Raw genomic sequence first — 55,928 nt, forward strand, 5'->3', positions numbered from 1 at the left:
GCCGATGACGATGCTGCTGTTGTCGGCGCTGCTGCTGCCGCCGATGCTGTCGTCGGTGTCGGTGTCGGTGTCGGTGTCGGTGTCGGTGTCGGTGTCGGTGTCGGTGTCGGTGTCGGTGTCGGTGGGGGGGGGGGGGGGGGGGGGGGGGGCGGGTTCGAAGGGGGCGCGGTACTCCGACTCCTCCTGGCTCTCCGCCTCGGACTCCGTCCGGCGCTGGGCGCGGCGGACGCCGAGCACGCGCACGGTGACCAGCAGGAGGGCGGCCAGCGCGGCGACGGCGAGGTAGAGCCAGGCGGCCCAGGTCTCCGCGATCGGGTCACGGTAGAGGTTGGGCGCGTACGGGAGGCCGGCGGTGAAGTTGTCCCATGTGATGTCCGACACCGTGACGTGTTCAGCGGGCGGGGTGCGGAGGGCGGCGCCGGTCATGATCGAGGAGCCGAGCACCTGCCCGGCGGCCATGGCGGCCCCGGCGTACAGCGCGGACACGGGGATCAGCGTCAGGGCGCGCGGGCGTGTCGCGCCGGCCCCCAGCGCGACCAGGAGCGCGACCAGCAGGGACGAGACCAGCGAGAGGGGGTGCCCGTTGCCGAACGACGTGACGCCGGCGGGCAGGCGGTTCTGGAACAGCACGGCCGCCCCCAGCGCGGCGGCGGCGACGAGCGCCGCCACCAGGCCCAGCACTAGTCCGGGAAGTAGACCCGACCGGTTATGTGACATCTCAGCCCCCAGAGAATGCACGAATTTACTCTAATGAGTCGGGCACTTTACTCGAAGGTCGCAAAAAGTGTGTGTAGCACCCGCATGCGCAGGGCGGGGGTCGCAGTGGTCTAAACCAATTTAGGTCCGATAGGCTTCGTGGCTGAGGTTTCAGCCCGCCATCTGTTCGAGGAGATCGCGTGAGCATCCGCGTAGGCGTCAACGGCTTCGGCCGCATCGGCCGCAACTTCTGGCGCGCTGTCGCCGCCAGCGGCAAGGACATCGAGATCGTCGCGGTCAACGACCTGACCGACAATGCGACGCTCGCCCACCTTCTGAAGTACGACAGCATCCTGGGCCGCCTGCCCTACGAGGTGAAGGCCACCAGCGACGAGATCACCGTCGACGGCAAGGCGATCAAGGTCTTCGAGGAGCGCGACCCGGCCAAGCTGCCCTGGGGCGACCTCGGCGTGGACGTCGTCCTCGAGTCCACCGGCCTGTTCACCGACGCCAACAAGGCCAGGGCGCACGCCGACAACGGCGCGAAGAAGGTCATCATCTCCGCTCCGGCGAAGAACGAGGACGTCACCATCGTCATGGGCGTCAACGACTCCTCCTACGACCCGGCCAAGCACACGATCGTCTCCAACGCGTCCTGCACCACCAACTGCCTGGCGCCGATGGCCAAGGTCATCCACGACACCTTCACCATCGAGAAGGGTCTGATGACCACCATCCACGCCTACACGCAGGACCAGAACCTGCAGGACGGCCCGCACAAGGACCTGCGCCGCGCCCGCGCCGCCGCCCTCAACGTGGTGCCCACCTCCACCGGCGCCGCCAAGGCCATCGGCCTGGTGCTGCCGGAGCTCAAGGGCAAGCTCGACGGCTTCGCGATGCGCGTGCCGATCCCCACCGGCTCGGCCACCGACCTCACCGTCGAGGTCGGCCGCGACGTCACGGTCGACGAGGTCAACGCCGCGGTCAAGGCCGCCGCCGACGGCCCGCTCAAGGGCATCCTCACCTACACCGAGGACCAGATCGTCTCCTCCGACATCGTCACCGACCCGGCCTCCTGCATCTTCGACGCCGGCCTCACCAAGGTCATCGGCAACCAGGTCAAGGTCGTCGGCTGGTACGACAACGAGTGGGGCTACTCCAACCGCCTCGTCGACCTGATCGAGCTGGTCGGCCGCGGTCTCTGACCCGGCTGACCCCGCCGGCCCCGGCCGGCCACGACCATGTGCCGGGGCGCGCGCCGCGCGCGCCCCGCGGGAACAGGAGCATGAGAGCATGCGCACGCTCGACGATCTCGACGTGAAGGGGCGGCGCGTGCTGGTGCGCGCCGACCTCAACGTCCCCCTCGACGGGGAGACGATCACCGACGACGGCCGCATCCGCGCGTCGGTGCCGACGATCAAGGCGCTGGCCGGCCGCGGCGCCAGGGTCGTGGTCTGCGCCCATCTGGGCAGGCCCAAGGGCCAGGTCAACCCGAAGTACTCCCTGCGTCCCGTCGCCGCCCGCCTGGGCGAGCTGCTGGGCCAGGACGTCGCCTTCGCCACCGACGTGGTGGGCGACAGCGCCCGCGCGACGGTCGAGGCGCTCCAGGACGGCCAGGTGGCGCTGCTGGAGAACCTGCGCTTCGAGCCGGGCGAGGACTCCAAGGACGACGCCGCGCGCGGCGCGTTCGCCGAGAAGCTGGCCGGCCTCGCCGAGCTCTACGTGGGCGACGGCTTCGGCGCGGTGCACCGCAAGCACGCCAGCGTCTACGACGTGCCGCGGATCCTGCCGCACGCGGCGGGCGGGCTGATCACGGCCGAGGTCGAGGTGCTGCGCAAGCTCACCGAGCAGCCCGAGCGCCCGTACGTCGTGGTGCTGGGCGGGGCCAAGGTCTCCGACAAGCTCGGCGTCATCGCCAACCTGCTCACCAAGGTCGACCGGCTGCTCATCGGCGGCGGCATGGCCTACACCTTCCTCAAGGCCCAGGGCCACGAGGTCGGGAAGTCGCTGCTCCAGGAGGACCAGCTCGACCAGGTGCGCGGCTTCCTCGCCGAGGCCGCCGAGCGCGGCGTGGAGCTCGTGCTGCCGGTCGACGTGCTGGCCGCCACCGAGTTCGCCGCCGACGCCGAGCACGAGGCGGTCGAGGCGACCGCGATCCCGGCCGACCGCGAGGGGCTCGACATCGGGCCGAAGACCCGCGAGCTGTTCGCCGCCAAGCTGGCCGACGCCAAGACCGTCTTCTGGAACGGCCCGATGGGCGTGTTCGAGTTCGACGCGTTCTCCGGCGGCACCAGGGCCGTGGCCGAGGCGCTCATCGCCTCCGGCGCCTTCACCGTGGTGGGCGGCGGCGACTCCGCGGCCGCCGTGCGCAGGCTCGGCCTCCCCGAGGACGGCTTCTCGCACATCTCCACAGGTGGCGGCGCCAGTCTCGAATATCTTGAGGGGAAGACCCTTCCCGGACTCGCCGCTCTGGAGGAGTAGGTGTCGCAGCGCAAGCCGCTCATGGCGGGCAACTGGAAGATGAACCTCAACCACCTTGAGGCCATCGCGCTGGTCCAGAAGCTGGCCTTCGCTCTCAACGACAAGGACTTCGACCGCACCGAGGTCGCCGTCCTGCCGCCGTTCACCGACCTGCGCAGCGTCCAGACCCTGGTCGACGGCGACAAGCTCAGGATCGTCTACGGCGCCCAGGACCTCTCCGCGCACGACGGCGGCGCCTACACCGGCGAGGTGTCCGGCCCCATGCTGGCCAAGCTGGGCTGCACCTACGTCGTCATCGGCCACTCAGAGCGGCGCCAGTACCACGGCGAGGACGACGACGTCGTCAACGCCAAGGTGCAGGCGGCCTACCGGCACTCGCTCACGCCCATCCTGTGCGTGGGGGAGGGCCTGGCGGTGCGCCAAGAGGGCGGTCACATCGCGCACAGTCTCGGCCAACTCGACGGCGCTCTGCGCAAGATCTCGGCCGAGCAGGCAAAATCGATAGTGGTGGCCTACGAACCGGTGTGGGCGATCGGCACCGGCGAGGTGGCCACCCCCGACGACGCCCAGGAGGTGTGCGGAGCATTGCGAATCAGACTCGCTGAGCTCTACGACGCCGAAGTGGCCTCGGCGGTCCGTATCCTTTACGGAGGATCGGTCAAGTCAGGAAATGTCGCAGGAATCATGGCGCAACCGGATGTCGATGGCGCGCTCGTGGGCGGTGCCAGCATCGACGCCGGGGAGTTCGCCAAGATCTGCCGATTCTCCGACATGCCTGGCTGACTGAGCCGTTCGGGGGGTGCGACTTGACAGTACGTCGTACCCTCAGAAGGCAAGTTTGAATCGTCACGCGTAACAGAGCATTGAAGGAACAGGCATACCGTGGAACTCGGAATCTCCATCGCCCTCATCCTGGCGAGCCTTCTCATGATCCTGCTCGTCCTGCTTCACAAGGGCAAGGGTGGTGGCCTGTCTGACATGTTCGGCGGCGGTTTCTCGTCGAACTTCGGCGGTTCCTCCGTGGTGGAGCGCAACCTCGACCGGCTGACCGTGATCACGGGCACCATCTGGTTCGTCTGCATCATCGCTCTCGGGCTGCTTGTGAAGCCCTGAGCAACAAGTTCAACGCGTGACAGTGATTCTCCCCCCGTGTTCGCGCGCGGGGCGATCGAGCGAGGAGTTCATCCGTGGGTAGTGGCAACGCGATCCGTGGCAGCCGAGTCGGCGCCGGCCCTATGGGGGAGGCCGAGCGCGGCGAGGCAGCTCCGAGAGTGCGGGTCTCGTTCTGGTGCGCCAACATGCACGAGACGCGCCCCAGTTTCGCCAGTGACGCGGCCGTCCCCGAGCTGTGGGACTGCCCCCGTTGCGGCCTCCCTGCCGGACAGGACGAGTCGAACCCCCCTGCCCCGCCGAGGAACGAGCCGTACAAGACGCACCTCGCTTACGTGAAGGAGCGCAGGAGCGACAAGGACGGCAAGGCGATCCTGGAGGAAGCACTGGAGCGCCTGCGCGCCAACAAGTCCCCCTGGTAAGACCGGCGTCACGACGAACCCCCGCCCGTGAGGGCGGGGGTTCGCGCGTGTCCGGGGCCCCTACTGGTGGACCGGCTCGCCGTCGACGAACGTCATCCGCACGCGGGTGGTCCAGATCTCCTCGGGCGGCAGCGCGAACGGGTCGCGGTCCAGCACCACCAGGTCCGCCGGGCGGCCGGGCTCGACCAGGCCGGCGGGGGAGCGGTTGATCCAGGCCGAGCCCGAGGTGTAGGCGGCCATCGCCGTGGCCAGGTCGAGCCGCTGGCCCGGCAGGAACGGCGTGCGCGCCGTCGGATAGCCCGCGTGCACCGAGCCGCCGGGCTCGGTGCGGTTGACCGCCACGTGCATGCCCTGGATCGGGTCGGCGTCCGACACCGGCCAGTCGCTGCCCGCGCACAGGCGGGTGCCGTGCTCCAGCAGGTCCTTGAAGGGGTACTGCCACGACGAGCGTGGCTCGCCCAGGTACGGCAGCGTCAGCTCGTCCATCTGGGCGTGATGGGTGGCCCACAGCGGCTGGAGGTTGGCCGTGACGCCGAGCGCCGCGAAGCGCGGCACGTCCGACGGCTCGATGATCTGCAGGTGCGCGATGTGGTGACGGTTGGCCGGGTCGGTGCCCTCGAAGCTGTCCAGCGCCTCGCGGACCGCGCGCTCGCCGATCGCGTGGAAGTGCACCTGGAAACCGAGCCGGTCCAGCTCGGCGACGTACTCGCGGAGCTTGGCGGGGTCCACGTACGACAGGCCGGTGCCGCCGCACAGGCAGTACGGCTCCAGCGTCGCGGCCGTGAAGTTCTCCGTGATGCCGTCCTGCATGATCTTGACCGAGCCGGCCCGGAACCGGTCCAGGCCCTCCGCCTCGGCCCGGCGCGCCACCAGCTCGTCGATCTGCTCCGCGCCGCGGGTCCTGTCCCACCACAGGGCACCCGCCACGCGGGCCCTGAGCCGTCCCTGGCGGGCCGCGGACAGGTAGGTGGGCAACTGGTCGTCGGAGCCCGCGTACGAGCCCACGATGGCGTCCTGCCAGCCCGTGACGCCCAGCGAGAACAGGTGCCGCTGGGCGTCGTCCAGCGCCGCGTCCAGGTCGCGCGGGGTGGGCCGCGGGGTGAGCAGGCCGACGAGGTCCATCGCGCCCTCGTGCAGGACGCCCGACGGGGTCCCGTCGGGGTCGCGCTCGATGCGGCCGTCGGCCGGGTCGGGGGTGTCCCTGGTGATGCCGGCGCGCTCCAGGGCCCGGCCGTTGACCCAGGCGGCGTGGTGGTCGCGCTGGATCAGGTAGACCGGCCGGTCCAGGTGGTCGAGCTGGGAACGGTGGGGGAGGCCGCCGGGGAAGGCGGACATGTCCCAGCCGCCGCCGTCGATCCACTCCTTGTCCGGGTGGCGGCGGGCGTAGGCGTCGATCGCGGCGAGGTAGGCGTCCAGGCCGTAGACCTCCGACAGGTCGCACTTCGCGCGCTCCAGGCCCGCCTGGACCGGGTGGATGTGGGCGTCGGTGAATCCCGGCGTCAGCAGGCCGCCGGCCAGGTCGACCGTCTCGTGCGACGGCGCGCGGCGGGCCAGCTCCCCCTCCGCGCCCACGGCGGCGATCCGGCCGCCGGACACCAGCACGGCCGTCTCCCGTACGCCGTCCGGCGTGAAGACGCGGCCGCCGCGGAAGAGGATGTCCATCTAGTCTCCTTCGTGATCTTTACGGTTCAGTGCCCTGTGATGAGGTCGGCGAAGCGGGCCAGGACCGAGGTGCGGGGCATCGTGCGCTCGCGCTCGTCGGCCACCCGGTACAGCCGGTACATCGCGTGCACGCCGATCCAGCGCAGCGGCTCGGGCTCCCACGCGCGGACCCTGCGGCCCACCCATGGCAGGGACGTGAGCTCGGTCTCCTCGCCGAGCACGAGGTCGCGCAGCGTCCGGCCGGCCAGGTTCGTGGTGGTGACGCCGTGGCCGGTGTAGCCGCCCGCCCAGCCGAGGCCGGTGGAGGGGTCCACGTGGACGGTCGAGCACCAGTCGCGCGGCACGCCGAGCACGCCCGACCAGGCGTGGGCGACCGAGGAGGAGCGGGCGGCGGGGAAGAACTCGGTCAGCAGGCTCCACAGCGCCTCGACCGTCCACTCGTGGGTGTGGCCGCGGGCGTCGATGCGGGAGCCGTACAGGTAGGGGCGGCCCCGGCCGCCGAAGGCGATGCGGTCGTCGGCGGTGCGCTGGGCGTACATGTAGTAGTGCGCCATGTCGCCGAGCAGCTCCGCGCCGCGCCAGCCGACCTCGTCCCAGAACGACTGCGGCAGGGGCTCGGTGACGATCATGGAGCTGTTCATCGGCAGCCACTGGCGGCGCAGGCCGCGCAGGCGGGAGGTGAAGCCCTCCGTGGCGCGGATGACGTGGCCGGCGGTCACGGTGCCGTACGGGGTGACCGCGCGGTGCGGGACGATCTCGGTGACCGGCGTGCGCTCGTAGATGGGCACGCCGAGGTCCCTGACCACCCTGGCCAGGCCCTGGGCGAGCTTGGCGGGCTGGATGCGGGCGCAGTGCGGGCTCCACGAGCCCTCGACGGCGCCGGCGACCCGCAGGTGGTCGTCGGGGTTCACCAGGCGCAGGTCGTCCTCGCCGATGCCCCAGGGGCGGGCCGACTCGACGCTCTCGCGCAGCCGGGAGGCCTGGGCGGGCGTGCGGGCCACGTTCAGCACGCCGCCCTTGACCAGGTCGCAGTCGATGCCCTCCTTCTCGCAGACGGCGATGACCTCGTCGATGGAGGTGTACATCTCGCGCTGCAGGCGGCGGGCGCCCTCGCCGTAGCGTTCGTGGGAGCCGGCCAGGTCGCCGGTCAGCCAGCCGCCGTTGCGGCCGGAGGCGCCGAAGCCGGCGAACTCCTGCTCCAGCACGACCACGCGGAGGGACGGGCGGGCGCGTTTGAGATAGTACGCGGTCCACAGGCCCGTGTAGCCGGCGCCGACGATCGCCACGTCGGCATCGAGATCGCCGTCGAGACGGGGGCCGGGGGCGGGGACGCCCATGGACCGGTACCAGAAGGACACGTCGCCGTTCACGAACTCGGACGACAAGGGAACACGCACGCTCATGCCCCCTTATCCTGCTATATCCGGACACTGTGCCGCATCTCGCAACGAAATTCGTGATGGATCCTCAACGAGCCTGAGGTGCCCGAGAAGGCACTCCAGGTAGCCGGGGTCTGATGGGGTGGCTGGGTCAGGCGGGGCCGGGTCGGCTGAGGCTGGGTCGGGCGGGGCCGGGTCGGGCGGGGCCGGGTCGGACGGGGCCGGGTCGGACGGGGCCGAGTCGGGTGAGGCGGGGTCGCCGCCTCCGACGCGGGCCGCCCCACCGAGAGGGTCCCACCGAAGGGTCCCACCGAAGGGTCCCACCGAAGGGTCCCACCGAGAGGGTCCCACCGCGAGTTGGTCGGCGCGAGGGGTTTGGCGGAAGCCCCGCGCTGGGGGCCTTATCGGGATAAATGGGCTCATTTCGCGATGAAACACGTCGTTAGCGGACGTGTAACACCGTCAAGGCATGCTCAACGCATGGGATTCTTGCGCATCCGCACCACGGTGGACGAGCGGCCCGGGCGGCTGGCCTCCCTCGCCTCGGCCCTGGCCGAGAGGGGCGGCAACATTCTCGGACTCAGCGTCCAGTCGGACACCGGCGGCACCGTTGACGAGTTCGTCGCCGACATCCCCGCCGGCCCCGAGGCCGTGCGCGAGGCTCTTGAGGCAGCCGGCGGCCGTGAGGTGCAGGTGGTCCCGGCCACGGCCCACGAGCTGACCGACGAGCCCACCCGCGTGCTCCTGCTGGCCTCCCGGCTGCGTACGATGCCGTGGCGGCTCCCCGAGCTGCTCGCGGAGCTGCTGCGCGCCGACGACGCCCGCTGGATCTATGGTGAAGCCGTGAGTGATCTTCCAGACCCGACCAGGCTCGTCGTGCCCGTCGCCGCCAAGCGCGCGGTCCGGCTGCGCCGCGCCGAGCTCCCGTTCACGCTGACCGAGGCCGCCAGGGCCGCCGCCCTCGCCCGGCTCGCCCAGCCCGCCGCCGACCAGATGGGCGCCGAACGCGGGGTCAAGCTGTCCGACGGCGTCGAGGTCACGGTGCGCCCGCTCACCTCCATCTACCGCGAGGCCGTACGCGACCTGCACGACAGGTGCTCGCCGGAGTCGCGCAGGTTCCGCTACTTCACCGCCATGCCCACGCTGCCGCCCCAGATGTTCGACCGGCTGTGCGACAAGAACCGAGGGCACTCGCTGGTCGCGGGGCACGACGGGCAGGTCGTGGCGATGGCCAACCTGATGTTCACGCCGGACCCCGGCATCGCCGAGATGGCCTTCCTCGTCGAGGACCGCTGGCAGGGGCGCGGTCTGGGCGTGGCCATGGCGCGGATGCTGGTGCGCGCGGCCCGCGACCTGGGGTACGCCGAGGTCAGGGCGACCATGCTGTCCGACAACACGCGGATGCGCCGGCTGCTGGTGTCGCTGGGCGCCACGCTCGGCTACACCGAGGACCCCGGCGTGGTGGAGGCGCGGCTGCCGGTCGGCGCGATGGCGGCGGTCTGACAGCGGGTCAGCCGACGCCCTCCTCGCCCTCGACCCCGCCCTCGCCCGCGCGCTCGTCCGGGGTGCCGGCGCGCGGGTGGATGCCGAGGTGGCGTTCGATGCGCTCCAGGCTCTCCTGGATCTGGGCGAGCCGTTCGTTCAGCGAGCCGGTGCCGGCGAAGAACATCTCCGAAGCGCGCTCCCTGGAGCCCCGCCCGACGCGGTCGAGCAGGCGCTGGCGCAGCCCGGCCAGGTCCGCGCCGGCGTCCACGAGTGCCTGGGCGGCCAGGCCCTCGCCCTCCCTGATCAGCCCGAGCAGGATGTGCTCGGTCCCGATGTAGTTGTGGCGCAGCTGCAGCGCCTCGCGCAGCGACAGCTCCAGCACCTTCTTGGCGCCTGGGGTGAACGGGATGTGCCCGCTCGGCGGCCTGCCGTCGTGCTCCGTCTCGCGCTCGACGAACGCGCGTACGCGGTCCTGCTCCACCCCGCTGCTCTCCAGGACCAGCGCGGCCAGTCCCTCGCCCTCGGCGATGAGGCCCAGCAGGATGTGTTCCGTGCCGATGTAGCCGTGGTTCATCGTCCGCGCCTCCTCCTGAGCGAGGACGACGACCCTGCGCGCTCGGTCGGTGAAGCGTTCGAACACCGGGGGCCTCCGTTCGGCTGGGGGGCTGCCTCCACTATGCGCTAGAAAACCCGCCGTGTGGGGTATTTGTCCTGTGTGGATCTTGACGAGGTGGCGGACCGCCTGTACGCGCTCCCGCCGCCGGAGTTCACCGCCGCGCGTACGGCCGAAGCCCGCGCGGCCAAGGACGCGGGCGAGGCCCGGCTCGCCCGCGAGATAGCGAAGCTGCGCAAGCCCACGGTGTCGGCGGCGGCCGTCAACCGGGTCGCCCGCGAGCACCCCGGCGAGGTGGCCGAGCTCCTGGAGGTGGGGGAGCGGCTGCGCGCCGCCTGGCAGGAGCAGGACCCCGACGCGCTCGCCGAGCTGATCCGGCGCCGCGGCGAGGTCACCGGCCGCCTCGGCCGGCTGGTGAGGCAGGAAAGCGAGCTGTCGGCCTCCGGCGCCGCCGAGGTGGAGCAGACCCTGGACGCCGCCGTCGTGGACGCGGACGCCGCCGAGCAGGTACGCCGAGGCCGGCTCGCCAGGCCCCTCGCCTACAGCGGCTTCGCCCCCGCGCCCACGCCCCGTGAACGGCCGGCCAAGAAGACGCGGCCGGAGCCCGGTCCGGGTGCGCCGGCGGGCGGGAAGAAGAAGCCCGCGCCCGAGCCGGGTCGGCGGGCGGGCGGGAAGAGGAGAGCCGCGCCCGAGGACGAGGCCGCCGCGGCTCGCGCCCGTGAGGAGGAAGAGGCCGCCGCGGCCCGTGCCCGCGAGGAGGAAGAGGCCAGGAAGGCCAGGGAGCGGGCCGAGGCGGAGGCCGCGCACCGGGAGTGGCAGGAGGCCCTGGAGAGCGCCCAGCGGGACTTCGACGACCGCGCGGCCAAGGTCGAACGGCTGGAGCGCAAGCTCGCCAAGGCCCGCCGCAGGCTGGACGACAGCGAGCACCGGCTGGAGGTCGCGCGACGGGAGGAGCGCCACGCCCGTCGCCGGCTGGATCAGTGAGCCCGCGGCTCAAGGTCGGCGGGCGCGGACCGGGAAGCCGTCGCGCGTGCGTGCGTGGCGGCTGCGTCGATGAGCTCGCGGCTCAGGGACGGCGGGCGTGGGCGATGTGGGCGCGGACCGGGAAGCCGTCACGCGCGTACGGCGCCGCCAGCCGCTCGTAGTGCGCCCGGACCCGGCCGGCCACCTCCGGCGGCTGCCGCCCGATCGCTCCGAACCTGGCCCCGCCCGCCCCCACGACGTCCGTCCACCAGGCGTCGAGGTCCACCCGGTGCCGCCAGCGCACGCTCTCCACCTCCGCGCCCGCGAACCCCGTCTCCGCCAGCAGCGCCGCGAACCATTCTGGGCCGGCGTCGGCGGCGAAGGGCCGGGGAGGCGCCTCGGACGAAAGGCCTGCCGCCTCCATGGCGTCGGCGAGGACGGCGGTGGCGGTCATCTCCCCGGCCGCCCACCAGCTCAGGGCGAGCGTCCCGCCGGGACGCAGCACGCGGCGCAGCTCGCGCAGCGCCGCGCCGGTGTCGGGCACGTGGTTGATGACGAAATTCCCCGCGACGGCGTCGAACTCCCCGTCGCCGAACGGCAGCTCGGGCAGCGTGGCCCGCCGGACGGCCGCGCCGGGGAAGCGTCGCGCGGTCAGCTCCACCATGGCCGGGTCGGCGTCGACGGCGGTCACCACGGCCCCCAGGGCGAGCGCCGCCTCCGTGACCACCCCGCTGCCGCAGCCCACGTCGAGCAGCCGCCGCGCGCTCCGGGAGCGGGCGAGAAGGGGCGCGACGGCGTGCCGGCTCAGCCGGGCGAACCCGCGGTCGTAGGCGTCGGCGTTCACCACGCCCTCACCCTAGCCCAGCAGAAAACTCACATATCTACGTCAGATTCGCCTGATTTCCCTACCCTGACGCGAATCGCCGCGCTTAAGGTCATCGCCATGACCACGACAGAGACCACTCCCGGCCCCGCGCTCGACGCGTTCATCGCCGCGCTCCCCAAGGTCGAGCTGCACGTCCACCTGGTCGGCTCCGCCTCGGTGCCCACTGTCCTGGAGCTGGCCCGCCGCCACACCGGCGCCACCGAGGTCCCGCGCGAGGAGGAGGAGCTGCGCCGCTTCTACACCTTCCGCGACTTCCCGCACTTCGCCCGCGTCTACGGGGCGGTCAACCAGCTCGTCCGCGAGCCGGAGGACATCGCCACGCTCGTGCTCGGGCTGGCCCGCGACCTCGCCCCCCAGGGCGGCCGGTACGCGGAGCTGCAGGTCACCCCGTACGCCCACCACGTCGTCGGCCTCCCGATGCGCGCGGTCACCGAGGCGCTGGACCTCGCCGCCCGCCGCGCCGCCGCCGAGCACGGCGTGGAGATCGCCTACATCTTCGACATCCCCGGCGAGTACGGCGAGGAGGCCGCCAGGGTCACCCTCGACCACGCCCTCCAGGAACCTCCCGCCGCCTTGGTAGGTTTCGGCATCGGCGGCATCGAGCAGGAACGTCCCAAGTACCGCGACGCCTACCGGAACGCGTTCACCGCCGCCCGCGCCGCCGGGCTGCACAGCGTCCCGCACGGCGGCGAGATGAGCGGGCCCGAGACGATCTGGGAGGTCATCGAGGGCTACGGCGCCGAGCGGATCGGCCACGGCATCAACTGCCTCGCCGACCCCCGCCTGGTGGCGCACCTGCGCGAGACCCGGCTGCCGCTGGACGTCTGCCCCACCTCCAACCTCCGCACCGGGCAGATCGCCCGCATCGAGGACCATCCGCTGCCCCGGATGCTGGAGGAAGGGCTGTACGTGACGCTGAACAGCGACGACCCGCCGATGTTCGCGACCACGCTGGCCGAGGAGTATCAGGTCGCCGCCCGGGTGTTCGGCCTCGGCCGCGCCGAGCTGGCGGAGCTGGCGGCGAACGGGGTGCGGGCGTCGTACCTGGCGGAGGAGCGCAAGCGGGCGCTCCTCGCCGAGATCGACGCGCTGACCGGCCCTACGGAGGGCCCAATGGATGGCCCGATGGATGGCCCAATGGATGGTAGGGCCGGCTGAGCGCGCGTCAGGGGGAGGCCAGGCGGCCCAGCCCCGGCGGGATCTTCCCGGCCGCCGCCCGGTCGAGCAGGAACAGCGTCCGCTGCCGCCCGCGCGCCCCGGCCGCCGGGACCTGGACGGGCCCGGACTCCGACAGGGCCAGGTGGACCGCCCCGGCCTTCTCCTCGCCGGCCGCGACCACCCACACCTCGCGGGCCGCCTGGATGGCCGGCAGCGTCAGCGAGATCCGGGTGGGCGGGGGCTTGGGCGAGCCGTGCACGGCCACCACGGGGCGGGTGTCGTACAGGGCGGGCAGGCCGGGGAACAGCGACGCCACGTGCGCGTCGGGCCCCATGCCGAGCAGCATCACGTCGAACCCGGGCACCGGCCCGTGGTCCTCCGGCCGGGCGGCGGCGCGCAGCTCGGCGGCGTAGGACTCGGCGGACTCCTCCGCCGTCATGCCCGAGTCGGGGCCGCGCATCACGTGCACCCGCGCGGGGTCCACGTCCACGTGGTCGAGCAGGGCCTCGCGGGCGCCGGTCTCGTTGCGCTCCTTGTCGCCCGACGGCAGGAAGCGCTCGTCGCCCCACCAGATGTCCAGCCGCCGCCAGTCGACCGCGTCGCGGGCCGGCGTGGCGGCGATCGCGGCCAGCGTGGCGATGCCCACCGTCCCGCCGGTGAGCACCAGCGAGGCCGAGCCCTTGGCCGACTGCGCGTCGACCAGGCGGGTGATGATCCGCGCCGCCACCGCTTTGGCCAGGACGTCGGCGTTGCGGTGGACGACGATGGCGGGGGCGCTCACAGACGCCTGTCTCGTGGTCACGGTCTCTCGTGTCATCCCTTGTACGTCCGCGCGAACCGCTTGACCGCGGCCTCGTAGATCTCGTCGCTGTCCAGCCTGCGCAGCTCCTCGGACATCAGCTCCGAGGTGGTGCGCCGGGCCAGGGCGACGTTCCTGTCGGGCTGGCCGGGACGGGAGAGCGTGGCCAGGCGGGCGTCGGCGCGCACCACGGCCAGCTCGCCGTCGCCGGTCTGCAGCCGCACCGCGGTCAGCCCCGGCCCGTCGGAGTCGGTCACCTTGATCGTCGCGCCCAGCCGCTCCGACAGCCACGCGGCCAGCAGCGGCGCGCTCGGGTGCCCGGCCGCGGCCTCCACCACGCCCTTGCGCACCTTGGCCACCGGCTGGTCGAACGCCGCCGCCAGCAGGCTCCGCCACGGCGTCAGCCGGGCCCACGACAGGTCGGTGTCGCCGGGGGCGTACCCCCTGGCCCGGGTCACCAGCGACTGCACGCCGCCGCCGTCGAAGCCCTTGGCGTCGGTGATGCGGCGCTGCGCCAGCGCGCCGATCGGGTCCTTGGAGGGCGACTCGGGCGCCCTGCCCGGCCACCACACCACCACCGGCGTGTCCGGCAGCAGCAGCGGGCTGACCACCGAGTCGGCGTGGTGGGTCAGCTCACCGTACAGGCGCAGCACGACCACCTCGCCCGGGGTGTTCTCGCCGATGCGCAGCTCGGCGTCGAGCCTGATCGGCTCGTCCGGCTCGCGGGTGATGAGCACGATGATGCGCGAGGGGTGCTCGCGGGCCGCCTCGGTGGCGGCGCGCAGCGCGTCGTACTGGTGCCGCTCCTCGCAGACCACCACCAGCGTCAGCACCATGCCGATGGCGGGGGCGCCCATCTGGTGGCGCAGATGCGTGAACTGCGCGGAGATCTTGCCCGCCGTCGTGTCCGACAGCATGAACGTCGTCATCTAGAGTCTCCTCCACACCCGGCCGTCACGGGCCATCATCGCGTCGGCCGACTGAGGGCCCCACGAGCCCGACTCGTAGGGCTCGGGCTGGCCCTGCGTGGCCCAGAACTCCTCGATCGGGTCGAGGATCGTCCAGGACAGCTCCACCTCCCGCTGGTGCGGGAACAGCGGCGGGTCGCCGATCATCACGTCGAGCAGCAGCCGTTCGTACGCCTCCGGCGACGACTCCAGGAACGACTCGCCGTAGGCGAAGTCCATGGACACGTCGCGCACCTCCATGGCCGTCCCCGGCACCTTGGAGCCGAAGCGGACCGTGATGCCCTCGTCCGGCTGGACCCGTACGACGAGGGCGTTCTGGCCGAGGATCTCGGTGTCGGTCTTGCTGAACGGCAGGTGCGGCGCGCGCTGGAACACCACGGCGACCTCGGTCACCCGGCGGCCCAGCCGCTTGCCGGTGCGCAGGTAGAACGGCACCCCCGCCCAGCGCCTGTTGGCGATCTCCAGCTTGATCGCGGCGTAGGTCTCGGTGGTCGACTCGGCGGAGATGCCCTCCTCCTGCAGGTAGCCGACGACCTTCTGGCCGCCCTGCCAGCCCGCGGAGTACTGGCCGCGCGCGGTGTAGGCCTTGAGGTCGGCGGGCAGCCGCACCGCCCGCAGCACCTTCTCCTTCTCCCTGCGCAGGGCGGAGGCGTCGAACGAGGTCGGGTCCTCCATCGCCACCAGCGCGAGGAGCTGGAGCAGGTGGTTCTGGATCACGTCGCGGGCCGCGCCGATGCCGTCGTAGTAGCCGGCGCGCCCGCCGATGCCGATGTCCTCGGCCATCGTGATCTGCACGTGGTCGACGAAGCCGCGGTTCCAGATCGGCTCGTAGAGGTTGTTGGCGAACCTCAGCGCCATGATGTTCTGGACGGTCTCCTTGCCCAGGTAGTGGTCGATCCTGAAGATCGAGCTCTCCGGGAAGGCCGAGGTGGTGATCTCGTTCAGCTCGTGCGCCGACTGCAGGTCGTGCCCGAACGGCTTCTCGATGACCACCCGCCGCCACGACCCCTCGGGCGCGTCGGAGAGACCGGTCCGCTTGAGCTGCTCGACCACGACGGGAAAGAACTTGGGCGGAACCGACAGGTAGAAGGCGTAGTTGCCGCCGGTGCCGCGGGTCTGGTCGATCTCGTTCAGCGCCATCGCGAGGGCGTCGAAGGCGCCGTCGTCGGAGAACTCACCCGGGACGAAGTGGATGCCTTCGAGCAGCTGCTTCCAGACCTCCTCCCGGAACGGCGTCCGGGCGTGCGCCTTGACGGCGTCGTGCGTCAGCTGGGCGAAATCCTGGTCCTTCCAATCGCGCCGGGCGAAGCCGACCAGCGAGAAACCGGGCGGCAGCAGCCCCCGGTTGCCCAGGTCGTAGATCGCCGGCAACAGCTTGCGCTTGGCCAGGTCGCCCGTCACGCCGAACAACACCATCACGCAGGGCCCCGCCACCCGCGGCAGCCGCTTGTCGCGGGGGTCGCGCAGCGGGTTGGCGGCGGCGGCCTCGATCGTGGTGGCGGTGCCCGCGACGGCCGCCGCCACGGTCACGGACTCCTCCATGGGTGCTGCAGGCTCTGTCATCTCAAACCTCCTGTGCGGCTGCGAGCAGGTGCGCGACACCCGCCGCGCGGTCGGTCAAATGCAGGCGTACGGCGGGCCGCCCCCGCGTCTCCAGCGCCTCCAGGTCGCCGAGTGCCTGGGCGAGCTGAAGGCGGCCCAGCGTGGTGCGGGACCGGCCGGGAACCGCGACGTCGTCGGCCACTGCCCCGGTGATCTGCAGGAACACCCCGTTCCTGGGCCCGCCCTTGTGATACTGCCCCGCGCCGTGCAGGTAGCGCGGCCCCCACCCGAACGTCACCGGACGGTCGGTACGCAGCGCCAGCAGCGCCCGCAGCGTGGCCGGGTCGGCCATCATCCAGGCGTCGGTCATCTGCTCGAAGTCGGCGCCTTCCAGCACCGGAGCGTCGAAGGCCGCCAGGCGGTCGAGGTAGGCCGTCACCGCCAGGTAGCCGTCTGGGGGGACGGCGTGCAGCAGCTCGGCGAACAGGCCCCGCAGGTCCTTGGCGCCGGTCGCGCCGTACACCTCGACCGGGCCGTCCGTCAGCGCGAGCGCACCGGTGGGCAGGTCGGGCAGGGTGAGCAGGGCGGCGGCCTGGCGTTCCTGCTCGGCCGTCTCGGGCCGGTCGTCGGGGTCCACGCCCAGCAGCAGCGCGGCCACGGCGGTGGCGTACTCCCAGACCAGGAACTGCGCGCCGAGCCGCCCGTCCACGCGGACGTCGCCGAGGTCGGTGTCGAGGCCGACGACCAGCTCGTCCGCGGCGGGCAGCGGGTCGGCGCCGACGACCGGCAGGATGCCGCGGCCCTGCTTGCCGGTCGCCGCGGTGACGAGCGCCTCGACCCAGTCGGGCAGTCCGGCGATGGGGGAGAGCCGGTCCTCCAGCAGCAGCTTGTCGCGCCCGGCGAGCGCCGCGCCGCCGAGCGCCGCGCCGAGGTCGAGGCCGGGGTTGCCGACGTCGCGCGACAGCAGGGGGGCCACCTCCTCGGCGTCGTCGAGCAGCCGGGCCACGTCGGCGCCCGCCAGCGCGGCCGGCAGCAGCGTGGCGGCCGACAGCGCGCCGCCCTCGCCGGCCGGCACGACGGCGTAGCCGCGCTCGCGGGCGTGCTCGGCCAGCGGCGTGCCGGGGTTCGCCACCGCCACCACGCGCCCGGCGGGCGCGAGGCCCGCCCGTTCGAACAGCTCCTCGTACAGGCGCAGGCAGGCGTCGCCCTCGGCGGTATCAGCGGCGGCGACCACCACCGTGGACTCCGGGCGGTCGGCCAGCGCCCGGCGCACCTGGCCGGGGTCGGCGGTGTCGAGCACGGTGAGCGGCACGTCGGCCGTGTCGCAGATCGCCTCGGCGGCCGGCGCGGCGCAGCCCGCGGCGATCAGCACGACATGCGGCCCCTCCCCGCCGGGCTCGACGGCGGCGCGCAGCCGCGCCGACACCGCGTCCAGCTCGGCGAGCAGCTCGCGGGGGACGCGGAAGGGCCGCCCGCCCTCCGTCTCCCCCTCGGCGTCCTCGTCCCACAGCGTGGGGTCGCCGGCGGCGAGCCGGGCCGGCACGCCGTCGGCGACGAGGCGCCCCGCGACGGAGGAGGCGGCCTCGGCCACCCCCTCCTCGCGGTAGTGCACCTCCATCACGGAACCAGGTTCTTGCTGACGCTCTCCAGAAGCTCGTTCCAGGACGCCTCGAACTTCTGCACGCCCTCCTCCTCCAGCAGGCGCACCACGTCGTCGTAGTCGACGCCGGCGTCCTTGAGCGCGGCCATGGTGTTCCAGGCCTGCTCGTAGAAGGGGCGGACGGTGTCACCGGTGATGTCGGCGTGGTCGGCGCTCGCGTCGAGCGTCTTCTCCGGCATCGTGTTGACGGTGCCGGGGGCGACCAGCTGGTCCACGTAGAGCGTGTCGCTGTAGTCGGGGTTCTTGACGCCGGTCGAGGCCCACAGCGGGCGCTGCGGGCGGGCGCCGGCCGAGCGCAGGCGCTGCCAGCGCTCGGAGTTCATGACCTCTTCGTACGCCGCGTACGCCAGCCGCGCGTTGGCCACGCCCGCCTTGCCCTTCAGCTCCGGCTTGCCGAGCTGGTCGAGGCGCTTGTCGATCTCGCTGTCGACGCGGCTGACGAAGAACGAAGCCACCGACTCGATGGAGGCCAGGTCGAGACCCTTGGCCTGCGCGGCCTCCAGGCCGGCCAGCCAGGCGTCCATGACCTTGCGGTAGCGCTCCAGCGAGAAGATCAGCGTGACGTTGACGCTGATGCCCTCGGAGATCGCCTGGGTGATCGCCGGCAGGCCCGCCATGGTCGCCGGGATCTTGATCATGAGGTTGGGCCGGTCGACCATCCACCACAGGGCGCGGGCCTCGGCCACCGTCTTGTCGCTCTCGTGCGCCAGGCGCGGGTCGACCTCCAGCGACACCCGGCCGTCCACGCCGCCGGTGGCGTCGAAGACCGGGCGCAGGACGTCGGCCGCCCAGCGGATGTCGTAGGTCGTGATCGCGCGCACCGCCTCCTCGACGGTGACGCCGCGCACGGCCAGGTCGTGCAGCTGCGCGTCGTAGGCGTCGCCCTTGCTGAGCGCGCCCGCGAAGATCGTCGGGTTGGACGTGACCCCGACGACGTTCTTCTCGCGGATCAGCTGCTCCAGATTGCCGCTGCGCAGGCGCTCACGGCTGATGTCGTCGAGCCAGATGGCAACGCCCTGGCCGGACAGCTTGTTGAGGATCTCGCTCATCGTCTTGTCTCAGTTTCCCGTCGTCTCGCCCTTGTCCTGACCCAGCTTCGCCAGGCTCGCCCTGGCCGCCGCCGCGACGCGCTCCGCCGTCAGCCCGAACTGCTCGTACAGAGTCTTGTACGGGGCCGACGCGCCGAAGTGTTCGAGGCTGACCACCTCGCCGCACTCGCCGACGTACTCGTGCCAGCCGAGGGCGATGCCGGCCTCGACCGCGACCCGAGCCTTGATCGACGACGGCAGGACGGTCTGCCTGTAGGCGGAATCCTGCCCGTTGAACCACTCGACACACGGCATGGACACCACTCGCGTGGGAATGCCCTGCTCCTCCAGCAGCTCGCGGCCGCGTACGGCCAGCTCGACCTCGCTGCCGGTGGCGATGAGGATCACCCGGGGCTGGCCGTCGGAGGCCTCGCGCAGGACGTAGCCGCCGCGGGCCACGCCGTCGGCGCTGGTGCCGTCGAAGACCGGCAGGTTCTGGCGGGTGAGCGCGAGGGCGGCGGGCCGGTCCTTGTGCTCCAGCACGGCCTTCCAGGCGTAGGCCGTCTCGTTGGCGTCGGCCGGGCGCACCACGTCGAGGCCGGGGATCGCGCGCAGCGACCACAGGTGCTCGATCGGCTGGTGGGTGGGGCCGTCCTCGCCGAGGCCGATGGAGTCGTGCGTCCAGATGTAGATGACCGGCAGCTTCATCAGCGCGGCCAGGCGCACCGACGGGCGCATGTAGTCGGAGAAGACCAGGAACGTGCCGCCGTAGGGGCGGGTGCCGCCGTGCAGCGCGATGCCGTTGAGAATGGCGCCCATCGCGTGCTCGCGGATGCCGAAGTGCAGCGTGCGGCCGTAGCGGTTCCCGGGGAACTCCTTGGTCTGGTATTCCTCCGGGATGAAGGACGGCTCGCCCTTCATCGTGGTGTTGTTGGACTCGGCGAGGTCGGCCGAGCCGCCCCACAGCTCCGGCAGCACCGGCGCGAGCGCGCTGAGCACCTCGCCGCTGGCCTTGCGGGTGGCCATCGAGCCGCCCTGCTCGAACGACGGCAGCGCCGCGGCCCAGCCGGCCGGCAGCTCGCGGTGCGAGATCCGGTCGAGCTCGGCGGCGCGCTCGGCGTTGGCCAGCCGCCATTCGGCGTAACGCTTGTCCCACTCGGACCGGGTGGCGCGGCCGCGCTGGACCACCTCGCGGGCGTGCGCGAGCACCGCGTCCGGCACGTCGAAGGTCTTGGCCGGGTCCATGCCCAGCACCTGCTTGGTGGCGGCCACCTCGGCCTCGCCCAGCGCCGAGCCGTGGATCTTGCCGGTGTTGCGCTTGTTGGGCGCGGGCCAGCCGATGATCGTGCGCAGCCGGATGAACGACGGCCGGCCGGTCTCCGCCTTCGCCGCCTCCAGCGCGTCGTAGAGCGCCTGGACGTCCTCGTGGTAGTCGTCGCCCGAGGTCCAGTCGACGCTCTCGGTGTGCCAGCCGTAGGCCTCGTAGCGCTTGACGACGTCCTCGGACTTCGCGATCAGCGTGTCGTCCTCGATGGAGATGTGGTTGTCGTCCCACACCACGATGAGGTTGCCCAGCTTCTGGTGGCCGGCGATGGCGCTGGCCTCGTGGCTGATGCCCTCCTCGATGTCGCCGTCGCTGACGAAGCACCAGATGTGGTGGTCGAACGGCGAGGCGCCGGCCTCGGCGTCGGGGTCGAACAGGCCGCGCTCGCGCCGGGCCGCCATCGCCATGCCGACCGCGTTGCCGAGGCCCTGGCCCAGCGGGCCCGTCGTGGTCTCGACGCCGGCCGTGTGGCCGTGCTCGGGGTGGCCGGGGGTGAGGCTGTCCCACTGGCGCAGCCGGCGCAGGTCGTCCAGCGTGAGGCCGTAGCCGGAAAGGTAGAGCTGGATGTAGAGCGTCAGGCTGCTGTGGCCGCACGAAAGGACGAACCGGTCGCGACCCAGCCAGTTGGGGTCGGTCGGGTCGTGACGCATCACACGCTGGAACATCAGGTAGGCGGCGGGGGCCAGGCTCATGGCGGTGCCGGGATGACCCGAGCCCGCCTTCTCCACGGCGTCCATCGCCAGGGCTCGAACGACGTCGACCGCCTGGTCGTCCAGGTCGGTCCATTCAAGGGCTGGCACGAGTTCGCTGCTCAAGTGCTCGATCTCCGGATTCTCGATGTTTTGGCTGTGCCGGTTGGCTATCCCGCCCACAGGGACCCTAACCGAGTGGAGCAGGCGATCAATTCCAATCGACGCGTGCGTGTCCATGCATGGCGCAAAGCCCCCCATTGGCCGGACCGGCCGTCCCTGCGACTACAGTTTGTTTGTTCGCAGAGGCGTCACCGGCGCCCACCATGGATCCGCTCTAATCAGAGGTTACGCGTTGACCCCGCACAGGCTGGAAGCGCCTTGACGGTGCTCACCAACAGGCAGGCGACGGCCCGATCTCCGCAGGTGGAGGCGCCGCGCTCGATCGGCATGATCGTAAAGGCCTACATCGCGCTCACCAAACCGCGGATCATCGAGCTGCTGCTGATCACGACGCTGCCGGTGATGTTCCTCGCGGCCGGCGGCCTGCCGCCCCTGTGGACGTCGGTCGCCGTCATGGTGTTCGGCACCCTGTCGGCGGGCAGCGCCAACGCGCTCAACTGCTACGTCGACCGTGACATCGACCAGAAGATGCGCCGCACCCGCCGGCGCCCGCTCGCCCGGCACCAGGTGTCGCCGCGCGGCGCGCTGATCTTCGGGATCGTGCTCGGGATCGTGTCCACCGCCGGCCTGTGGGTCACCACCAACTGGCTGGCGGCGGTGCTCTCGCTCGCCGCGATCCTGTTCTACGTCCTGGTCTACTCGATGATCCTCAAGCGGCGCACGGCCCAGAACATCGTCTGGGGCGGCATCGCGGGCTGCATGCCGGTGATGATCGGCTGGGCGGGCATCACCGAGCGGCTCGACTGGGCCCCGCTGGTGCTCTTCGGCGTCGTGTTCTTCTGGACGCCGCCGCACACCTGGACCCTCGCCATGCGCTACAAGGAGGACTACGCGGCGGCCAAGGTGCCGATGCTGCCGGTGGTCGCCACCGAGCGGCGGGTCGTCCTGGAGTCCATCGCCTACACGTGGGCGACCGTGCTGTGCTCGCTGGCGCTCTGGCCGGTCGCGGGCACCACGCTGTTCTACCCGGCCGTGGCCGCCGTGCTGGGCGTCATGTGCCTGTGGGAGGTGCACCGCCTGCTGGCCAGGCTCAACGCCGGCAAGACGGGTGTCGACCTGCGGCCCATGCGTTTCTTCCACTGGTCCAACGCCTATCTGGCGCTGCTGTTCCTCGCCGTCGCCATCGACCCGCTGCTGGCCTGAGCCGGGCGTCGGGATCCGCGTGTCCGTACGGTGAGGAGTGGGTGTCCGGGGCGGCTCACCGGCACCGGCCCCGACACGCTGATCCGTTAAGGTCACCCTATGGCGAGCCGTGATCCACGCTGGGTGTTGAAGGACCGCCCGTCGACGACGTTGATCATCGGGCTGGTCCTGACCGGCATCTGCGCGCTGATCTCGTTCTCCTTCGACGTGCTCAACGGCGAGCCCGTGCAGTTCTTCATCGCGCTCGCGCTCGCCCTCGCGCCGGTCCCGCTGCTGCTCGCCGCCGTGCTCGCGCTCGACCGCATGGAGCCCGAGCCGCGCAGCAACCTCATCTTCGCCTTCGCCTGGGGCGCGGGCGTCGCGGTGCTGGTCGCCGGCGTGATCAACTCGCTCAACCTCCACTACTTCATGGACACCGTCAAGCTGTCGCAGGACAGCGCGCGCAACATCGCGGCCACCTTCGGCGCTCCCGTGGTCGAGGAGACGATGAAGGGCCTGGTGCTGCTGGGCCTGCTCAGGTTCCGCCGGGCCGAGCTCGACGGGCCCACCGACGGCGTCATCTACGCCAGCATGGTCGGCCTCGGCTTCGCCATGAGCGAGAACGTCAGCTACTACCTGGCGGCCCTGTCCACCTCGGGCGTCAAGGGCCTCGCGGTCACCGTGGTGCTGCGCGGCATCCTGTCGCCGCTGGCCCATCCGCTGTTCAGCTCGATGATCGGCGTGGCCGTGGCGTACGCCGCCCAGCGCGGCTCCGAGCGGGTGTTCCTCATCCTGGCCGGCTGGTCGGGGGCGATGATCCTGCACGGCCTGTGGAACGGCCTGGCCTCCTACGGCGGCTTCCCCGGTCTCGTGGTGGCCTATCTCACGCTGCTGGTGGTGCTGGTCGTGCTCATCGGCGTGGTGTTCCGCGACCGGCGGCGGATCGTGGCGCTGATCCAGCGCTACCTGCCGGCGTACGAGCCGACCAAGCTCGTCAACGAGGCCGACATCTTCATGCTGTCGGCCTTCTCCCGCCGCCGCCAGGCCCGGCAGTGGGCCAAGGCGTACGGCGGCAAGCGCGGGCTGCGCGCGATGGCCGACTACCAGCTCGCGGCCACCGAGCTGGGGCTGCTGCACGAGCGGGCGGCCCGTCACATGGTGGACGAGCAGACCTTCCACGAGGAGCAGCGGGCGCTGCTGGAGTGCATGAGCACCGCGCGCGGGCAGTTCCCCGTGCCGTCCGCGCACGCCCGCTCGGTCGCGGGCGGCACGCCCCCGCCCGGCTACGCGCCGGGCGCGCCCGGCTGACCGGCGTCAGGGGCGCGGTTCGGCGAGCGCGCGGGCGAGCGAGGTCTCCCGCGGCCCCGGGAAGACCGGGTCGGCGTCGAGGACCTTCGCGTCGGCGAACGCCTTGGCCGTGGCGAACAGCTCGCGGGCGGCGTAGACGTAGGTGGTCCCGGCCCAGCGGCGGGAGGAGTCGTCGCCCGCCCCGAACGCCTCCAGCCCGGCCGTGCGGCACAGCGTCACCGCGCGCGGCACGTGGAACTCCTGGGTGACGACGGTGACGCTGCGGGCCCCGAAGACCTGCCTGGCCCGTACGCACGAGTCCCAGGTGTCGAAGCCGGCGTAGTCGAGCACCATCGCCGCGTCCGGCACGCCCTCGGCGCGCAGGTAGTCGCGCATCGCGGTCGGCTCGTCGTACTCCTCGCGGCTGTTGTCGCCGGACAGCAGCAGCGCCCGCACCTTGCCGGAGTGGTAGAGCTCGGCGGCGATGTCGAGCCGGCGGGCCAGCATCGGCGAGGGCCGCCCGGCGTACAGGCCGGCGCCGAGCACCAGCGCCGCCTCCGCCGGCGGCACCGGGGCCGTCCAGCCAGCGCCCTCGGCCGTCACGCGGTGACCCGAGCTGCTCAGCCAGGCCCAGGTCATGGGCGCGAGCGCGAGCACGCTCAGCAGCACCGCTCCTTGGTACGCGCGCCGCAGCGCCTTCCGGGAGGGGTGCACCTTTCCCCACATATCGCACCCCTTCCAGGCTGGGGGAGTGGCGGACATCTCACCACACACCCTGGCATAACCGATCACACAGTGGCGGCCACTTCGGCGGGGGAGGGGCCGGCGGGAGCGGCGGGCAGCGGATCGCGGGAACGCAGCGAGGTGACCGCCCGCAGCGCGGCGATCCAGACCAGGGTCGAGCCGAGCACGTGCAGCAGCACCAGCGCGGCGGGCACCGCCAGGAAGTACTGGGTGTAGCCGATCACGCCCTGCGCCAGCTCCACCAGGAGCAGCGCGAGCGCCGCCCTCCGGGCCGCCAGGGGCGCCCCCGACACGCGCAGCCCGAACAGCAGCGCGAACGTCAGCCCCACCACGACGTAGGCCACGTCGGCGTGGAAGCGCGCCACGGCCTCGATGTCGAGGTCGAACCGGGAGGCGATCTCGTCGCCCGAGTGCGGGCCGGTGCCGCTCACCACCACGCCGACCACCAGCAGCACGAACGCCGCTCCCAGCAGCACGTGACCGAGGACGCGCAGGTCCCGGTGGACGACGGACCTGACCGGGCCGTCGCCCTCGCCCGCGCGGGCATACAGCAGCCAGCAGGCCGCGATGAGGCCGGTGGACAGCAGGTAGTGCATGCCCACGGTGAACGGGTTGAGCGCGCTGCGCACCACCAGGCCGCCCCACAGCGCCTGGGCCAGCACGCCGACCGGCTGCAGCAGGGCCAGCCGCATCAGCGCCGTGCGGCGCGGCAGGAGCCGCCAGGCCGCGAGCACGCAGGCCGCGCCCACGGCCAGCACCAGGAAGGTCAGCAGCCGGTTGCCGAACTCGACGAGCATGTTGAGCATCGACACCTCGGGGTGCGCCACCGGGACGAAGCTGTCGGGTGTGCACCGGGGCCAGGTGGGGCAGCCGAGCCCAGAGGCGGTCACGCGCACGCCGGCGCCGGTCACCGTGATGCCCGCGTTGGCCACCACCGAGGCCAGCGCCCAGGCGCGCATCGACCGTGGGGTCGGGGCCCAGAACGAGGCCAATCCGCGCACGAAAAGGTTGGGGTGGTCAGTGGAGAGCTTCACGTCATCGATGGTACGGGCCGTGGCGGGCGGTCCCGGAACCGGCAAGGGGGCTTCTCAGCCTCAAGAGTATGTGACATATTACTGCCGTAAGCGGTGCCCCCACCCCTGGAGGAATCCCTGATGGCCCTGGCGGAACGCAAGCCCTGGCGCGGCGTCATGGTCGCCACCGCGCTGCCCCTGCGCGACGACCTGTCCGTGGACCTCGACGGCTACGCCGACCACTGCCGCTGGCTCGTCGACAACGGCTGCGACGGCGTCGTGGTCAACGGCTCGCTCGGCGAGTACCAGACGCTCACCCCCGAGGAGCGGGCCGCGGTCGTCGAGACCGCGGTCGCCGCCGTCGGCGGCGCCAACGTCATGGCCGGAGCCGGCGCGTACGGCGCCGCCGAGTCCCGCCGCTGGGCCGAGCAGGCCCGCGAGGCCGGCTGCGGCTCGGTGCTCCTGCTGCCCCCCAACGCCTACCGAGCCGACGAGCGGGCCGTACTCGCCCACTACCGCGAGGTGGCCGCGGCCGGACTGCCGGTCGTCGCCTACAACAACCCCTACGACACCAAGGTCGACCTCACCCCCGCGCTGCTGGCCAGGCTGCACGAGGAGGGCCTGATCGTGGCGGTCAAGGAGTTCAGCGGGGACGTGCGGCGGGCGTACGAGCTGGCCGAGCTGGCCCCCGGCCTGGACCTGCTGATCGGCGCCGACGACGTGCTGCTGGAGCTGGCCGTGGCCGGCGCGACCGGCTGGGTGGCCGGCTACCCCAACGCCCTGCCCGCCTCCACCTCCGCCCTCTACCGGGCCGCCGTCGCGGGCGACCTCGCCACCGCGCTGCCCCTGTACCGTACGCTGCACCCGCTGCTGCGCTGGGACTCCAAGACCGAGTTCGTCCAGGCGATCAAGCTGTCCATGGACCTGGCCGGCCGGCGCGGCGGCCCCTGCCGCCAGCCTCGGCAGCCGCTGACCGGCGAGCAGGAGGCGGCCGTCCGGGCCGCCACGGAGAAGGTGCTCGCGGAAGGGCTGAGGTGAGGATTCCGGCATGAGAACCACGCGCGTGCTCCACGCTGTCGACTCGCACACCGAGGGCATGCCGACCCGCGTCATCACCGGCGGCGTCGGCGTCGTCCCCGGCGCCACCATGGCCGAGCGGCGCGTCTACTTCCGCGACCACCTCGACCACATCCGCAAGCTGCTCATGAACGAGCCCCGCGGCCACGCCGCGATGAGCGGCGCCATCCTCCAGCCGCCCACCCGGCCGGACGCCGACTTCGGCGTGCTGTTCATCGAGGTGTCGGGGCTGCTGCCGATGTGCGGCCACGGCACCATCGGCGTGGCCACCGTGCTGGTCGAGACCGGCATGGTCGAGGTGACCGAGCCGGTCACCACCGTCCGCCTGGAGGTCCCCGCCGGGCTGGTCGAGGTGGACGTGGCCGTCGAGGATGGCATGGCCAAGTCCGTGACCCTGCGCAACGTGCCCTCCTACTGCGACCGGCTCGACGCCGTCGTCACCGTGCCGGGCTTCGGCGAGATCCCGTACGACCTCGCCTACGGCGGCAACTTCTACGCCGTCGTCGACCTCGCCGCCTACGGCCTGCCCTTCGACCGCAAGGCCAAGAACGAGATCATCGCCGCCGGCCTGGCCACCATGGAGGCCATCAACGCCGCCGACCGGCCCGTGCACCGCGAGGACCCGCGCATCCAGGGCTGCCACCACGTCTACTTCGCCGCCCCCGGCTCCGACGCCCACCACTCCCGGCACGCCATGGCCATCCACCCCGGCTGGTTCGACCGCTCCCCGTGCGGCACCGGCACCAGCGCCCGGATGGCCCAGCTGCACGCGCGCGGCGAGCTGCCCCTGGAGCGGGACTTCGTCAACGAGTCCTTCATCGGCACCCGCTTCGTCGGGCGGCTGCTGGGGGAGAGCACCGTGGGCGGCGCGCCCGCCGTCCTGCCGTCGATCACCGGCCGGGCCTGGGTCACCGGCACCGCCCAGTACTTCCTCGACCCGCGCGACCCCTTCCCGGAGGGCTTCGAACTGTGATCACCACCGTCGACTACCACACCGGTGGCGAGCCGTTCCGCATCGTCACCGGCGGCGGGCCCGACCTCCCCGGCGAGGACGTGCCCGCCCGCCGGATCGCCGCCATGGAGCAGGCCGACGACCTGCGCCGGCTGCTCTGCCACGAGCCGCGCGGCCACGCCGACATGTACGGCTGCTTCCTGGTCCCGCCGAACGACCCGGGCGCGCACCTCGGGGCGCTGTTCTGGCACAAGGACGGGTTCTCCACCGCCTGCGGCCACGGCACGATCGCGCTCGGCGCGTACGCGGTGCACGAGGGCCTGGTGGCGGCCCCACGGGACGGCGTGACCGACGTGGTGATCGACGTGCCGTCCGGGCGGGTCACCGCCCGGGTGCGCACCTCAGGCGGGCGGGTGCGGGCGGTCACGTTCGTGAACGTGCCGTCGTACGTGCTCGCGCGCGACGTCCAGGCGGGCGGCGTCCGGGTGGACCTGGCCTACGGGGGCGCGATCTACGCCTCGCTGCCGGCGGCCGCCGTGGGTCTGTCCGTGGAGCCCCGGCACCTGACGGCGCTCGTCGAGCACGCCCGGCGCATCAAGGCCGCGCTGGCCGGGCATCCGGCCACCGAGCACCCCGGCGACGACCGGCTGTCCGGCGTCTACGGCGTGATCTTCCACGACGAGCTGCCGGACGTGGACGGGGCGGCGCACCAGCGCAACGTCACCGTCTTCGCCGACGGCGAGGTGGACCGCTCGCCGTGCGGCTCCGGCACCGCCGCCCGGCTGGCCCTGCTGCACGACGACGGGCTGCGCGGCCTGCTGGTGCACCACAGCGTCGTCGGCAGCTCGTTCGTCGCGCGGGTGGCCAAGGTGGTGCCGGAGGGGATCGTGCCGGAGATCGAGGGCATGGCGTACCGGACCGGGCGGCACGTCTTCGAGCTGGATCCCGAGGACCCGATCGGAACGGGGTTCGTGCTGCGATGAGCGATCTGCCGTACCTGGACGCCGCCACGGTCGAGCGGCTGGTGCCGATGGGCCGGGCCGTGCGGGTCCTGGAGGACGCGCTGCGCGACGGGCTCGACCCGGAGGCCACCCCGCAGCGGCCGATCGTGGCCGTGCCCGCCGGGCAGCTCCTGCTCATGCCCGCGGCCACCGCCCGCTACGTCGGCGTCAAGGCCGTCTCCATCGCGCCCGCCAACCCGGAGCGGGGGCTGCCCCGGATCCAGGGGACGTACCTGCTGCTCGACGGCGCCACCCTGGCCCCGCTGGCCGCGCTGGACGGCATCGCGCTCACCTCGCTGCGCACCCCGGCGGTCTCGGCGCTGGCCGTCCGCCACCTGGCCCGGCCCGAGGGCGGCCGGCTCGTCGTCTTCGGCAGCGGGCCGCAGGCATGGGGGCACGTCCTCGCCCTGCGCGAGGTCCGCCCGATCACCGGGGTCACGGTCGTCGGCCGCGACGCCGCCCGCGCCGCCGCCCTGGCCGAGCGCTGCCGGGCCGCCGGCCTGCCCGCCCGCGCCCACGGCCCCGACGAGGCCGCCGCCGCCGTGGCGGAGGCGGACCTGATCGCCTGCTGCACGACCGCCAGGGAACCGCTGTTCCCCGGTAAACTCGCCCGCGACGGCGTCACCGTCGTCGCGGTCGGCTCCCACGAGCCCGACGCCCGCGAGCTCGACGGCGACCTCGTCGCCCGCGCCACCGTGGTCGTCGAAGCACGCTCGGCGGCGCTGGAGGAGGCCGGCGATGTGATCGTTCCGATCCGCCACGGTACGATCACCTCTGGTCATCTCGCGGGCAACCTCGCCGAGCTGGTCGCGGGAGCGGTGCCGGTGGGCGCCGGGCCGCGGGTGTTCAAGAGCACCGGCATGGCGTGGGAGGACCTCGTGGTGGCCGCCGCCGCCTACGAGGCGTGGGCGGGCGGCGAAACCGGCGAGGGAGCGTAGACAGGGAGGGCGGATGGCTGCCGCAGACCGGCTCGACCTGCCGGCGGTGGGGGAGCGCCAGAGCCTGCGCGAGCAGGTGGCGCAGGCGTTGCGCGCCGCGCTGATCGCCGGCGAGATGCGGCCCGGCGTGGTCTACTCCGCCCCGGTGCTGGCCGCCCAGTTCGGCGTCTCCGCCACCCCCGTCCGCGAGGCCATGCTCGACCTGGCCAAGGAGGGTCTGGTCGAGGCGGTCCGCAACAAGGGCTTCCGGGTGACCGAGCTGTCCGACCGCGACCTCGACGAGCTGACCGAGCTGCGCCGTCTCATCGAGGTGCCCACGGTGGCGAGGCTCGCCGGCACCCTGGAGGCCGCCGCGTTCGAGCGGCTGCGGCCGATCGCCGAGGAGATCGTCGTCGCCGGCGAGGCCGGCGACCTGCTCGCCTACGTCGACGCCGACCTGCGCTTCCACGTCGAGCTGCTGGCGCTGTCCGGCAACGCGCGCCTGGTGTCCGTGGTGCGCGACCTGCGCAACCGGGCCCGGCTCTACGGCCTGTCCCAGCTCTCCGAACGCGACGCGCTCGGCGACTCCGCCCGCGAGCACCTGGCGCTGCTCGACGCGCTCGCCGGCGGCGACGGCGAGGCCGTGGCCCGGCTCATGGACGAGCACATCGGCCACGTCCGCGGCATCTGGGCCGCCCACGCCGAGCCCTGAGCCCGGACCGCCGGCTCCCGGGGACGAGTTTGCGCATTCGGGGATCGAGCTTTCACCGCGCGAGGTAATCTCGATGCGAGCCCGCCGGAAGACCCGACAGGGCTCACCCCCACCGCCCCCGCGGCCCGGCCGCGCTCCCCGTCGCGAGGAGCAGGGCGGCACTCCACGAACTCGGTCACGCGGAACCCGCCCTCCGCTGGCCTTCCTCGGGCTCGGCACCACCCCGCCCATAGACGCCGAGCCCTCCGCCGCGCGCCCACGAGTTTCCCGTCCCGGGGCGCGCGGCGGACCCCTCCTCCCGTCTACGCCTTGCCGCGCCTGGTCGAGCCCAGGCTGGCGGCGACCACGCAGACGATGGCCACCCAGTGCTGCGCGTTCAGGATCTCGCCCAGCAGCAGCACGCCGATCAGCGCCGCCACGGCCGGCTCCAGGCTCATCAGGATGCCGAACACCTGCGGCGGCATGCGCCGCAGCGCCTGCAGCTCCAGCGAGTACGGGATCACCGACGACAGCAGCCCCACGCCCACCCCGATGAGCAGCAGGTGCGGCTGCAGCAGATCGGCCCCGCCGGTGGTGACCCCGACCGGGGCGATCACCACGGCCGACACCATCATCGCGAACGCCAGCCCGCTCGTCCCGGGGAACCGCCGCCCGGCCGCCGCCGACAGCAGGATGTAGCCCGCCCAGCAGGCCCCCGCCACCAGCGCGAAGCCGATGCCGGCCCAGCTCGCCGAGGCCGAATCGCCCCAGGGCGCGAGCAGCGCCACCCCGGTGCCCGCCAGCGTCACCCACAGCAGGTCGATCCGCCGCCGCGAGGCCGCGACGGCCACCCCCAGCGGCCCCAGGAACTCGATCGCCACGGCGATGCCCATCGGCAGCCGGGCCAGCGCCTCGTAGAACGACAGGTTCATCAGCGCCAGCGTCAGGCCGAACCCGACGCCGACCGCCCAGTCCCGCCAGGTCAGCCCCTTGAGCCGCGGCCGGACGAAGGCCCCCATGATGAGCGCGCCGGCCGCGATGCGCAGGAACACCACCGCGCTCGGCGGCAGCACCGCGAACAGCTCCTTGGCCAGGCCCGCGCCCAGCTGCACCGAGAAGATCGCGAGCAGCACCAGCGAGGACGGCGGGATCGAGTCGGCCGCCGCGCGCAGCAGGTTGCCCGGCCGCGGCAGGCCGGAGCCGCGCTCGAACGGATCGTCCAGGGCGAAGGCGGTCACGGACGTGACTCCTCATGGGAAAGGGAAGGGGAGCGGACCGGTAGAGCTTACTCGGGATGCCCGGCATTTCCGCATTTAGGGGCACGCTTAAGGTGGTACGTCATGGACGCCGCCCCCGCCCCCGCCGTCAGCCTCTCCGCTCCTCCGCTGGGCGTGTCCGCCGCCTCGTTCGTCAGCAGCTTCGACCGCTTCGCCGTCAGCCCCATGCTCGTCGTCATCGCCACCGACCTCGGCGTGCCGCTGTCGGCGTCGGTCACCGCGGCCAGCGGCTACTACCTGGCCTACGGCCTCACCCAGCCGCTGTGGGGCGTGCTGTCCGACCGGTTCGGGCGGGTGCGGGTCATGCGCGGCGCGCTGGTGGGCGCGGCCGTGGCGGGGCTGGTCTCGGCGCTCATGCCCGCGCTCTGGGCGCTGGTGGCCGCCCGGGTGGTGACCGGCGCCTGCTTCGGCGCGGTGATCCCGACCGGGCTCACGTACGTGGGCGACACGGTACGGCCCGCGCTGCGCCAGCGGGCGCTCACCGACCTCATGAGCGCGACCGCGCTCGGCACGGCCCTCGCCACCGGGCTCGGCGGCGCGCTCGCCGGGCTGGTGAGCTGGCGGGCCGCCTTCACCGTGCCCGCCGCCTGCGCCCTGGCCTGCGCGCTGGCCCTGCGCTCGCTGCCCGAGCCGGCCCGCGACGGCGCCACTGCGGGCGTGCGGCGTTTCCTCGGCATGGTGCTCGGGCAGCGCTGGGCGCTGCTGGTCTTCGCGCTCGCCTTCACCGAGGGCGCGATCATGCTGGGCGTGATGCCGTTCCTCGCCCCGGCGCTGGAGCACTCCGGCGTCGCGGCCGCCCTCGCGGGGCTCGGCATCACCGCGTACGGGATCGGGCTCTGGGCGCAGGCGAAGCTGGTCAAGCGGCTGTCGGGACGCTGGCCCGCGCCGCTGCTGATGACGGTGGGCGGGGCGCAGCTCGTGGCGGGCTTCGCGCTGGCCGCGGCGACGGTGAACCTCGTCACCGTGGCCGTCACCGCGCTGCTGCTCGGCGGCGGCTGGTCGTTCCTGCACTCGTCGCTGCAGACCTGGGCGACGTCGGTCGTGCCGCAGGCACGGGGCACCACGATCGCGTTCTTCGCCGCCGCGCTCTTCGTCGGCAGCGCCGTCTCCTCGTGGGCGGCCGGGCCGCTGGCCGAGGCGGGCCGTTATCCGCTGCTGTTCGGGCTGGCCGCCGTCGCGGCGGCGCCGCTGACCGCCGTGGCCGCGCTCACCCGCCGCCGCTACGGCGGGGTGCGGGCGGGCTGACGGCTCACTCCCAGCGGAACGTCCGCGACACCAGCCCCAGCGACAGCACCGCCCAGGCCGCCAGCACGCCCAGGGGGACCAGCGGCAGCGCCGCCCCCTCGGCGAGCACCGCGCGCAGCCCGCCGGTCAGCGCCGAGATCGGCAGCACCTCCAGCGCCGGCCGCACGTTCTCGGGGAACTTCGCCAGCGGGAAGATCACCCCGCCGGCCCCGAGCAGCACCAGGTAGACGAGGTTGGCCGCGGCCAGCGTCGCCTCGGCGCGCAGCGTGCCCGCCATGAGCAGGCCGAGCCCGCTGAAGGCCGCCGTGCCGGCGACGATCAGCAGCGCGGCGGCCAGGAACGACCCATGCGGCCGCCAGCCCAGCGCCAGCCCGACGGCCACGATCACCGCCGCCTGGATGACCTCCACGGCCAGCACCGCCACGGTCTTGGCCAGCATGAGCCCGGCCCGCGACAGCGGGGTCGCGCCGAGCCGCTTGAGCACGCCGTAGCGGCGCTCGAAGCCGGTCGCGATGGCCTGCCCGGTGAAGGCGGTGGACATCACCGCGAGCGCCAGCACGCCGGGGACCAGGAAGTCGACGCGCCGCACGCCGCCCAGCTCGATCAGCGGGGCCAGCGAGAAGCCCACCAGCAGCAGCACCGGGATGATCAGGGTGAGCAGGAGCTGCTCGCCGTTGCGCAGGGTGGCGCGCAGCTCCGCGCCGGCCTGCGCCAGCACCATGCGCGGGAACGGCGCCGCGCCCGGCGCGGGGGTGAGGTCCAGCGTGCCCGTGGCTCGCTCGTACGCGCTCAACGCAGCTCCCTGCCGGTCAGCTCCAGGAAGACGTCCTCAAGGGTGCGCCGCTCGATGCGCAGGTCGTCGGCCGTGACGCCCTCGGCGGCGCACCACGCGGTCACGGTGGCCAGCAGCTCGGGGCCGACCTGGCCCTCGATGATGTAGTGGCCGGCCGGCGACTCCTTGGCCGCGCTGCCCGCGGGGAGCGCGTTGAGCAGCTCCTCCAGCGCCAGCCCCGGCCGCGCACGGAACCTGAGCTGCCGCTCGGCCCCGGTCAGCGAGGCGGGCGTGCCCTCGGCCACCACCCGCCCCCGGTCGATGATCACCACGTGGTCGGCCAGGCGTTCGGCCTCGTCCATGTGGTGCGTGGTGAGCACCACCGACACCCCGGCCGAGCGCAGCTCGCCCACCAGCTCCCAGCAGGCGTGCCTGGCCTGCGGGTCGAGCCCGGCGGTCGGCTCGTCGAGGAAGACCAGCTCGGGGCGGCCGATGACGGCGGCGGCCAGCGACAGCCGCTGCTGCTGCCCGCCCGACATGCGCCGGTAGGGGGTGCGGGCGTGCCCGGCGAGCCCGAGCCGCGCCAGCAGCGCGGCCGGGTCGAGCGGCCGGGCGTGGAAACGCGCGACCAGGCGCAGCCACTCGCCGCAGCGCACCGCCGGCGGCACCCCGCCGGACTGCAGCATGACCCCGACCCGGGCGCGCAGCTCGGGCCGCTCGGGAGTCAGCCCCAGCACCCGCACGGTGCCCGCGTCGGCGGTGCGGAACCCCTCACAGATCTCGACCGTGGTCGTCTTGCCCGCCCCGTTGGGCCCGAGGACGGCCGTGACCGCGCCGCGCTCCGCGCGCAGGGCGAGGCCGTCGAGCGCGGTGCCCGCGCCGTAACGTTTGACCAGGTCGAGGATCTCGACGGCTGGGGATTCCATGACGACGAGTCTAGGGACTGCGCGGGGCGGTCCGGGCCTCAGGTGAGCGCGTGGGCGAGGGCTCTCCATAGAAAATCACGGAAATATCTGATAACTGGGAATTAGGAGGACCGGACAGCCGTTGCCGTACCTCGGCCCTCGTGGGCCACCCGGGTTCGCGAGGAGAGGGGTTTGCATGTCCGTGGCCGCAGCCACGTCCACCGCCGTACGAGCTGAACGGAAGTCCGAGAAGAAGGAACGCAGGGCGCTGCTCCTGGTGCTCCTCGGCGCGCTCTCGGCCATCGGGCCGCTCTCCATCGACATGTACCTCCCGGCGCTGCCCGCCATCACCTCCGAGATGCTGAGCGGCCCCGCCCAGGTCCAGCTCACGCTCACCGCCTGCCTCATCGGCGTGTCGGTCGGGCAGGTCATCGCCGGCCCGTTCAGCGACATGCGCGGGCGGCGGATGCCGCTGATCGTGGGCGTGGCCGGGTTCATGGCCGCCTCGCTGCTGTGCGCGTTCGCGCAGTCGGTGCCGATGCTCATCGCCTTCCGCCTGCTGCAGGGCATGCTCGGCGGCGCGGCCCTGGTCATCGTGCGCGCCGTGGTGCGCGACCTGTACGAGGGCGCCGCCATCGCCCGCATCTTCGCCACGCTCATGCTGGTCAGCGGCCTGGCGCCGATCCTCGCCCCGATCGCGGGGGCGCAACTGCTGGCGTTCACCTCGTGGCGGGGCGTCTTCGTGGCGCTCAGCCTGGCCGGCGTCGTGCTGCTGGTCGCGGTGCTCGCCGGGGTGCGCGAGACGCTGCCGGCCGGGAGCCGCGAGAGCGGCGGGCTCAGGCACACCGTCCGCACGTTCTGGCAGTTGCTGCGCGACCGCTCGTTCATGGGGTACGCGCTCACCGGCGGCCTCGCCTTCGCCGCGATGTTCGGCTACATCTCCGGCTCGCCGTTCGTGCTGCAGGAGGTCTACGGCGCCACCCCGACGCAGTACTCCCTCATCTTCGGGCTCAACGCCCTCGCCCTCACCGTCATGGCCCAGGTCGGCGGCCGGCTGTCGGGGCGGGTGTCCCCGGCGGCCATCGTGGTGGCGGGCCTGGCCACCAGCCTGGCGGGCGCGGCCCTGCTCATGGCGGCCGCGCTCACCGGCCTCGGCCTGTGGGGCATCGTGGCCGGCCTGGTCGTCATCATGCTCGGCCAGGGCCTGACGCTGCCCGGCACCAGCGCGCTGGCGCTGGGCTCGCAGCCCGCCCAGGTGGCCGGCAGCGCGGCGGCGCTGATGGGCGTGCTGCAGTTCGCGCTGGGCGCGGTGTCGGCGCCGCTGGTCGGCGTCGTCGGCGCGGGCACCGCCGTGCCGATGGCCTCCGTGATGCTCGGGCTCATCGTCTGCGCCGTCCTCGCCTACGCCGTCCTGGGCCGTACCCGGGCGTCGAGCAGGAGTTAGGTAAGGCTGCCCTGCGTGACAAATTCCATTGCCGAGCTGCCCCGATCCGTTTGTGAGACGGGAAGGATTTACGGCACACTGATGTTGTGAAAAACATGCCCACGATCGAGCCCGGTAGCGAGCGCGGCACGCGTGCCCGCGTCGCCCGGCTGATCCTTGAGCATGGTCCCGTCGCGGCCGCCGCCCTCGGCGAGCGGCTCGGGCTCACACCCGCGGCCGTCCGGCGTCACCTCGACGCCCTGCTGGCCGACGGGATGATCGAGCCCCGCACGGTGCGCCCGCGCGGGCAGCGCGGGCGGGGGCGGCCGGCCAAGCTGTTCGCCATCACCGACGCGGGGCGCAGTGCTTTCGAGCACGCCTATGACGACCTGGCCGGCAGCGCGCTGCGCTACCTGGCCGATCGCATGGGGCAGGACGCTGTGGCCGACTTCGCCCGCTCGCAGGTCTCCGGCCTGCTCAAGCGGCTGGAGCCGGTCATGCGGGCGGTGCCGGCCGAGCAGCGCGTACACGTGCTGGCGCAGGCGCTGTCGGCGGAGGGTTACGCCGCCTCGGCCAGCAAGGCCAAGTCAGGCGGCGACCAGCTCTGCCAGCATCACTGCCCGGTGGCCCACGCGGCAGCCGAGTTCCCTCAGCTCTGCGAGGCCGAGACGGAGGCGTTCGCGCAGCTGCTCGGCACACCGGTGCAGCGCCTGGCCACGATCGCGCACGGCGACGGGGTCTGCACGACGCACGTGAGCCCGCAGACGCTGGGCGAATCCGCACACAAGGACAAGAGTCCTCACGATACGAGCAAGGAGACCGGAAGGTGACTGTCACCGACCGCCCGGAGCTGGAAGGCCTCGGGAATTACAAGTTCGGCTGGGCCGACCCGGACATCGCCGGGGCGACGGCCAGGCGCGGCCTGTCCGAAGAGGTCGTCCGCGAGATCTCCGCGCTGAAGAACGAGCCGGAGTGGATGCTCGACCTGCGCCTCAAGGGTCTCCGGCTGTTCGACAAGAAGCCGTTGCCGACCTGGGGCGCCGACCTCACCGACATCGACTTCGACAACATCAAGTACTTCGTGCGCTCGACGGAGAAGCAGGCCGCCTCCTGGGACGAGCTGCCCGCCGACATCAAGAACACCTACGACAAGCTCGGCATCCCCGAGGCGGAGAAGCAGCGCCTCATCGCCGGCGTCGCGGCCCAGTACGAGTCGGAGGTCGTCTACCACAAGATCCGTGAGGACCTTGAGGAGAAGGGCGTCATCTTCGTCGACACCGACACGGGCCTGAAGGAGCACGAGGAGCTCTTCAAGGAGTACTTCGGCTCGGTGATCCCGGTCGGCGACAACAAGTTCGCCGCGCTCAACACCTCCGTGTGGTCCGGTGGCTCGTTCATCTACGTGCCGCCGAACGTCGAGGTCGAGATCCCGCTGCAGGCCTACTTCCGGATCAACACCGAGAACATGGGCCAGTTCGAGCGGACCCTCATCATCGTCGACGAGAACAGCTACGTGCACTACGTCGAGGGCTGCACCGCGCCGATCTACTCCAGCGACTCGCTGCACAGCGCCGTCGTCGAGATCATCGTGAAGAAGAACGCCCGCTGCCGTTACACGACCATCCAGAACTGGTCGAACAACGTCTACAACCTGGTCACCAAGCGCGCCGTCGCCTACGAGGGCGCGACCATGGAGTGGATCGACGGCAACATCGGCTCCAAGGTCACGATGAAGTACCCGGCCGTCTACCTCATGGGCGAGCACGCCAAGGGCGAGACCCTGAGCGTCGCCTTCGCCGGCGAGGGCCAGCACCAGGACGCCGGCTCCAAGATGGTGCACCTGGCGCCCAACACCAGCTCCAGCGTCATCTCCAAGTCGGTGGCGCGCGGCGGCGGCCGCACCTCCTACCGCGGTCTCGTGCAGATCGAGGAGGGCGCCCACGGCAGCGCCAGCACCGTCAAGTGCGACGCGCTGCTGGTCGACCAGATCAGCCGCTCCGACACCTACCCCTACGTCGACGTCCGCGAGGACGACGTCTCGATGGGCCACGAGGCCACGGTCTCCAAGGTCAGCGAGGACCAGCTGTTCTACCTCATGAGCCGCGGGCTCGACGAGGACGAGGCGATGGCGATGATCGTGCGCGGCTTCGTGGAGCCGATCGCGCGTGAGCTGCCCATGGAGTACGCGCTCGAGCTCAACCGGCTGATCGAGCTGCAGATGGAAGGAGCCGTCGGCTGATGGGCCTGAACGAGAAGCCCCTGTCGACCCTGCACGAGAAGGCGTCCTACGACCTGGGCGACTTCGAGGTCCCGACCGGCCGCGAGGAGGCCTGGCGGTTCACGCCGCTCACGCGGCTGAAGGGCCTGCACAACGGCAAGGCCGAGGCGGCCGGTCACGTCCGCCTCGACGTGGACGCCGCCCCCGAGGTCACCGTCGAGACGGTCGGCCGCGACGACGCCCGCGTCGGCAAGGCGTTCACGCCCACCGACCGGGTGAGCGCCCAGGCGTGGAACAGCTTCGAGAAGGCCACCGTCATCACGGTGCCGCGCGAGGCCGTCGCGTCCAAGCCGACCGTGCTCACCCTCACCGGTGAGGGCGACGGCGCCGCCTACGGCCACCTCGTGGTCAAGGTGGAGCCGCTGGCCGAGGCCGTGGTCGTGCTCGACCACAAGGGCAGCGCCGTCTACGCCGACAACATCGAGTTCGTCGTCGGCGAGGGCGCCAACCTCAAGGTCGTCAGCCTCCAGGACTGGGACGACGACGCCGTCCACGTCTCGCACCACCACGCCCAGCTCGCCAAGGACGCGACCTTCCGCAGCTTCGTGGTGACGCTCGGCGGCGACCTGGTGCGCCTGTCGCCCAGCGTGGCCTACACGGCGCCGGGCGGCGACGCCGACCTGTCGGGCGTCTACTTCGTGGACGCCGGGCAGCACCTGGAGCACCGCCTGCTGGTCGACCACTCGCAGCCCAACTGCAAGAGCAACGTCGACTACCGCGGCGCGCTGCAGGGCGACCGGGCGCACGCCGTCTGGATCGGCGACGTGATCATCAGGGTCGAGGCCGAGGGCACCGACACCTACGAGCTCAACCGCAACCTCATCCTCACCGACGGCGCCCGCGCCGACTCGGTGCCCAACCTGGAGATCCTCACCGGCGAGGTCGCCGGCGCGGGGCACGCCTCCGCGTCCGGCCGTCTCGACGACGAGCACATCTTCTACCTCCAGGCCCGCGGCATCCCCCACGACGAGGCACGCCGCCTGGTGGTGCGGGGCTTCCTCGGCCAGCTCATCGAGAAGATCCAGATCGAGGAGCTGCGCGAGCGCGTCATGAGCGCCGTCGAGGCGGAGCTCGCGCGATGAGCGACGCCGGCAGCTTCGAGAAGGTGTGCGCGCTCGCCGACATCCCCGACGGGGGAGTCATCGGCGTCGAGGTGGGGGAGACCCCGGTGGCGCTGGTGCGCAAGGGCGAGCAGGTGTACGCCCTGCACGACGTCTGCTCGCACGCCGAGGTCAAGCTCAGCGAGGGCGAGGTCTACGACGACACGCTGGAGTGCTGGCTGCACGGCTCGTGCTTCGACGTGCACACCGGCAAGCCGACCGGCCCGCCCGCCATCAAGCCCGTGAACGTCTACACAGTCAAGATCGACGGCGACGACGTCCTCGTCTCGCTCTCGAAGGAGTCATAAGCAACCATGTCCACCCTTGAGATCCGCGACCTGCACGTCGCCGTCGAGGACAAGGAAATCCTGCGCGGCGTCAACCTCACGGTGAACTCCGGCCAGACGCACGCCATCATGGGCCCCAACGGCTCGGGCAAGTCGACGCTGGCCTACGCGATCGCCGGCCACCCCAAGTACACCGTCACCGGCGGGCAGGTCCTGCTCGACGGCGTCGACCTGCTGGAGCTGTCGGTCGACGAACGCGCCCGCGCGGGCCTGTTCCTGGCCATGCAGTACCCGGTCGAGGTCCCCGGCGTGTCGGTCTCGAACTTCCTGCGCTCGGCCGTCACCGCCGTCCGCGGCGAGGCGCCCAAGCTGCGCGAGTTCGCCAAGGACCTGAAGGGCGGCATGGACGCGCTGTCCATCGACCCCGCCTTCGCCCAGCGCAACCTCAACGAGGGCTTCTCCGGCGGTGAGAAGAAGCGCCACGAGATCCTCCAGATGGAGCTGCTCAAGCCGAAGATCGCCGTCCTCGACGAGACCGACTCCGGCCTCGACGTCGACGCGCTGCGCGTGGTGTCCGAGGGCATCAACCGCTTCCGCGCGAGCGGCGACACCGGCGTGCTGCTGATCACGCACTACACCCGGATCCTGCGCTACGTGAAGCCCGACTTCGTGCACGTCTTCGCCGGCGGGCGCATCGTCGAGGCGGGCGGGCCGGAGCTGGCCGACAAGCTCGAGGCCGAGGGCTACGAGCAGTACACGAAGGCGTCTGCATGACTTCCACCAGCTTGGACGTGGAGCGGATCAGGAAGGACTTCCCGGTCTTCTCCCGCGAGCTGCCCGACGGGCGACCGCTCGTCTACCTCGACTCGGGCAACTCCTCGCAGAAGCCCAACCTGGTCATCGAGACCATGCGCGAGCACCTGGCCCTGCACTACAGCAATGTGGGGCGGGCCATGCACGTGCTCGGCGCGGAGTCCACGGAGGCGTACGAGGGCGCCCGCGACAAGGTCGCGGCGTTCGTCGGCGCGGCGCGCGACGAGGTGGTCTTCACCAAGAACGCCTCCGAGGCGCTCAACCTCGTCGCCTACTCCTTCGGCAACCCCGCCAACACCGACCCCCGCTTCACCCTCGGGCCCGGCGACGAGATCGTCGTCACCGAGATGGAGCACCACTCCAACATCGTGCCGTGGCAGATGCTCGCGCAGCGCACCGGCGCCACGCTGAAGTGGTTCGGGGTCACCGACGAGGGCCGGCTCGACCTGGCCGACGGCGTCATCACCGAGCGGACGAAGATCGTCTCGGTGGCCCACCAGTCCAACGTGCTCGGCACCGTCAACCCGGTGGCCGAGCTGGCCAGGCGGGCCCACGAGGCGGGGGCGCTCATCCTGCTGGACGCCTCCCAGTCCGTGCCGCACCACCCGGTGGACGTCGCCGCGCTGGACGCCGACTTCGTGGCCTTCACCGGCCACAAGATGGTCGGCCCCTCCGGCATCGGCGTGCTGTGGGCGCGGGCCGAGCTGCTCGACGCCATGCCCCCGTTCCTCGGCGGCGGCGAGATGATCGAGGCGGTCTGGATGGACCGCTCGACCTACGCCCCGGCCCCGCACAAGTTCGAGGCCGGCACGCCGCCGATCGTCGAGGCCATCGGTCTCGGCGCCGCCGTCGACTACCTCTCCGGTGTCGGCCTGGAGGCGATCGAGGCGCACGAGCGCGAGCTGACCCGCTACGCGCTGGAGGCGCTGCGCGAGGTGCCGAGGCTGCGCGTCATCGGGCCCGGGACGCTGGAGGCGCGGGGCGGCACGGTGTCGTTCACGCTGGAGGGCATCCACCCGCACGACGTCGGGCAGATCCTCGACGACCAGTTCGGCGTCGCGGTGCGCGTCGGGCACCACTGTGCCCGCCCGCTGCACCTGCGGTTCGGAATACCCGCGACCACGCGGGCGTCGTTCTACCTGTACAACACCACGGGCGAGATCGACGCCCTGGTTCGCGGCCTGCATCACGTTCAGAAGGTGTTCGCATAGCCATGATCGGCGAGTCGATGTACCAGGAGCTGATCCTGGAGCACTACAAGCACCCGCAAGGGCGCGGGCTGCGCGAGCCGTACGACGCCGAGGTCCACCACGTCAACCCGACCTGCGGCGACGAGATCACGCTCAGGGTCAAGGTGGACGGCGACCAGGTGCTCGACGTCTCCTACGACGGGCAGGGCTGCTCGATCAGCCAGGCCGCCGCCTCGGTGCTGCACGAGCTGACCACCGGCTCGTCAGTCGCGGAGTCGCTGTCGGTCGTCGACGAGTTCACCCGGCTCATGCAGGGCAGGGGCCAGGTGGAGGCCGACGAGGACGTGCTCGGCGACGCGGTCGCCTTCGCGGGCGTGGCGAAGTTCCCCGCCCGTGTGAAGTGCGCGTTGCTGTCCTGGATGGCCTACAAGGACGCAGTGGTGAGGAGTGCCGCCCAATGAGCAAGCCAACCGAGACCCCGACGACCGAGTTCGACGGTGAGATCACCGTCGACGAGGTCATGGAGGCGCTCAAGGACGTCGTCGACCCCGAGCTGGGCATCAACGTCGTCGACCTGGGCCTGATCTACGGCCTCAACCTCGACGCGGCCGGCGGCGGCAAGCCCGTGGCCACCATCGACATGACGCTGACCAGCGCGGCCTGCCCGCTGACCGACGTCATCGAGGACCAGGCGCACTCGGCGCTCGACGGCATGGTCTCCGACGTGAAGATCAACTGGGTCTGGCTGCCGCCGTGGGGCCCGGACAAGATCACCGACGAGGGCCGAGAGCAGCTTCGTATGCTAGGCTTCAACGTCTGACCTCTGTTCGCTGTACGGCTGGCGTCCGACGTCAGCCGTTTCAGCGTGTCATCAGGGTTTTCGGAAGGTCCGAACCCGGCCGGGAAATATCCGATAACATCCCGGCGTTGGATCAGATGCACCCCGACGCCTCATCGCGCGTCTCAGCATCGCCTGCGGCCGGTGCGCCGGTGCATCCTCCCCTCTTTTTCTGACTGGTACGGCGTGTGCCGTACATCTTGGCTCGTCCTTTCGCAGAAGTGACGTGCCACTTCGACGGAAAGGCACGACTTTCGTGACCATGCTTGACGCTGTCATGCCCGCGCTCGACGAGAGCATCTCCGGCGCGACCTCCGCGGCCGCCCCGGAAGCGGGTCCGTCCGAGTTCGAGCTCCTGGGGCTGCCCAGGCCGCTCGTCACCGGACTGGCCAGACAGGGCATCGAGAGCCCCTTCCCGATCCAGAGCGCGACCATCCCCGACGTGCTCGCCGGCAACGACGTGCTCGGCCGTGGCCAGACCGGCTCCGGCAAGACCCTCGCCTTCGGCCTGCCGACCATGGCCCGGCTCGCCGGGGTCAGGCCCGTTCCCGGGCGGCCCCGCGCGATGATCCTCGTCCCGACCCGTGAGCTCGCCCTCCAGGTCCACGACGCCCTCGAACCTCTCGGCCGCGGCCTCGGGCTGCGCATGAAGGTCGTCGTCGGCGGCATGTCCATGGGCAAGCAGATCGAGGCGCTGCGGCGCGGCGTCGACCTCGTCATCGCCACCCCCGGACGCCTCGGCGACCTCATCCGGCAGGGCGAGTGCTCGCTCGCCGACGTCGAGGTGAGCGTCCTCGACGAGGCCGACCACATGTGCGACCTCGGCTTCTTCCCCGTCGTCACCGAGCTGCTCGCGCAGACCCCGGCCGACGGGCAGCGGCTGCTGTTCTCCGCCACCCTCGACGGCGACGTCGACAAGCTGGTGCAGCGCTTCCTCAAGAACCCGATCACGCACTCCGTGGCTCCCGCGACCTCGCCGGTCGACACCATGGAGCACCACGTGATGCAGGTCACCCGCGACGACAAGTTCGACGTGGCGGCCGAGATCGCCAACCGCGAGGGCCGCACCATCATCTTCGTGCGCACCCAGCACGGCGTGGACCGGCTGTGCAAGCAGCTCGCCCGCGTCGGCGTGAAGGCCGGCGGCCTGCACGGCGGCAAGCGCCAGAACCAGCGGACCCGCATCCTCGCCGAGTTCCGCGAGGGCTCGGTCAACGTGCTGGTCTGCACCGACGTCGCGGCGCGCGGCATCCACGTGGACAACATCTCGCTGGTGCTGCACGTCGACCCGCCCCAGGACCACAAGAGCTACCTGCACCGCGGCGGGCGTACCGCGCGGGCCGGCGAGAAGGGCACCGTCGTCACGCTGGTGCTGCCGAACGAGCGGCGCTCCACCGACGCGCTCACCCGCCGGGCCGGCATCCACCCGTTCCGCCTCAAGGCCACCCCGGGGCACCCGAGGGTCGCCGAGGTGACCGGCGCCCGCATCCCGAGCGGCGAGGCCATCCCCGTGTGGGAGCCCGACGTGCGCAAGCCGCTGCGGCCGCGCCGCGACGGCGGCGGTGCCGGCGGTTCCGAGCGCCGCAACCGCCGTCCGCGCCGCGACTTCGACGGCGAGCGCCGCCCGCGCCGCCACGAGGACGGCGAGCGTCCCTTCGGGGGCGACCGGCGTCCGCGCCGGCACGGCGACGAGTCGCGCACCGTGGGCGAGGGCCGCGACCGCGGCTATCAGCCGAGGCGCGGCTTCCGCGAGGGCGACCGGCCCGTCCGCGAGGGCGAGCGTCCGGCCCGCGAGGGCGGCCGTGACGGCTACCGCGGCGGCTCCCGCGACGACCGTGGCTTCTCGGGCGACCGTGGCTCCAACGGCGCCCGCGGCTACAACGGTGACCGTGGCTACAACGGCGACCGCGGCTCCTCCGGGGAGCGCGGCTTCTCCGGCGACCGTGGCTCCCGCGACGACCGTGGCTACAACGGCGACCGTGGTTTCTCGGGCGACCGTGGCTACAACGGCGACCGGGGCTCCTCCGGTGACCGCGGCTTCTCGAACGACCGGGGCTTCTCGGGCGGCGACCGTGGTTTCTCGGGCGGCGACCGGCGCGGTGGTTTCCGCGGCGAGCGTGGCTACCGCGGCGACGACCGTGGCGGCCGCGCCGGCCAGGACCGCGGGTCGCGCGGCGACTGGCGCGGCTCCGACGACCGCGGCCAGCGCCCCCGCCCGTTCTCCTCGGACCGCCGCCACGCGCGCTGACCGGCCCCGCTGAAGCGAACCCCACCGCCCGCCACACCCCCGAGGTGTGGCGGGCGGCGGCGTTTCCGGGGGTGGGTCAGCCTTTCAGGCCGCTCAGGGCGATGCCCCGGGTGAAGTACTTCTGGAAGATCAGGAAGAACACGATGGTCGGGACCGAGGCGATGAACCCGCCCGCCATGATGGCGCCCTGGTGGTCCGGCGCCCCGAAGTACGAGTTGAGCCGGGCCAGGGCGACCGGCAGGTTCGCCATCTCGTCGCTCTGCACGATCACCAGCGGCCACAGGAAGTTGTTCCATTCGGCCAGCACGATGAAGATCGACATCGCAGCGAGCGCCGGCCGCAGCAGCGGCAGCACGATCTGCCACCAGATCCGCCACTCCCCGGCGCCGTCCACGCGGGCCGCCTGGATGAGCTCGTTCGGCACCGACTGCAGGAACTGCACGAGGAAGAACAGCACGAACGCCTTGGCCAGCCCCGGCACGATGTACGCCGTGTAGGTGTCCAGCCAGCCCAGATTGCGCATGATGACGTAGTTCGGGATGAGCGTCGTCTGCCAGGGCACCATCATCGACGCGATGATCATCAGGAAGATGACCCGGCGGCCCCTGATCTGGTGCTTGGCGATCACGTACGCCGCCAGCGAGCAGACCAGCAGCGCCCCCACCGTGATCGCCGTGGTGATGACGACGCTGTTGAACAGGAACCGCCAGAACCCGAACTCCACCTGGAACCGCTGGAACACCCCCTGCAGATGCCCCGGGTTGACCCGTTCCGCCGACCACTCGGGGTCGTAGAAGTTCACGGTCGACGGCGAGCGCGGCACGAACGACGGCGGGATCCTGGACAGCTCCGTCGGCGGCTTCAGCACCGTGATGATCAGCCAGTAGAACGGCACGACCATCGTCAGCGACAGCAGGTAGAACGGCAGGCGCAGCAGGTGCCCGTTCAGCCGGGCCCGGCCGCCCGCGCGCGGCTGCTCGTGCCGGGCCCGCCGCGCCGGGGCGAGCCGGTCCATCGGGGCGACGGCCATCACAGCTCCTTCATCGCGCGCCCGACGCGCAGGTTGACGAGGCTCAGCACGAAGATGATCAGGAACAGCACCCAGGCGACGGCCGAGGCGTAGCCCAGCTTGAAGTGGGTGAACCCCTGGTCGTAGAGGTAGGGCACGATCATCAGCGCCGAGTCGAGCACGCCGCCGATGTTGTTGGTGCCGCGGAAGACGATGTAGACCGCCTCGAACACCTGGAACGCCCCGATCAGCCCGGTCACCACCACGTACGTGGTGACCGGCCGCAGCAGTGGCAGCGTGATGTGGCGGAAGCGCTGCCAGGTCGAGGCGCCGTCGATCCTGGCCGCCTCGTAGTACTCCTCGGGGATGGAGCCGAGCCCGGCGACGTACAGCACCATGCCGTAGCCCATGCCGCCCCACACCGACATCAGCACCAGGATCGGGATGGTGAGCCCCGGCGTGGCCAGCCAGGGCACGGTGGAGCCGCCGAGCCAGTGGACGACCGTGTTGGCCAGGCCGACCTCGCTCGGGAACAGCACCCACTTCCACATGATCATGAGCGCGATGGAGGAGGTCACCGACGGCAGGAAGAACAGCGTGCGCATGACGCGGTGCGGCCAGCTCGGGCCGTTGAAGGCCAGCGCCAGCCCCAGCGACAGCAGGGTGCCGAGCACGACCGAGGCCACCACGTAGAGCGCGGTGTTGCCGAGCGCGTGCCGGAATCGGGCGTCGCCGGCGAGTTCGGCGAAGTTGTCCAGGCCGGTAAAGACGGCCGGGTTGACCCCGTCGAACGAGGTGAAGCTGAGGTAGAGCGAGTTGGCCAGCGGCCAGAGCAGGAACGCCGCGAACAGCGCGAGGAACGGCAGCAGCATCGCGTACGAGGTGCCGTAGCGGCGCAGCCGGTCCACGGGGACGCGGCGCAGCCGGCCGCCGATGGGGACGGGACCCGCCATTGTCGGCCTCCTAACCGGCGTTGCGCTCCATGACCTTGGCCGCCTCCGCGAGCGCGGTCTTCGCGTCCGACTTGCCGAGGATGGCCGACTGGAGCTGCTTGGCCACGTCGGAGGCGCTCTCGTCCCAGCCGGGGCAGCCGGGGGCCGCCTTGCCCGTGCCGATCGCCTGCGCGAAGACCTGCGCCTGCTCGGGCGTGAACGTCGAGCCGCCCACGATCTGGTCGGGGCGCGGCGGGATGTAGGAGATGTTGCGCTTCCTGGCCTCGCCGGCGACGGCGGCGATGGCCTCGTCGGTGTACATGAACTTCACAAAGTCCGCGCCGGTCTGGGCGTACTTGCTGAAGGAGGTGACGCCGATCGCCCGGCCGCCGATGAACGTGGTCGGCCCGGCGGGCCCGGCGGGCAGCGGCGCCATCGCCCACTTGCCCTTCAGCTTGGGCTTGTTGGTGTCGAGGCCCTTGGCGATCCAGTTGCCGGCCACCACCATCGCGGTGCCGGTGTCGAGGGCGTCGGAGCCCTCGACGGTGGCGGTGGGCGCGCCGTGCTCGCGGTAGAGGTCCACCCAGTACGTCAGCGCCCGCTCGGCCTGCGGGGTGTCGAGCGAGGGCTTGCAGTCGGGGGTGTAGAAGGCGCCGCCGGCCTGGTAGAGGTAGTTGAAGTAGCCGATCCAGTCGAGGTTGCCCCAGTCCTGGCTGTAGGGCTTCTTCACCCCGGCCGCCTTGAGCGTGGCGATGTCCTCGACGAGCTCCTCCCACGTCTTGGGCGGGGCGTCGATCCCGGCCTTCTCCAGCAGGTCGGTGCGGTAGTAGAGGGCCAGGGTGGACATGTCGAGCGGCACCCCGTACACCGAGCCGTCGGGGGAGACGGCCGACTCCCACTGGGCGGGCTGCGCCTGTCCCTTGAGCGCGTCGATACCGTGCCCCCGCAGGTCCACCATGGCGCCGCGGGCGCCGAACTGGATGGTCCAGGTCATGCCGCCGGAGAGGATGTCGGGGCCGGTGCGGCTGGTCGCGGCGGCGAGGAGCTTGGCGTAGGCGTCGTCCCAGGACAGGGTCTGCACCTTGACCGTCACGTTCGGGTGCTTCTGGTGGTAGAGGTCGGCGGCCTTCTGGAAGGTCGCCGTCTCGTCGTCGCCTCCGGTGGACCAGAAGGACAGGGTCATGGGGGCGTTCTGGTCGGCCTGCTCCATCCGGGTCTGGCCGCTCGTGGCGCAGGCCGTGCTCAGGGCGGCCACGAGGATCGTGCTGCACGCTGCCATGGTTCGTCGCATGGGGCCATCCGATCTCTCCGTCGGATGGGCGCCGGACTTGCGCCGGCGGACGTGCGGATGTGCCTGCGGGTCCCTTGGCCGGCGCCCACTTACTGGTGCGGAGCGGATTTCACCACTTAAGCGGGTAAGCCACAATAGGAAGTTTTTCGAGAGAGCGCGTTCCCCGGCTCTCGTGACGGCGATGACCTTCGGTTACGGCTGCAGCGGAAATTTTCCGTCACGATGAAAACGGAGCGGTGCTCCCTCTCGGCAGCAGGCGCGCGGGCGGCTCCGGGGCGCCGTCCGGCCGCTCGCCGGCGATCACCCGGAGCAGGGTGCGCGCGGCGTGCGCGCCGTAGGCGGGGACGTCCCGGGTCACGGCCGTCAGCGGCGGCCGGACCACCTGCGCGAGCGGGGAGTCGTCCCAGGCCACGATCGACAGCCCGGCGGGGACGGCCAGGCCCATCTCCTGGGCGACCGACAGGCCCGCCACCGCCATGATGTCGTTGTCGTAGACGATCGCCGTGGGCCGGGGACGCGCGCTGAGCAGCAGCCTCGTCGCCCGCGCGCCCTCCTCGCCGGTGTAGTCGGTGTGCGCGACCGGGTGCCCGCCGAGGCCGGCCGCCGCGCAGCCCCGCGCGAACGCCTCGTCCCTGATCCTGGTGTGCAGCAGCGCCGGCAGCCCCGCCACCCTGGCCACCCGCCGGTGGCCGAGCGCCGCGAGGTAGCCGATGACCTCGCCCATCACGGCGGCCTCGTCCGACCACACGGCGGGCAGCGGGCCCGCGCCCGACGGATGCCCGGCCACCACGGCGGGCATGCCGAGCCGCTCCACCTCCGCCACGCGGGGGTCGGCGGCGCACAGGTCCACCAGGATCGCGCCGTCCACCCGGCCCTCGCCCCACCAGCGCCGGTACACCGCGATCTCGGCCTGACGGTCCGGCACCACCTGCAGCATCAGCGCGCACGAGCTGGCCGCCAGCTCGTCCTCGACGCCGCTCACCAGCTCCATGAAGAACGGCTCCACCCCGAGGAAGCGGGCCGGCCGGGAGAGCACCAGGCCGATCGCGTCGGCGCGGGCGCCGCTCAGCGAGCGGGCGGCCACGTTGGGGCGCCAGCCGACCTCCTGGGCGATGGCTCTGATGCGCGCCCGCGTCTCCTCCGAGACGCCGGGGCGGCCGTTCAGCGCGTACGACACCGCCCCCTTGGACACGCCGGCCCGCCGCGCGATGTCGGCGATCGTCGGCCTCTTCACGCCTGCTCCCTCCCGCGCCCCTGCGGTCCCGATAAACCGCTGAACCGTATCAGCGACATTGACAATCTCCGGTCCGATCCGGGCACAATGCTTTTCCGGTTCATAAACCGGAAACGGGTCCATGTACAGTCCTTCGGGTTCCCGGGCGGTCATCGGATCTGCCGTGCGCCGATCGGGGCGTCTCGCGTGGCGGACGGAGGGCGGTGTCACCTCGTCCCGCAGACTAGGCTTGTCAGGCACGCCATCGACGACGAGAGAGACCATGAAGACCTTCGAAGAGCTGTTCGCCGAGCTGTCCGAGAAGGCCCGCACCCGGCCCGCGGGGTCCGGCACCGTGGCCGCGCTCGACGCCGGCGTCCATGCCATCGGCAAGAAGGTCGTCGAGGAGGCCGCCGAGAGCTGGATGGCGGCCGAGCACGAGTCGGACGACCGGGCGGCCGAGGAGATCTCCCAGCTCCTCTACCACGTGCAGGTGCTCATGATCGCCAAGGGCATCGGGCTCGACCAGGTCTACAAGCATCTCTAGGGCGCGCCCGCGCCCGCCGCCGCACCCGACCTGGAGAATTCGAGAGACCGAACGAGGACCTGACATGCTGCGTCTGGCAGTACCCAACAAGGGCGCGCTCAGCGAGGCCGCCCAGGCCATGCTCAAGGAAGCCGGCTACCGCTCCCGCAGGGACAGCAAGGAGCTGGTCGTGGTCGACGAGGACAACGGCTGCGAGCTGTTCTTCCTGCGTCCCCGCGACATCGCCGTCTACGTCGGCGAGGGCACCCTCGACGTCGGCATCACCGGCCGCGACATGCTCGTCGACTCCGGCGCGCCGGTCGAGGAGATCATGCCGCTCGGCTTCGGCGGCTCCACCTTCCGCCTGGCAGGCACGGCCGGCGCGATGACCTCGGTGCACGACCTGCAGGGCAGGCGCATCGCCACCTCCTACGCGGGGCTGCTGGAGAAATACCTCTCCGACCAGGGCGTGGACGCCCGGGTGATCAAGCTGGACGGCGCGGTGGAGACCGCGATCAGGCTCGGCGTGGCCGACGCCATCGCCGACGTCGTCGAGACCGGCACCACGCTGCGCAACGTCGGGCTGGAGGTCTTCGGCGAGCCGATCATGCGCTCCGAGGCGGTGCTCATCAAGCGGCAGGGCGCGGCGGAGACGCCCGGCGTGGGCCAGTTCGTCCGCCGCTTCCAGGGCGTCGTGCACGCCCGCGACTTCGTGATGATGGACTACGACATCCGCGCCGAGCGCATCGAGGAGGCCATCGCCCTCACGCCCGGCATGGAGGGCCCCACCGTCTCGCCGCTGCACCGCGAGGGCTGGGTGGCGGTGCGCGCGATGGTCCGCCGCAAGGGTCACCAGCAGGTGATGGACCAGCTCTGGGACATCGGCGCGCGGGCGATCCTGGTCACCGACATCTACGCCTGCCGCCTCTGACACCCGGAGGTTGCGTCTGACAAATGTCACGGCCGAACCCGGAAGGATCACACTGCCCGGGTCCCGGCCGTGACCTTACGTTCGACGCATGAACGCCATCACGTTCGATCACGTCAGCAAGCGCTACGGGGACGTGCTCGCCGTCGACGACCTCTCCCTCGCCATCGAACCCGGCTCGACCGTGGCCCTCCTCGGCCCCAACGGCGCCGGCAAGTCCACCTCCATCAACCTGCTGCTCGGCCTGCTGCGCCCGAGCTCCGGCCAGGTCGCCGTGCACGGCCGCCCGCCGGACGCGGCCGTGAAGGACGGCGAGATGGGCGCGATGCTCCAGCACGGCACGCTCATCCCCGAGCTGACCGTGAAGGAGCTCGTGGACCTCGTCCGCCGGCTCTACCCGCGCCCGCTGCCCCTCGACGACATCCTGCGCCTGGCCGACCTGACCGAGCTGGCCGGCCGCCGGGCGAACAAGCTGTCCGGCGGCCAGTCCCAGCGCGTGCGCTTCGCCCTGGCCGTGGCCGGCGCGCCGAAGATCCTGCTGCTGGACGAGCCGACCGCGGCGATGGACGTGGAGTCCCGGCTGCGCTTTTGGGCCGCCATGCACGACTACGCCGCAGGCGGGCGTACGGTGCTGTTCGCCACCCACTACCTGGAGGAGGCCGACGCCCACGCCGACCGGGTGGTCGTCATCGCCCGCGGCCGGCTGGCCGCCGACGGCACCGCCGCCGAGATCAAGGCCGGGGCGGGCGGCCAGATCGTCCGCTTCGCCCTCGGCTCGCAGCCCGCGGCCGGCCTCGACCGGCTGCCCGGCGTGACCTCCGTCGAGATCGCCGACGGCGAGGTCATCCTGCACACCGGCGATCCCGACGCCACCCTGGACGGGCTGTACCGAGGCACCACGCTCGACGTACGGCAGGTCCGGCTGTCCGGCGCCGACCTCGAAGCCGCCTTCCTCGCCCTCACCCGGGAGCCCTGATGCTCTACTACGCCAGGACAGAGACGCTGCGCATGCTGCGCAACCGGCGCTACCTCATCTTCGTGGTGATCTTCCCCGTCCTCCTCTACCTGATCAACGCCAACATCTACGGCGAGCAGACCGACGCAGGCGGCGTCAGCTACGCGGTGATCCTCATGGTGTCGATGGCGGCCTACGGGGGCCTGGCATCGTCCATGATGAGCTCGGCCGTGCCCTGGGCCACCGAGCGGCAGTCGGGCTGGCTGCGTCAGCTCCAGATCACCCCGCTGCCCAGCTGGGCGATCATCGTCACCAAGCTGGCGACCGCGCTGCTGCTCGTGCTGCCGTCGCTGCTGCTGGTCAGCGTCGTCGCCATCGTGCAGCAGGGGGTGTCGATGCCGCCCGCGCGGTGGGCGGGGCTGCTGCTGGCGATGTGGCTGGGCACGATCCCGTTCATCGCGCTCGGGCTGGCCATCGGCTCGGCGCTGTCGCCCGACGCCGCCCAGCCGGCCGCCATGATCTGCATGTTCGCCCTGGCCATCGCGGGCGGGCTGTGGTTCCCTCCGGAGATCTTCGGCACCACGATGAAGGCCGTCGCCGAGGTCACGCCGTCCTACCACTACGCGGCACTCGGCTGGAGCGTGGCGGGCGGCCACGGGCTCGGGCTGGCCGACGTCCTGGTCGTCGCCGCCTGGGGAGTGGTGCTCGGCCTCGGCGCGGCCTTCCTCTACCGCCGGGCTACAGTGCGGGCATGAGCTTCGCCGAGCGGATCAGCTTCGGCGGGGAGGACGACCGGCCCTCGCTCCGGCGGCGGCTGCTCGGCCTGTCCGTCGGGCTGGTCTACCTGGTCTTCCCCGTCGCGGAGATCGCGACCGGCGCGATCACCGGCGTGCGCGCGGTCTGGGCGGGGGCGTTGCTGGCCGCGTTCATCGTGCTGTTCCTGGCGACGGTGGTGAGCGCCAGGAGCTTCCTGGAACGGGGGCGGTGGACGTACCCGCTGCTCGCGCTCACCACCTCGGTGGGGGTCACCGGCGCGCTGGTCTTCGGCGGCTCCTTCCTCAGCATGCCGGTCTACAGCGTCGTGCTGTGCGGGTTCACGCTGCCGGCCGCGGCGGCGCTGCTCGCCATGCTCGCCAACCTGGGCCTGCTGGTGGGCGGCGGCCTGATCCACCACAGCTCGCCCGAGACCATCATCATCCTCGGGCTGCAGGTGGTGACGCTCGGCGTGCTGTTCATCAGCGTGCGCAACACCCGGGCGCTGACCGTCAAGCTGCACCGGGCGCAGGGCGAGGTGGCCCGGCTGGCGGCCACTGAGGAGCGGCTGCGCATCGCCCGCGACCTGCACGACCTGCTCGGCCACAGCCTGTCGCTGATCGCGCTCAAGAGCGAGCTGGCCGGGCGGCTCGCCGAGGGCACGCCCGAGGTGCAGCGGGAGGTCAGGGACATCGAGTCGGTCGCCAGGAAGGCCCTGTCGGAGGTGCGCGAGGCCGTCACCGGCTACCGGCGGCGCGGCCTGGCCGAGGAGCTCGACAACGCCAGGTCCGTGCTGGCGGCGGCCGGTGTGCGGGCCCGCGTGCAGGTGTCGGGCACGCCTCTGCCGGAGCCGGTCGAGGGCCTGCTGGCCTGGGCGGTGCGCGAGGGCACCACGAACGTCGTGCGCCACGCGCGGGCCGGCCGCTGCGAGATCAGGGTGACGTACGAGGACGGGCTGGCCGTCCTGGAGGTCGCCGACGACGGGCGCGGCCGGGAGCCCATCCTGATGGGCAGCGGGCTGTCGGGGCTGAGCGAGCGGGCCGTCGCGGCGGGCGGCGCGATGGCGGCGGGACCGGGCCCGCGCGGGTTCCGGCTGAGGGTGGAGGTGCCGGCGTGATCCGCGTGGTCCTGGCCGAGGACCAGGGCATGGTACGGGGCGCGCTGGCGTCCCTGCTCAACCTGGAGCCCGACATCGAGGTGGTGGGCGAGGCCGCCGACGGCGCGGAGGCGGCCGAGGTCGTCGCCCGCGCCCTGCCCGACATCGTGCTGCTCGACATCGAGATGCCCGGCACCGACGGCCTGGCCGCCGCCGCGGCGATCAGGCGGCGCACGCCCGGCTGCCGGGTGATGATCCTGACCACGTTCGGTCGTCCGGGCTACCTGCGCACCGCGATGGAGGCGGGCGCGGTCGCCTTCCTCGTCAAGGACAGCCCGGCCAGGGAGCTGGCGGCGGCGATCCGGCGGGTGCACGCGGGGGAGCGGCTCATCGATCCCGGCCTGGCCGCGGCGGCGCTCAGCGCGGGGCCCAACCCGCTGTCGGCGCGCGAGCGCGACGTGCTGTCCGCCTCGGTGGACGGCTCCACCATCGGCGACATCGCCGAGCGGCTGCACCTGTCGGAGGGCACCGTGCGCAACTACCTGTCCTCGGCCATCCAGAAGACCCACGCCCGCAACCGGATCGAGGCCGTGCAGCGGGCCCGTACGCAGGGCTGGCTCTGACGCGGTCGAGGTGCGGGAGCGCGGACGGGCCGTGCCCCGTCCCCGGCCTCCGGCGGTCTTCCGAGTTGACAACGGGCACGTGCGTCCACACTATTTCACTATTCGAATAGTGAAAGAGGGTTTTGGTGTGATCCGGTTCCATCTGGACCGCGGCTCAGGGGTCTCGACCTACCTGCAGCTCGTTCACCAGGTCAAGCAGGCACTCCGGCTCGGCACGTTGCGGCCCGGCGACCAGTTGCCGACCGCCCGCGAGGTGGTCGAGGTCCTGGCCATCAACCCCAACACCGTGCTCAAGGCGTACCGGGAGCTGGAGCGCGAAGGGCTGGTCGAGGGGCGGCCGGGGATGGGGACGTTCGTGCGGCAGGGGGTCGCGGGCCCGACGCTCGCCGAGCACACGCGGCTGCGGCGCGATCTGGAGGCGTGGGTGCGCGCCGCCCGCGCGGCCGGGCTCGACCGGGAGGACCTGCAGGCGCTGTTCACCGTGGTCCTGGCCGACGCCGCCAAGGAGGGCGTGGCATGAGTTCCGCGATGGAGGCGACCGGGCTGGGGGTCCGCTATCGCCGTACATGGGCGCTACGTGACTGCTCGCTGTCCGTGCCCGCCGGACGTGTGGCAGCGCTGGTCGGGCCCAACGGCGCGGGCAAGACCACGCTCATGCACGCGGCTGTCGGCCTGCTGAGGCCCGTCAGGGGGAGCGTCCGCGTGGCCGGCAAGGCGGCGTTCGTGGCGCAGGACAAGCCGCTGTACGAGAGCTTCACCGTCGCCGAGATGCTCACCTTCGGTCACCGCATGAACACCTGCTGGGACGCCGCTGCGGCTGCCGATCGCCTGGCGGGGCTCGGCATCCCGCTGGAGCGCAAGGTGGGCAGGCTGTCGGGCGGGCAGCAGGCGCAGGTGGCGATCACTCTGGCGCTGGCCTGCGGGCCCGACCTGCTCGTGCTGGACGAACCCCTGGCCAACCTCGATCCTCTCGCCCGCCACGACGTGATGCGTTCGATCATGGCGGAGGTCGCCGGACGGGAACTGACCGTGCTGCTGTCCTCGCACGTCGTCTCCGACCTGGAGGAGACCTGCGACTGGCTGGTCGTGCTGAACGAGGGCCGGCTGCAGGTCAGCGGCGACATCGAGGATCTGCTCGACCGGCACCTCGTGCTCACCGGCCCGGACGGGGCGTCAGCGGCGGGGACCCAGGTGGTGGGCGCGAGCCGTACCGGCAGGCAGGTCAGCATGCTGACGCGAGGCGGGCGCCCGCTCGATCCGCGCTGGCAGGCGCGCCGCCCCGGGCTGGAGGAGCTCGTCATGGGCTATCTGCGCAGTCCCGAGTCGGCGGTCCTGCCGGGGCTGACGGGAGTGGGCGCGTGATCTGGGTGACATGGCGCCAGCACCGGGCCCAGATCCTCGTGACGGCCGGATTTCTGGCGCTGCTGGGAGCACTGCTGCTGGGCTCGGCGGTGGAGGCCGGCTGGTACGTGGCCGAGCACGCCCCGCCCGGCTGCCCGGGGCCAGCCGTGGCGTGCGGAGAGCTGGTGGTGGCGCTGGCGCAGCGCTACGACGCGGTCTACTCGGTGTTCGGCTGGATGCCGCTGGTGGCGCCCGCGCTGATCGGGGCGTTCTGGGGCGCGCCGCTGCTCGGCCGCGAGTACGAGCGCGGCACCCACCGCCTCGCCTGGACCCAGTCCGTGCCCGTGTGGCGGTGGCTGGCGGTCAAGCTGTCGGTGCTGGGCGCGGCGGTCGTGGCGGGCGGGCTGCTGCTGTCGCTCATGGTGAGCCTGTGGCGGCCGGTGTTCAGGGAGGGGGTCGACTCCACGTTCGGCAACATCGGCGTGTTCAACATGGTCGGGGTGGCGCCGGCGGCGTGGTGGCTGTACGCGTTCGCGCTGGGCACGGCGGCCGGCACCCTGTTCCGGCGTACGCTGCCCGCGATGGCGCTGGTCGTGGCCGGGGTGGCGGTGACGATGTTCACGCTGTTCCAGGTGAGCGACCACTACGCCGAATCGGCGCGCACCGAGCTGTCCGGCACCGTGGTGCTGGACGACCCCGACGCCCGGCTGGTCGGCGCCGCCTGGGTGGAGCCGTCGGGGAGAGAGGTCGCCGAGCCGGTCGGCAGCGGCTGCCCGCGCCGGGTGGACGTGGGGCAGAGCGACAGGAACGCCATGGCGTGGCAGGCGTGCCTGTTCGGCAAGGGCTACCGGTACGCGGTGTACTACCACCCGCCGTCCCGGTTCTGGCGCTTTCAGTGGACCGAGGCGGGGATCCTGGCGCTCGCGTCGGCGGCACTCGGCGGGCTGGCGGTGCGCCGGACCCTCCGCCGCCCCGGCTGACCGGCTGCCACCGCCGCCCCCGGCTGGCCGGCTGGACGGGCGGGGCGGGGCTT

The 55,928-nt window shown here is 72.1% G+C and carries 55 protein-coding genes; 35 read left to right on the forward strand and 20 right to left on the reverse strand.

The window, feature by feature from the left end:
* On the reverse strand, positions 1-681 hold a 681-nt coding region (locus tag ACBR40_RS00160), incomplete at its 3' end, for a hypothetical protein (RefSeq protein WP_371246941.1).
* Between the two features lie 215 nt (positions 682-896).
* Between ACBR40_RS00160 and gap the strand changes: the two genes are divergently transcribed.
* From gap to ACBR40_RS00185, 5 genes are all read left to right on the forward strand, one after another.
* Positions 897-1,901 (forward strand): type I glyceraldehyde-3-phosphate dehydrogenase, encoded by a 1,005-nt coding sequence (gap, locus tag ACBR40_RS00165; RefSeq protein WP_344215818.1) that lies wholly within the window; start codon positions 897-899, stop codon positions 1,899-1,901.
* 88 nt (positions 1,902-1,989) lie between these two features.
* A complete protein-coding gene (gene pgk / locus ACBR40_RS00170) occupies positions 1,990-3,177 on the forward strand; it encodes a phosphoglycerate kinase (RefSeq protein ID WP_364453115.1) in 1,188 nt (395 codons plus the stop codon).
* Positions 3,178-3,960 (forward strand): triose-phosphate isomerase, encoded by a 783-nt coding sequence (gene tpiA / locus ACBR40_RS00175; RefSeq protein ID WP_091087234.1) that lies wholly within the window; start codon positions 3,178-3,180, stop codon positions 3,958-3,960. It begins immediately after the preceding gene.
* A 99-nt stretch (positions 3,961-4,059) separates the two neighbouring features.
* Positions 4,060-4,290, forward strand: a complete 231-nt coding sequence (secG, locus tag ACBR40_RS00180) for a preprotein translocase subunit SecG (RefSeq protein WP_020544771.1) — start codon at positions 4,060-4,062, stop codon at positions 4,288-4,290.
* A 74-nt stretch (positions 4,291-4,364) separates the two neighbouring features.
* Complete coding sequence (locus ACBR40_RS00185; RefSeq protein ID WP_084685755.1) at positions 4,365-4,709, forward strand: RNA polymerase-binding protein RbpA; 345 nt, start codon at positions 4,365-4,367, stop codon at positions 4,707-4,709.
* A 60-nt stretch (positions 4,710-4,769) separates the two neighbouring features.
* On the opposite strand, the gene ACBR40_RS00190 is transcribed toward ACBR40_RS00185, so the two are convergent.
* The gene (locus ACBR40_RS00190; protein ID WP_344215811.1) at positions 4,770-6,371 is read right to left on the reverse strand and encodes an amidohydrolase; all 1,602 of its coding nucleotides are present in this window, start codon (positions 6,369-6,371) and stop codon (positions 4,770-4,772) included.
* 26 nt (positions 6,372-6,397) lie between these two features.
* Positions 6,398-7,774, reverse strand: coding sequence for an FAD-dependent oxidoreductase (locus ACBR40_RS00195; RefSeq protein WP_344215809.1), 1,377 nt, complete (start codon positions 7,772-7,774; stop codon positions 6,398-6,400).
* A gap of 456 nt (positions 7,775-8,230) precedes the next feature.
* Between ACBR40_RS00195 and ACBR40_RS00200 the strand changes: the two genes are divergently transcribed.
* The gene (locus ACBR40_RS00200) at positions 8,231-9,253 is read left to right on the forward strand and encodes a GNAT family N-acetyltransferase (RefSeq protein WP_371246942.1); all 1,023 of its coding nucleotides are present in this window, start codon (positions 8,231-8,233) and stop codon (positions 9,251-9,253) included.
* A gap of 7 nt (positions 9,254-9,260) precedes the next feature.
* Here the strand turns inward: ACBR40_RS00200 and ACBR40_RS00205 are convergent, their stop codons facing one another.
* Complete coding sequence (locus ACBR40_RS00205) at positions 9,261-9,875, reverse strand: Clp protease N-terminal domain-containing protein (RefSeq protein ID WP_371246943.1); 615 nt, start codon at positions 9,873-9,875, stop codon at positions 9,261-9,263.
* Between the two features lie 75 nt (positions 9,876-9,950).
* On the opposite strand from ACBR40_RS00205, the gene ACBR40_RS00210 reads away from it, so the two are divergent.
* The gene (locus ACBR40_RS00210; protein WP_371246944.1) at positions 9,951-10,832 is read left to right on the forward strand and encodes a hypothetical protein; all 882 of its coding nucleotides are present in this window, start codon (positions 9,951-9,953) and stop codon (positions 10,830-10,832) included.
* Positions 10,833-10,914: 82 nt separating this feature from the next.
* On the opposite strand, the gene ACBR40_RS00215 is transcribed toward ACBR40_RS00210, so the two are convergent.
* On the reverse strand, positions 10,915-11,658 hold the full coding sequence (locus tag ACBR40_RS00215) for a class I SAM-dependent methyltransferase (protein WP_371246945.1): 744 nt from the start codon (positions 11,656-11,658) through the stop codon (positions 10,915-10,917).
* Between the two features lie 96 nt (positions 11,659-11,754).
* Between ACBR40_RS00215 and add the strand changes: the two genes are divergently transcribed.
* A complete protein-coding gene (gene add / locus ACBR40_RS00220) occupies positions 11,755-12,855 on the forward strand; it encodes an adenosine deaminase (RefSeq protein ID WP_371246946.1) in 1,101 nt (366 codons plus the stop codon).
* A 7-nt stretch (positions 12,856-12,862) separates the two neighbouring features.
* On the opposite strand, the gene pgl is transcribed toward add, so the two are convergent.
* The 6 genes from pgl to tkt are packed head-to-tail and all read right to left on the reverse strand — an operon-like array spanning position 12,863 to position 20,976.
* Entirely contained in the window at positions 12,863-13,636 is a 774-nt protein-coding gene (gene pgl, locus ACBR40_RS00225; RefSeq protein ID WP_344215799.1) for a 6-phosphogluconolactonase, read from the reverse strand.
* A gap of 32 nt (positions 13,637-13,668) precedes the next feature.
* Positions 13,669-14,583, reverse strand: coding sequence for a glucose-6-phosphate dehydrogenase assembly protein OpcA (locus ACBR40_RS00230; protein ID WP_364453093.1), 915 nt, complete (start codon positions 14,581-14,583; stop codon positions 13,669-13,671).
* Positions 14,584-16,164, reverse strand: coding sequence for a glucose-6-phosphate dehydrogenase (gene zwf / locus ACBR40_RS00235; protein WP_371247565.1), 1,581 nt, complete (start codon positions 16,162-16,164; stop codon positions 14,584-14,586).
* Positions 16,165-16,186: 22 nt separating this feature from the next.
* On the reverse strand, positions 16,187-17,782 hold the full coding sequence (locus tag ACBR40_RS00240) for a glucose-6-phosphate isomerase (protein ID WP_371247566.1): 1,596 nt from the start codon (positions 17,780-17,782) through the stop codon (positions 16,187-16,189).
* Positions 17,782-18,873, reverse strand: coding sequence for a transaldolase (gene tal / locus ACBR40_RS00245; protein ID WP_344215793.1), 1,092 nt, complete (start codon positions 18,871-18,873; stop codon positions 17,782-17,784). Before tal ends, ACBR40_RS00240 begins: the two co-directional genes overlap by 1 nt.
* A 9-nt stretch (positions 18,874-18,882) precedes the next feature.
* Entirely contained in the window at positions 18,883-20,976 is a 2,094-nt protein-coding gene (gene tkt, locus ACBR40_RS00250; RefSeq protein ID WP_344215791.1) for a transketolase, read from the reverse strand.
* Positions 20,977-21,246: 270 nt separating this feature from the next.
* Between tkt and ACBR40_RS00255 the strand changes: the two genes are divergently transcribed.
* Positions 21,247-22,191 carry a heme o synthase gene (locus tag ACBR40_RS00255; protein ID WP_371246947.1) on the forward strand — a complete coding sequence of 315 codons (945 nt, stop codon included), beginning with the start codon at positions 21,247-21,249 and terminating at the stop codon, positions 22,189-22,191.
* 99 nt (positions 22,192-22,290) lie between these two features.
* Positions 22,291-23,478 (forward strand): PrsW family intramembrane metalloprotease, encoded by a 1,188-nt coding sequence (locus ACBR40_RS00260; RefSeq protein ID WP_344215787.1) that lies wholly within the window; start codon positions 22,291-22,293, stop codon positions 23,476-23,478.
* Between the two features lie 6 nt (positions 23,479-23,484).
* On the opposite strand, the gene ACBR40_RS00265 is transcribed toward ACBR40_RS00260, so the two are convergent.
* Positions 23,485-24,183 carry a vancomycin high temperature exclusion protein gene (locus tag ACBR40_RS00265; RefSeq protein ID WP_371246948.1) on the reverse strand — a complete coding sequence of 233 codons (699 nt, stop codon included), beginning with the start codon at positions 24,181-24,183 and terminating at the stop codon, positions 23,485-23,487.
* Between the two features lie 62 nt (positions 24,184-24,245).
* On the reverse strand, positions 24,246-25,235 hold the full coding sequence (locus tag ACBR40_RS00270; protein ID WP_371246949.1) for a heme A synthase: 990 nt from the start codon (positions 25,233-25,235) through the stop codon (positions 24,246-24,248).
* 120 nt (positions 25,236-25,355) lie between these two features.
* On the opposite strand from ACBR40_RS00270, the gene ACBR40_RS00275 reads away from it, so the two are divergent.
* From ACBR40_RS00275 to ACBR40_RS00295, 5 genes are read left to right on the forward strand one after another with little or no spacing between them, the layout of a single operon-like run.
* Complete coding sequence (locus ACBR40_RS00275; RefSeq protein ID WP_371246950.1) at positions 25,356-26,252, forward strand: dihydrodipicolinate synthase family protein; 897 nt, start codon at positions 25,356-25,358, stop codon at positions 26,250-26,252.
* Between the two features lie 10 nt (positions 26,253-26,262).
* A complete protein-coding gene (locus tag ACBR40_RS00280) occupies positions 26,263-27,264 on the forward strand; it encodes a proline racemase family protein (RefSeq protein WP_371246951.1) in 1,002 nt (333 codons plus the stop codon).
* On the forward strand, positions 27,261-28,226 hold the full coding sequence (locus ACBR40_RS00285; RefSeq protein ID WP_371246952.1) for a proline racemase family protein: 966 nt from the start codon (positions 27,261-27,263) through the stop codon (positions 28,224-28,226). The genes ACBR40_RS00280 and ACBR40_RS00285 overlap by 4 nt, the downstream gene beginning before the upstream one ends.
* Positions 28,223-29,182 (forward strand): ornithine cyclodeaminase family protein, encoded by a 960-nt coding sequence (locus ACBR40_RS00290; protein ID WP_371246953.1) that lies wholly within the window; start codon positions 28,223-28,225, stop codon positions 29,180-29,182. The genes ACBR40_RS00285 and ACBR40_RS00290 overlap by 4 nt, the downstream gene beginning before the upstream one ends.
* 13 nt (positions 29,183-29,195) lie before the next feature.
* A complete protein-coding gene (locus ACBR40_RS00295) occupies positions 29,196-29,873 on the forward strand; it encodes a GntR family transcriptional regulator (protein WP_329575119.1) in 678 nt (225 codons plus the stop codon).
* Between the two features lie 302 nt (positions 29,874-30,175).
* On the opposite strand, the gene ACBR40_RS00300 is transcribed toward ACBR40_RS00295, so the two are convergent.
* Positions 30,176-31,090 carry an EamA family transporter gene (locus ACBR40_RS00300; RefSeq protein WP_344215772.1) on the reverse strand — a complete coding sequence of 305 codons (915 nt, stop codon included), beginning with the start codon at positions 31,088-31,090 and terminating at the stop codon, positions 30,176-30,178.
* 102 nt (positions 31,091-31,192) lie between these two features.
* Between ACBR40_RS00300 and ACBR40_RS00305 the strand changes: the two genes are divergently transcribed.
* Positions 31,193-32,374 (forward strand): MFS transporter, encoded by a 1,182-nt coding sequence (locus tag ACBR40_RS00305; protein WP_371246954.1) that lies wholly within the window; start codon positions 31,193-31,195, stop codon positions 32,372-32,374.
* 4 nt (positions 32,375-32,378) lie between these two features.
* Here ACBR40_RS00305 and ACBR40_RS00310 read toward each other — a convergent pair whose 3' ends face one another.
* Together ACBR40_RS00310 and ACBR40_RS00315 are read right to left on the reverse strand one after the other, a co-directional pair.
* On the reverse strand, positions 32,379-33,167 hold the full coding sequence (locus ACBR40_RS00310; protein WP_371246955.1) for an ABC transporter permease: 789 nt from the start codon (positions 33,165-33,167) through the stop codon (positions 32,379-32,381).
* Positions 33,164-34,072: an ABC transporter ATP-binding protein gene (locus tag ACBR40_RS00315; RefSeq protein WP_344215768.1), complete on the reverse strand. Its 909-nt coding sequence runs from the start codon at positions 34,070-34,072 to the stop codon at positions 33,164-33,166. Before ACBR40_RS00315 ends, ACBR40_RS00310 begins: the two co-directional genes overlap by 4 nt.
* A gap of 175 nt (positions 34,073-34,247) precedes the next feature.
* On the opposite strand from ACBR40_RS00315, the gene ACBR40_RS00320 reads away from it, so the two are divergent.
* From ACBR40_RS00320 to ACBR40_RS00365, 10 genes are all read left to right on the forward strand, one after another.
* Complete coding sequence (locus ACBR40_RS00320) at positions 34,248-35,495, forward strand: multidrug effflux MFS transporter (protein WP_344215766.1); 1,248 nt, start codon at positions 34,248-34,250, stop codon at positions 35,493-35,495.
* Between the two features lie 95 nt (positions 35,496-35,590).
* Positions 35,591-36,304, forward strand: a complete 714-nt coding sequence (locus ACBR40_RS00325) for a helix-turn-helix domain-containing protein (protein WP_344215764.1) — start codon at positions 35,591-35,593, stop codon at positions 36,302-36,304.
* Complete coding sequence (gene sufB, locus ACBR40_RS00330; RefSeq protein ID WP_344215762.1) at positions 36,301-37,713, forward strand: Fe-S cluster assembly protein SufB; 1,413 nt, start codon at positions 36,301-36,303, stop codon at positions 37,711-37,713. The genes ACBR40_RS00325 and sufB overlap by 4 nt, the downstream gene beginning before the upstream one ends.
* Positions 37,713-38,834 carry a Fe-S cluster assembly protein SufD gene (gene sufD, locus ACBR40_RS00335; RefSeq protein ID WP_344215760.1) on the forward strand — a complete coding sequence of 374 codons (1,122 nt, stop codon included), beginning with the start codon at positions 37,713-37,715 and terminating at the stop codon, positions 38,832-38,834. The genes sufB and sufD overlap by 1 nt, the downstream gene beginning before the upstream one ends.
* Positions 38,831-39,160 (forward strand): non-heme iron oxygenase ferredoxin subunit, encoded by a 330-nt coding sequence (locus ACBR40_RS00340; protein WP_344215758.1) that lies wholly within the window; start codon positions 38,831-38,833, stop codon positions 39,158-39,160. Before sufD ends, ACBR40_RS00340 begins: the two co-directional genes overlap by 4 nt.
* Positions 39,161-39,166: 6 nt before the next feature.
* Positions 39,167-39,913, forward strand: coding sequence for a Fe-S cluster assembly ATPase SufC (sufC, locus tag ACBR40_RS00345; RefSeq protein WP_329575142.1), 747 nt, complete (start codon positions 39,167-39,169; stop codon positions 39,911-39,913).
* Positions 39,910-41,163, forward strand: coding sequence for a cysteine desulfurase (locus tag ACBR40_RS00350; RefSeq protein WP_371246956.1), 1,254 nt, complete (start codon positions 39,910-39,912; stop codon positions 41,161-41,163). Before sufC ends, ACBR40_RS00350 begins: the two co-directional genes overlap by 4 nt.
* Positions 41,164-41,165: 2 nt before the next feature.
* A complete protein-coding gene (sufU, locus tag ACBR40_RS00355) occupies positions 41,166-41,603 on the forward strand; it encodes a Fe-S cluster assembly sulfur transfer protein SufU (RefSeq protein ID WP_329575147.1) in 438 nt (145 codons plus the stop codon).
* Positions 41,600-41,962 (forward strand): metal-sulfur cluster assembly factor, encoded by a 363-nt coding sequence (locus ACBR40_RS00360; protein WP_329575148.1) that lies wholly within the window; start codon positions 41,600-41,602, stop codon positions 41,960-41,962. The genes sufU and ACBR40_RS00360 overlap by 4 nt, the downstream gene beginning before the upstream one ends.
* 280 nt (positions 41,963-42,242) lie before the next feature.
* Positions 42,243-44,228, forward strand: coding sequence for a DEAD/DEAH box helicase (locus ACBR40_RS00365; protein WP_371246957.1), 1,986 nt, complete (start codon positions 42,243-42,245; stop codon positions 44,226-44,228).
* Between the two features lie 76 nt (positions 44,229-44,304).
* On the opposite strand, the gene ACBR40_RS00370 is transcribed toward ACBR40_RS00365, so the two are convergent.
* From ACBR40_RS00370 to ACBR40_RS00385, 4 genes are all read right to left on the reverse strand, one after another.
* Positions 44,305-45,258 carry a carbohydrate ABC transporter permease gene (locus tag ACBR40_RS00370; protein WP_344215750.1) on the reverse strand — a complete coding sequence of 318 codons (954 nt, stop codon included), beginning with the start codon at positions 45,256-45,258 and terminating at the stop codon, positions 44,305-44,307.
* Positions 45,258-46,190, reverse strand: a complete 933-nt coding sequence (locus tag ACBR40_RS00375; RefSeq protein WP_364453031.1) for a sugar ABC transporter permease — start codon at positions 46,188-46,190, stop codon at positions 45,258-45,260. Before ACBR40_RS00375 ends, ACBR40_RS00370 begins: the two co-directional genes overlap by 1 nt.
* 10 nt (positions 46,191-46,200) lie before the next feature.
* Complete coding sequence (locus ACBR40_RS00380) at positions 46,201-47,460, reverse strand: extracellular solute-binding protein (protein WP_371246958.1); 1,260 nt, start codon at positions 47,458-47,460, stop codon at positions 46,201-46,203.
* A 217-nt stretch (positions 47,461-47,677) separates the two neighbouring features.
* Positions 47,678-48,694: a LacI family DNA-binding transcriptional regulator gene (locus ACBR40_RS00385; RefSeq protein WP_344215743.1), complete on the reverse strand. Its 1,017-nt coding sequence runs from the start codon at positions 48,692-48,694 to the stop codon at positions 47,678-47,680.
* Positions 48,695-48,956: 262 nt separating this feature from the next.
* On the opposite strand from ACBR40_RS00385, the gene ACBR40_RS00390 reads away from it, so the two are divergent.
* From ACBR40_RS00390 to ACBR40_RS00430, 9 genes are all read left to right on the forward strand, one after another.
* Positions 48,957-49,220: a phosphoribosyl-ATP diphosphatase gene (locus ACBR40_RS00390; RefSeq protein WP_020547470.1), complete on the forward strand. Its 264-nt coding sequence runs from the start codon at positions 48,957-48,959 to the stop codon at positions 49,218-49,220.
* Positions 49,221-49,284: 64 nt separating this feature from the next.
* A complete protein-coding gene (hisG, locus tag ACBR40_RS00395) occupies positions 49,285-50,130 on the forward strand; it encodes an ATP phosphoribosyltransferase (RefSeq protein ID WP_364453021.1) in 846 nt (281 codons plus the stop codon).
* Positions 50,131-50,218: 88 nt separating this feature from the next.
* Positions 50,219-51,103: an ABC transporter ATP-binding protein gene (locus ACBR40_RS00400; protein ID WP_344215738.1), complete on the forward strand. Its 885-nt coding sequence runs from the start codon at positions 50,219-50,221 to the stop codon at positions 51,101-51,103.
* Complete coding sequence (locus ACBR40_RS00405) at positions 51,103-51,837, forward strand: ABC transporter permease (protein WP_344215736.1); 735 nt, start codon at positions 51,103-51,105, stop codon at positions 51,835-51,837. The genes ACBR40_RS00400 and ACBR40_RS00405 overlap by 1 nt, the downstream gene beginning before the upstream one ends.
* On the forward strand, positions 51,834-52,952 hold the full coding sequence (locus ACBR40_RS00410; RefSeq protein WP_344215734.1) for a histidine kinase: 1,119 nt from the start codon (positions 51,834-51,836) through the stop codon (positions 52,950-52,952). Before ACBR40_RS00405 ends, ACBR40_RS00410 begins: the two co-directional genes overlap by 4 nt.
* Positions 52,949-53,554: a response regulator gene (locus ACBR40_RS00415; protein WP_371246959.1), complete on the forward strand. Its 606-nt coding sequence runs from the start codon at positions 52,949-52,951 to the stop codon at positions 53,552-53,554. The genes ACBR40_RS00410 and ACBR40_RS00415 overlap by 4 nt, the downstream gene beginning before the upstream one ends.
* A gap of 127 nt (positions 53,555-53,681) precedes the next feature.
* On the forward strand, positions 53,682-54,074 hold the full coding sequence (locus tag ACBR40_RS00420; RefSeq protein WP_371246960.1) for a GntR family transcriptional regulator: 393 nt from the start codon (positions 53,682-53,684) through the stop codon (positions 54,072-54,074).
* A complete protein-coding gene (locus ACBR40_RS00425; protein WP_344215728.1) occupies positions 54,071-54,916 on the forward strand; it encodes an ABC transporter ATP-binding protein in 846 nt (281 codons plus the stop codon). Before ACBR40_RS00420 ends, ACBR40_RS00425 begins: the two co-directional genes overlap by 4 nt.
* The gene (locus ACBR40_RS00430; RefSeq protein WP_371246961.1) at positions 54,913-55,875 is read left to right on the forward strand and encodes an ABC transporter permease; all 963 of its coding nucleotides are present in this window, start codon (positions 54,913-54,915) and stop codon (positions 55,873-55,875) included. Before ACBR40_RS00425 ends, ACBR40_RS00430 begins: the two co-directional genes overlap by 4 nt.
* Positions 55,876-55,928: the final 53 nt, after the last annotated feature.

It is taken from the genome of Nonomuraea sp. AD125B, assembly GCF_041402765.1.
Taxonomy (GTDB): domain Bacteria; phylum Actinomycetota; class Actinomycetes; order Streptosporangiales; family Streptosporangiaceae; genus Nonomuraea; species Nonomuraea bangladeshensis.

What these genes read in the sequence shown, in the direction of transcription:
- pgk (WP_364453115.1), top strand. Translation starts at nt 1,990, where the DNA reads ATGCGCACGCTCGACGATCTCGACGTGAAGGGGCGGCGCGTGCTGGTG.
- ACBR40_RS00190 (WP_344215811.1), bottom strand. Translation starts at nt 6,371, where the DNA reads ATGGACATCCTCTTCCGCGGCGGCCGCGTCTTCACGCCGGACGGCGTA.
- ACBR40_RS00195 (WP_344215809.1), bottom strand. Translation starts at nt 7,774, where the DNA reads ATGAGCGTGCGTGTTCCCTTGTCGTCCGAGTTCGTGAACGGCGACGTG.
- ACBR40_RS00200 (WP_371246942.1), top strand. Translation starts at nt 8,231, where the DNA reads ATGGGATTCTTGCGCATCCGCACCACGGTGGACGAGCGGCCCGGGCGG.
- add (WP_371246946.1), top strand. Translation starts at nt 11,755, where the DNA reads ATGACCACGACAGAGACCACTCCCGGCCCCGCGCTCGACGCGTTCATC.
- ACBR40_RS00230 (WP_364453093.1), bottom strand. Translation starts at nt 14,583, where the DNA reads ATGACGACGTTCATGCTGTCGGACACGACGGCGGGCAAGATCTCCGCG.
- zwf (WP_371247565.1), bottom strand. Translation starts at nt 16,164, where the DNA reads ATGGAGGAGTCCGTGACCGTGGCGGCGGCCGTCGCGGGCACCGCCACC.
- ACBR40_RS00240 (WP_371247566.1), bottom strand. Translation starts at nt 17,782, where the DNA reads ATGGAGGTGCACTACCGCGAGGAGGGGGTGGCCGAGGCCGCCTCCTCC.
- tal (WP_344215793.1), bottom strand. Translation starts at nt 18,873, where the DNA reads ATGAGCGAGATCCTCAACAAGCTGTCCGGCCAGGGCGTTGCCATCTGG.
- ACBR40_RS00260 (WP_344215787.1), top strand. Translation starts at nt 22,291, where the DNA reads ATGGCGAGCCGTGATCCACGCTGGGTGTTGAAGGACCGCCCGTCGACG.
- ACBR40_RS00265 (WP_371246948.1), bottom strand. Translation starts at nt 24,183, where the DNA reads ATGTGGGGAAAGGTGCACCCCTCCCGGAAGGCGCTGCGGCGCGCGTAC.
- ACBR40_RS00275 (WP_371246950.1), top strand. Translation starts at nt 25,356, where the DNA reads ATGGCCCTGGCGGAACGCAAGCCCTGGCGCGGCGTCATGGTCGCCACC.
- ACBR40_RS00280 (WP_371246951.1), top strand. Translation starts at nt 26,263, where the DNA reads ATGAGAACCACGCGCGTGCTCCACGCTGTCGACTCGCACACCGAGGGC.
- ACBR40_RS00290 (WP_371246953.1), top strand. Translation starts at nt 28,223, where the DNA reads ATGAGCGATCTGCCGTACCTGGACGCCGCCACGGTCGAGCGGCTGGTG.
- ACBR40_RS00295 (WP_329575119.1), top strand. Translation starts at nt 29,196, where the DNA reads ATGGCTGCCGCAGACCGGCTCGACCTGCCGGCGGTGGGGGAGCGCCAG.
- ACBR40_RS00305 (WP_371246954.1), top strand. Translation starts at nt 31,193, where the DNA reads ATGGACGCCGCCCCCGCCCCCGCCGTCAGCCTCTCCGCTCCTCCGCTG.
- ACBR40_RS00315 (WP_344215768.1), bottom strand. Translation starts at nt 34,072, where the DNA reads ATGGAATCCCCAGCCGTCGAGATCCTCGACCTGGTCAAACGTTACGGC.
- ACBR40_RS00320 (WP_344215766.1), top strand. Translation starts at nt 34,248, where the DNA reads ATGTCCGTGGCCGCAGCCACGTCCACCGCCGTACGAGCTGAACGGAAG.
- ACBR40_RS00325 (WP_344215764.1), top strand. Translation starts at nt 35,591, where the DNA reads ATGCCCACGATCGAGCCCGGTAGCGAGCGCGGCACGCGTGCCCGCGTC.
- sufD (WP_344215760.1), top strand. Translation starts at nt 37,713, where the DNA reads ATGGGCCTGAACGAGAAGCCCCTGTCGACCCTGCACGAGAAGGCGTCC.
- ACBR40_RS00340 (WP_344215758.1), top strand. Translation starts at nt 38,831, where the DNA reads ATGAGCGACGCCGGCAGCTTCGAGAAGGTGTGCGCGCTCGCCGACATC.
- sufC (WP_329575142.1), top strand. Translation starts at nt 39,167, where the DNA reads ATGTCCACCCTTGAGATCCGCGACCTGCACGTCGCCGTCGAGGACAAG.
- ACBR40_RS00350 (WP_371246956.1), top strand. Translation starts at nt 39,910, where the DNA reads ATGACTTCCACCAGCTTGGACGTGGAGCGGATCAGGAAGGACTTCCCG.
- sufU (WP_329575147.1), top strand. Translation starts at nt 41,166, where the DNA reads ATGATCGGCGAGTCGATGTACCAGGAGCTGATCCTGGAGCACTACAAG.
- ACBR40_RS00360 (WP_329575148.1), top strand. Translation starts at nt 41,600, where the DNA reads ATGAGCAAGCCAACCGAGACCCCGACGACCGAGTTCGACGGTGAGATC.
- ACBR40_RS00365 (WP_371246957.1), top strand. Translation starts at nt 42,243, where the DNA reads ATGCTTGACGCTGTCATGCCCGCGCTCGACGAGAGCATCTCCGGCGCG.
- ACBR40_RS00370 (WP_344215750.1), bottom strand. Translation starts at nt 45,258, where the DNA reads ATGGCCGTCGCCCCGATGGACCGGCTCGCCCCGGCGCGGCGGGCCCGG.
- ACBR40_RS00375 (WP_364453031.1), bottom strand. Translation starts at nt 46,190, where the DNA reads ATGGCGGGTCCCGTCCCCATCGGCGGCCGGCTGCGCCGCGTCCCCGTG.
- ACBR40_RS00380 (WP_371246958.1), bottom strand. Translation starts at nt 47,460, where the DNA reads ATGCGACGAACCATGGCAGCGTGCAGCACGATCCTCGTGGCCGCCCTG.
- ACBR40_RS00390 (WP_020547470.1), top strand. Translation starts at nt 48,957, where the DNA reads ATGAAGACCTTCGAAGAGCTGTTCGCCGAGCTGTCCGAGAAGGCCCGC.
- hisG (WP_364453021.1), top strand. Translation starts at nt 49,285, where the DNA reads ATGCTGCGTCTGGCAGTACCCAACAAGGGCGCGCTCAGCGAGGCCGCC.
- ACBR40_RS00400 (WP_344215738.1), top strand. Translation starts at nt 50,219, where the DNA reads ATGAACGCCATCACGTTCGATCACGTCAGCAAGCGCTACGGGGACGTG.
- ACBR40_RS00405 (WP_344215736.1), top strand. Translation starts at nt 51,103, where the DNA reads ATGCTCTACTACGCCAGGACAGAGACGCTGCGCATGCTGCGCAACCGG.
- ACBR40_RS00410 (WP_344215734.1), top strand. Translation starts at nt 51,834, where the DNA reads ATGAGCTTCGCCGAGCGGATCAGCTTCGGCGGGGAGGACGACCGGCCC.
- ACBR40_RS00425 (WP_344215728.1), top strand. Translation starts at nt 54,071, where the DNA reads ATGAGTTCCGCGATGGAGGCGACCGGGCTGGGGGTCCGCTATCGCCGT.